The 46,350-nt window shown below is 70.8% G+C and carries 31 protein-coding genes; 8 read left to right on the top strand and 23 right to left on the bottom strand.

The annotated features are described in order from the left end of the window. Positions 1-495: 495 nt before the first annotated feature. Genes GVL03_RS13000 through GVL03_RS12975 form a run of 6 tightly spaced genes read right to left on the bottom strand, consistent with a single transcriptional unit; the run spans position 496 to position 13,329 of the window. Complete coding sequence (locus tag GVL03_RS13000) at positions 496-1,338, bottom strand: PP2C family serine/threonine-protein phosphatase (RefSeq protein WP_159501434.1); 843 nt, start codon at positions 1,336-1,338, stop codon at positions 496-498. After that, positions 1,335-3,848 (bottom strand): transglutaminase domain-containing protein, encoded by a 2,514-nt coding sequence (locus GVL03_RS12995; RefSeq protein ID WP_159501433.1) that lies wholly within the window; start codon positions 3,846-3,848, stop codon positions 1,335-1,337. Before GVL03_RS12995 ends, GVL03_RS13000 begins: the two co-directional genes overlap by 4 nt. After that, a complete protein-coding gene (locus tag GVL03_RS12990) occupies positions 3,845-5,206 on the bottom strand; it encodes a DUF58 domain-containing protein (protein ID WP_159501432.1) in 1,362 nt (453 codons plus the stop codon). Before GVL03_RS12990 ends, GVL03_RS12995 begins: the two co-directional genes overlap by 4 nt. Beyond that, on the bottom strand, positions 5,203-6,168 hold the full coding sequence (locus GVL03_RS12985) for a MoxR family ATPase (protein ID WP_159501431.1): 966 nt from the start codon (positions 6,166-6,168) through the stop codon (positions 5,203-5,205). Before GVL03_RS12985 ends, GVL03_RS12990 begins: the two co-directional genes overlap by 4 nt. Continuing rightward, entirely contained in the window at positions 6,165-12,185 is a 6,021-nt protein-coding gene (locus tag GVL03_RS12980; RefSeq protein ID WP_159501430.1) for an Ig-like domain-containing protein, read from the bottom strand. Before GVL03_RS12980 ends, GVL03_RS12985 begins: the two co-directional genes overlap by 4 nt. A 1-nt stretch (position 12,186) precedes the next feature. Continuing rightward, the gene (locus GVL03_RS12975) at positions 12,187-13,329 is read right to left on the bottom strand and encodes a serine/threonine-protein kinase (protein WP_159501429.1); all 1,143 of its coding nucleotides are present in this window, start codon (positions 13,327-13,329) and stop codon (positions 12,187-12,189) included. Positions 13,330-13,501: 172 nt separating this feature from the next. Between GVL03_RS12975 and GVL03_RS12970 the strand changes: the two genes are divergently transcribed. Next, entirely contained in the window at positions 13,502-15,346 is a 1,845-nt protein-coding gene (locus tag GVL03_RS12970) for a thioredoxin domain-containing protein (RefSeq protein ID WP_159501428.1), read from the top strand. 21 nt (positions 15,347-15,367) lie between these two features. On the opposite strand, the gene GVL03_RS12965 is transcribed toward GVL03_RS12970, so the two are convergent. The 6 genes from GVL03_RS12965 to GVL03_RS12940 form a co-directional block, all read right to left on the bottom strand. Further along, positions 15,368-17,260: a glycoside hydrolase family 3 protein gene (locus GVL03_RS12965; RefSeq protein WP_159501427.1), complete on the bottom strand. Its 1,893-nt coding sequence runs from the start codon at positions 17,258-17,260 to the stop codon at positions 15,368-15,370. A gap of 59 nt (positions 17,261-17,319) precedes the next feature. After that, on the bottom strand, positions 17,320-18,165 hold the full coding sequence (locus GVL03_RS12960) for an ABC transporter ATP-binding protein (RefSeq protein WP_159501426.1): 846 nt from the start codon (positions 18,163-18,165) through the stop codon (positions 17,320-17,322). Next, positions 18,162-19,940, bottom strand: a complete 1,779-nt coding sequence (locus GVL03_RS12955) for a dipeptide/oligopeptide/nickel ABC transporter permease/ATP-binding protein (RefSeq protein ID WP_159501425.1) — start codon at positions 19,938-19,940, stop codon at positions 18,162-18,164. The genes GVL03_RS12960 and GVL03_RS12955 overlap by 4 nt, the downstream gene beginning before the upstream one ends. After that, positions 19,937-20,878: an ABC transporter permease gene (locus GVL03_RS12950; protein WP_159501424.1), complete on the bottom strand. Its 942-nt coding sequence runs from the start codon at positions 20,876-20,878 to the stop codon at positions 19,937-19,939. The genes GVL03_RS12955 and GVL03_RS12950 overlap by 4 nt, the downstream gene beginning before the upstream one ends. Before the next feature lie 56 nt (positions 20,879-20,934). Beyond that, positions 20,935-22,479, bottom strand: coding sequence for an ABC transporter substrate-binding protein (locus GVL03_RS12945; RefSeq protein WP_159501423.1), 1,545 nt, complete (start codon positions 22,477-22,479; stop codon positions 20,935-20,937). A 179-nt stretch (positions 22,480-22,658) separates the two neighbouring features. Then, positions 22,659-23,258, bottom strand: coding sequence for a TetR/AcrR family transcriptional regulator (locus tag GVL03_RS12940; RefSeq protein WP_159501422.1), 600 nt, complete (start codon positions 23,256-23,258; stop codon positions 22,659-22,661). A gap of 119 nt (positions 23,259-23,377) precedes the next feature. Between GVL03_RS12940 and GVL03_RS12935 the strand changes: the two genes are divergently transcribed. Further along, a complete protein-coding gene (locus GVL03_RS12935) occupies positions 23,378-23,905 on the top strand; it encodes a MarR family winged helix-turn-helix transcriptional regulator (RefSeq protein WP_159501421.1) in 528 nt (175 codons plus the stop codon). Between the two features lie 145 nt (positions 23,906-24,050). On the opposite strand, the gene GVL03_RS12930 is transcribed toward GVL03_RS12935, so the two are convergent. Continuing rightward, complete coding sequence (locus GVL03_RS12930) at positions 24,051-25,604, bottom strand: dolichyl-phosphate-mannose--protein mannosyltransferase (protein WP_159501420.1); 1,554 nt, start codon at positions 25,602-25,604, stop codon at positions 24,051-24,053. A 23-nt stretch (positions 25,605-25,627) separates the two neighbouring features. On the opposite strand from GVL03_RS12930, the gene rsmI reads away from it, so the two are divergent. Then, the gene (gene rsmI, locus GVL03_RS12925) at positions 25,628-26,446 is read left to right on the top strand and encodes a 16S rRNA (cytidine(1402)-2'-O)-methyltransferase (RefSeq protein WP_159501419.1); all 819 of its coding nucleotides are present in this window, start codon (positions 25,628-25,630) and stop codon (positions 26,444-26,446) included. Positions 26,447-26,560: 114 nt separating this feature from the next. Here the strand turns inward: rsmI and GVL03_RS12920 are convergent, their stop codons facing one another. The 5 genes from GVL03_RS12920 to GVL03_RS12900 form a co-directional block, all read right to left on the bottom strand. Then, positions 26,561-28,945, bottom strand: coding sequence for a glycosyl hydrolase 53 family protein (locus tag GVL03_RS12920; RefSeq protein WP_159501418.1), 2,385 nt, complete (start codon positions 28,943-28,945; stop codon positions 26,561-26,563). Positions 28,946-28,975: 30 nt separating this feature from the next. Then, the gene (locus GVL03_RS12915) at positions 28,976-29,845 is read right to left on the bottom strand and encodes a sugar ABC transporter permease (protein WP_159501417.1); all 870 of its coding nucleotides are present in this window, start codon (positions 29,843-29,845) and stop codon (positions 28,976-28,978) included. Then, the gene (locus tag GVL03_RS12910; protein WP_159501416.1) at positions 29,845-31,455 is read right to left on the bottom strand and encodes an ABC transporter permease subunit; all 1,611 of its coding nucleotides are present in this window, start codon (positions 31,453-31,455) and stop codon (positions 29,845-29,847) included. Before GVL03_RS12910 ends, GVL03_RS12915 begins: the two co-directional genes overlap by 1 nt. 58 nt (positions 31,456-31,513) lie before the next feature. Then, a complete protein-coding gene (locus GVL03_RS12905; protein WP_159501415.1) occupies positions 31,514-32,731 on the bottom strand; it encodes a maltose ABC transporter substrate-binding protein in 1,218 nt (405 codons plus the stop codon). Between the two features lie 121 nt (positions 32,732-32,852). Continuing rightward, positions 32,853-34,874 (bottom strand): beta-galactosidase, encoded by a 2,022-nt coding sequence (locus tag GVL03_RS12900; RefSeq protein WP_159501414.1) that lies wholly within the window; start codon positions 34,872-34,874, stop codon positions 32,853-32,855. 179 nt (positions 34,875-35,053) lie between these two features. On the opposite strand from GVL03_RS12900, the gene GVL03_RS12895 reads away from it, so the two are divergent. Together GVL03_RS12895 and GVL03_RS12890 are read left to right on the top strand one after the other, a co-directional pair. Then, positions 35,054-36,070: a LacI family DNA-binding transcriptional regulator gene (locus GVL03_RS12895; protein ID WP_159501413.1), complete on the top strand. Its 1,017-nt coding sequence runs from the start codon at positions 35,054-35,056 to the stop codon at positions 36,068-36,070. Between the two features lie 275 nt (positions 36,071-36,345). Further along, on the top strand, positions 36,346-36,822 hold the full coding sequence (locus GVL03_RS12890; protein WP_159501412.1) for a helix-turn-helix domain-containing protein: 477 nt from the start codon (positions 36,346-36,348) through the stop codon (positions 36,820-36,822). Here GVL03_RS12890 and GVL03_RS12885 read toward each other — a convergent pair. From GVL03_RS12885 to GVL03_RS12870, 4 genes are all read right to left on the bottom strand, one after another. After that, positions 36,807-37,403: a hypothetical protein gene (locus GVL03_RS12885; protein WP_159501411.1), complete on the bottom strand. Its 597-nt coding sequence runs from the start codon at positions 37,401-37,403 to the stop codon at positions 36,807-36,809. The two genes, GVL03_RS12890 and GVL03_RS12885, sit on opposite strands and share 16 nt — an antisense overlap. A 458-nt stretch (positions 37,404-37,861) precedes the next feature. Further along, on the bottom strand, positions 37,862-38,884 hold the full coding sequence (locus tag GVL03_RS12880) for an FtsX-like permease family protein (protein ID WP_159501410.1): 1,023 nt from the start codon (positions 38,882-38,884) through the stop codon (positions 37,862-37,864). 59 nt (positions 38,885-38,943) lie between these two features. Next, on the bottom strand, positions 38,944-39,570 hold the full coding sequence (locus tag GVL03_RS12875; protein ID WP_159501409.1) for an ABC transporter ATP-binding protein: 627 nt from the start codon (positions 39,568-39,570) through the stop codon (positions 38,944-38,946). After that, the gene (locus GVL03_RS12870; protein ID WP_159501408.1) at positions 39,558-40,700 is read right to left on the bottom strand and encodes a hypothetical protein; all 1,143 of its coding nucleotides are present in this window, start codon (positions 40,698-40,700) and stop codon (positions 39,558-39,560) included. Before GVL03_RS12870 ends, GVL03_RS12875 begins: the two co-directional genes overlap by 13 nt. 339 nt (positions 40,701-41,039) lie before the next feature. On the opposite strand from GVL03_RS12870, the gene metG reads away from it, so the two are divergent. Both metG and GVL03_RS12860 read left to right on the top strand, forming a co-directional pair. Then, entirely contained in the window at positions 41,040-42,614 is a 1,575-nt protein-coding gene (metG, locus tag GVL03_RS12865; protein WP_159501407.1) for a methionine--tRNA ligase, read from the top strand. A 5-nt stretch (positions 42,615-42,619) separates the two neighbouring features. After that, the gene (locus GVL03_RS12860; RefSeq protein WP_235038155.1) at positions 42,620-43,504 is read left to right on the top strand and encodes a TatD family hydrolase; all 885 of its coding nucleotides are present in this window, start codon (positions 42,620-42,622) and stop codon (positions 43,502-43,504) included. 405 nt (positions 43,505-43,909) lie between these two features. Here the strand turns inward: GVL03_RS12860 and GVL03_RS12855 are convergent, their stop codons facing one another. Continuing rightward, entirely contained in the window at positions 43,910-45,367 is a 1,458-nt protein-coding gene (locus GVL03_RS12855) for a sugar porter family MFS transporter (RefSeq protein ID WP_159501405.1), read from the bottom strand. 133 nt (positions 45,368-45,500) lie between these two features. On the opposite strand from GVL03_RS12855, the gene rsmA reads away from it, so the two are divergent. After that, the gene (gene rsmA, locus GVL03_RS12850; RefSeq protein ID WP_159501404.1) at positions 45,501-46,343 is read left to right on the top strand and encodes a 16S rRNA (adenine(1518)-N(6)/adenine(1519)-N(6))-dimethyltransferase RsmA; all 843 of its coding nucleotides are present in this window, start codon (positions 45,501-45,503) and stop codon (positions 46,341-46,343) included. Positions 46,344-46,350 lie beyond the last annotated feature (7 nt).

Below are 46,350 nucleotides of genomic sequence, written 5' to 3'. Positions count from 1 at the left end.
GCGTACGGGAGATCGCGGCANGAACACGGGCGGGCGGGCGATGACAGACGGAATCGTACTGGTGACGGGCGCGCGCACCGATGTGGGCCGGAGCGGACCGGCCGTTCCGGCGTCGCTCCGAGATCGAGCAGCCGCGGCTCGGCGTCGGGCGATCCCGCCCATCCACGCGTGACCCCGTCGGCGGCGACCTCGCGCCACGTATGCGCTCCGATGCCGTCGACCCGCCACACGCGGTGGGTGCCGTCCTCGAAGCGCAGCGCGAACGGACCGCGCAGGAACGCCGTCAGCGCGCCGTCCTCGAGCGCGACGATCGCGAACGCGGGAACGGCGGCGATGCCCTCTTCGAGCAGCGCGTCGAGCACGTCCGTCGCGGTGGCCGCCGCCGCCGCCACCGCGAGGACGCGACGGGCGGCGGGGATCGCCGCGTCGCCGCTGACGAGCACGGCGAGCCGGTCGGTGGCGATCGCGGGCAGGGGCCCGTCGAACCAGGTGCGCTCAGTCACGGCGTGCTCGCTGTCGGTCGGAGGTGCGGGTGTCGATGTCGATCGTATGCACGGTCGCCTCCGCGCTGGTCGCGAACCCGCCGGTGACCTCGTCCGCCCGCTGCGCGAGTCCGCCCGAGCGCACGTCGACGACGACCGCGCTGATGTTGTCGCGGCCGCCGCGCGCGAGCGCCTGATCGACGAGGCCGTGAGCCGTCTGCTGCGCCGATCCGCCGAGCGAGAGTCCGGCGCGGAGCGCCTCGTCGGTGAGGTCGTTCGACAGCCCGTCGGAGCAGATCAGCAGGCGTTCGCCGGTGATGATGGGGGCGAGCCAGTAGTCCGCGGCGCTGCCCTGGTCGCCCACCGCACGGGTGATCACGTTGCGGCCGGGATAGGTCGACATCTCGGCCCGGCTGATCTTTCCCTCGTCGACGAGCTCCTGCACCACGGAATGGTCGACCGTGAGCTGCTCGAGGGTGCTGCCGACGAGCCGGTAGACCCGGGAGTCGCCGATGTTCACCACGAGCCAGCCGTGCGTGCCCCCCTGCGCGACCGCGACGACCGCGGCGAGGGTCGAGCCCGCGCCGCGAGCGCGGGTCCTCGCGAGGCGGGAGACGGCGGCGTGGGCGGCGGTCACCGCGTCGACGACGTCCTCGGGCGACACGTCCGTGCGTCCGACGAGCGGCCGGAACGCGTCGACGACCGCGGCGCTTGCGAGCTCGCCGGCCTCGTGTCCGCCCATGCCGTCGGCGACGAGGAAGACCGGATGCTCCGCGATGACCGCATCCTCGTTGATCTCGCGCACCCGGCCCACATCGGTGCGCGCGCCCGTCACCAGTACGATTCCGTCCGTCATCGTCCACCCGCCCGTGTTCGTGCCGCGATCTCCCGTACGCCGCGCGCGAAGGATCGCAGCGACAGCCGTGCCCTCCACCGCGCCCACCAGCCGAGCTCGTCGCGGAACCGCGCCCGCTCGGCGTCGACCAGCTCCCAGAACCGCGTGCCGTCGGCATCCGTCGGCGGCACCTGCGCGAACACCGAACGGTCGGCGAGCACCGCGAGGGTGCCGCCCGCCGAGTCCGCGCCCGGGCTCACCGCCTCGGCCGTCTCTGTGCGGGTCGCCGAGCGCGGGATTCGCCGGCCGTGGTCGACCGCGACGTCGAGGTACTCCTCCCATCCGCCCACGACGCGGTCGAGGGGGTCGGGGGAGTCGCGCCGCGTGCGCCGTCGCAACAGCTTCGCGATCAGGACGGTGGCGACCGGCAGCAGCAGGATGAGCAGGGCGGACACGACGATGCCCGTGACGCGGAGGGCGTCCCACAGCCAGGCGAGATCGACCGGGGTCTCCGGTTCCTCCTCCTCCTGGTTCGCGGAGTCGGCCGGGTCCGCCTCGGGGGGCAGCACGGTGTCGGCCTGCTCGGGCTCGACCTCGGTCGTGTTCTGCGGGTCGCGGCGCTGCTGAATGTCGGGCGAGAGCGGCACGGCGTGCTGCGGGGTGGTGTCGATGGCCGTCCAGCTGCCGTCGACGTCCTGCACCTCGATCCACGCGGCGAGGTCGCCGCCGCGGCACTCGCCGTCGTCGCAGGTGGGCAGCTCGTCCTCGGTCGTCGTCAGCCGTGTGCCGAGCACGACCCGGGCGGGGAACCCGAGCTGGTCGGCGATGAGCGCCGCGGCGACCGCGAACTGCTCGTCGTCGCCGGCCGCGGCGACCAGCTGCGTGTCGTCGGTGCCGCCGACCTCGTTCTGCTTGTCGAGGAGGGCGGTGAAGAGAACGCCGATGCGGTCGGTCGAGTGCCCGGCCCGGCTCGGCTCGAAGGTGTACTCGCCCAGGTCGCCCATCCAGGTCGGGGGAGCGTCGGCATCGACCGTCACGGCGTGGCTGAGCAGCCCCCGCGCGCGCAGCCGTGAGATCAGCTCGGCCAGTCCTGCGCCCTCGCCCGGCGCCTCCTGCGCCTCGATCCAGGTGACGAGGCGCTCCGGGACGTACGCCGGGTCCACGGCCGGAGACCGCAGCGACGGGGTGAGGGTCGCCGGGTCGCGGACGAGATCGCCCACCCGACCGGTCTGCGTGTACGAGACACCCGTCTCGAGCCCCGGATCGGCGAGCTCGACGCCCATGCCGGCCTCCGCGTTGTAGAAGAACCCGTCGGCGAGGGCCGCCCGCGATGCGCCGTCGAAGTCGATCGAGACGAGCTCGCCCGCGGTCGGCACCCAGATGCCGCCGTACGCGCCGATCTCGATCCGGGCCTCCACCTCGCGGTCGGCGCTGCCGGCGAGGGTCGCGGGCACGCGCGTGAACGCCGTGTCGGCGGCGGCGACGCCGGTGACGGGGTCGGTCGCCCTCGCCACGCGGCCGTCGTAGAACGACAGCGTCGCCAGGCGCACGCGGTCGACGGCACCGTCCGTCGACACGGTGAACAGGACCTCGTCGTAGCGGTCGTCGGCGAAGGAGGTGCGGTAGTCGGCGAGCGGGCTCAGCGCCTCGTGCACGCGCAGCTCGGGATCCACGGCGGTGCGGATCACATCGCGCGTGCTGCCGGCGACGGCCCAGGGGGCGATCGCGATGCCGGCCACGAGAGCGAGGGCCAGCATCCCGCCCGACAGAGCGAGCCGCGTGCCGATGGTGCGATGGGCGCGGCCCGTCGCACGGGCGCCGCCGGCACGCCGTGCGGCGCGGAGAGCCGCTCGGCGGGTGTGGATGCTGCGCCACAGATACCAGCCGAACGCGACGAGCAGGGCGGCGAGGCCGATGGCGGCCTCCCAGGTTCCGGCGAGCCGCCAGGAGCCGATGCTCGCCGACCCCGAGACGGCGCTCGATCCGAACGCCACGCCGAAGACCGTGAGCAGGAGCGCGAGCGGAGCGGCGAGCACCCAGGCGCGCGGGGCACGGATGGCGAGGGACGCCGCGAGCACGCCCAGGACGAGGATCAGCAGCAGGATCGGTGCGAGCGTCGTCTGGTAGGTGCCGACCGGCAGCTCGAGGGTGAGGAGGTTCTTCCAGCCCGTGACGGGGGCGGTCACGACGCCGACGACGGCGCCGAGGACCGTCGCCGGGTCGGTGACCATGGTGGGCGCGGCGAGAGGGACGCCGAGCACGAGATAGGCGCCCGCGGTCACCGCCGCGACGAGCCACCACGCCCAGCGCCGGAGCGCGCCGAGGAACGCGATCGCGGTCGCCGCGGCTATGCCGACGGCCGCGAGCAGCACGAACCAGAGGCTCTGCGAGATCGACCAGGATGCGGCGGCGCCGATCGCCAGCAGGGCGTCGACGAAGGCCACGTTGCCGATCGTGAAGGCGAGGTCGCGCTCGCCGCGCACGGACCGGCGCCGGGCGCGGGCGCGGCGCTCCTCGGCTGCCCCGCTCACGACTGCGCGCTCCGGGCGAGGATGTGCCGGAGGTCCTCGAGCAGACCGATCGTCACGACGGAGGTGGAGCCGAGCGTGCGGTAGCCCGGTTCGGTGGTCGGGTCGCAGATCAGGGCCGCGACGCCGACATCGGCGGGGAAGGCGAGGGCGGCGTGCTGCAGCGTCCGGAGCGCGGGGGTCGAGCCGCACACGAGGAACCCGATCGAGACGTCGCCGTGGCCCTCGACGGCGAGCCCGGCGACGTCGCCGAGGGGGCTCACGCGCTCGGTCTTCTCCAGCCCGGCGAGGTCGTCGAGGAGCGTGCGGGCGGTCACCGTGGCCAGATCGCGCGAGGTGCGCACGGTGCGGCGGGCGAACTCGGGCACCTCGCCGCCCACGACCACGGAGACGTCGCGACCGTCGCGGATGCCGCGCGCCCCGAGCGATGCGGCGGCGCTGACGGCGAGCTCGAACTCGTCGTCGTTCGCGTACTCGTCCTCGCCGCAGGCGAGCACGATCACCATGCGGGAGCGGCGCGACTCCTCGTACTGGCGCACCATGAGCGTGCCGGTCTTGGCGGTGGACTTCCAGTGGATGTGCCGTTGCGAGTCGCCGGGAGCGTACTCGCGGATCGCGTGGAACGAGATGTCGGCGTCGACGACGAGGGAGGAGGGGTTTCCCTCGAGGTCCTTCACGAACCCGGTCGCGGTGCTCGGGATCGGGGTCGTGACCGGATGCACGTACAGCGTGTGGACGTCCGCCCAGACGATCTCGCGACGCAGGATCCCGAGGGGGTCGCCGCGGACGGCGCGGGCGGGGCCGATGTCGAGCACGCCGCGGCGCATCGCCGGGATCGAGAGCTCCTCGTCGTGCACCGCGCCCTTCCGCAGGAGCGGCACGGGCACGTCGATGAGGCCGACGCCGACGGGCACGTCGACCCGGCCGGGGAGGGCCACGCCCGAGCCGACGTTCACGACGCGGAGGGATGCGGACACCTCGCTGCCGGCGACGACGCGGTCGTGTGCGAGACCGAGGGACACATCGTAGGCGCGGGCGCTGAACAGGAACGGCACCGCGCTCACGAGCAGCACGAGGGCGACGAGCCCCGCGAGGACGAACTCGATCCAGCCGAGGGGAAGCCCCACCGCGAGCCCGACGACCGCCGCCCCCACGAGCAGCCAGCCGCCCGGCGTGACGGTGGCGGCGACCGCCGCGGCCGCGCGGGTCGTCGTGCGTCGCAGTCGCCGCCAGAACCGGATGCCCCCGACGACGAGGACCGTCGTCTGCCGCGACGTGTCGTAACGTGTGCGGGTCTTCGTCGACGTCGAGGTCGACGTCGAGGACACGCGGTTGATGCGGGACTGTGTGTCGTTCGTCACGCCGACTCGCGCTGGGTCGGGGGACTGACGTCGAGCATGACCTGACCGATCACCGCGCCCTGGGTGACGCCGTCGAACTCGGCCTCCGCGTCGAGGATGAGGCGGTGCGCGAGAACCGGCTCGGCGAGCGCCTTGACGTCGTCGGGGGTGACGTAGCCGCGGCCGTGCGCCACGGCCCAGGTCTTCGCCGCCCGGGTCAGCGCGAGGGCGCCGCGGACGCTGACGCCCAGGCGCACCTGCGCGGCCTGGCGGGTCGCCTCGACGACGCGCGAGATGTAGTCGAGAACGAGAGGGTTCAGGTAGACGTCCTGCGCGATGGCCGACATCGTCTGCACCGCCTCCGGGGTGATGACCGGGTTCACCTCGCGGCGGCCCGCGGCGCTTCCCTCGAGGATGCGGACCGTCGCGGCGTGGTCGGGATAGCCGAGCGACGTCTTCATGAGGAAGCGGTCGAGCTGCGCCTCGGGCAGGCGGTAGGTGCCGGCCTGCTCGACCGGGTTCTGCGTCGCGACGACGAGGAACGGCGTCGGCACACGGCGCGAGACGCCGTCGACCGTGACCTGGCCCTCCTCCATGACCTCGAGGAGGGCCGACTGGGTCTTCGGGCTCGCCCGGTTGATCTCGTCGGCGAGCACGATGTTCGCGAAGATCGGACCCGCGTGGAACTCGAACTCGCCGCGCTTCTGGTCGTACACGGTGATGCCGGTGACGTCGCCGGGGAGGAGATCCGGCGTGAACTGGATGCGGGAGCTGACGCCCTGCACCGTCTGGCCCATGGCGCGCGCGAGCGAGGTCTTGCCGGTGCCGGGGAAGTCCTCGAGCAGCAGGTGGCCCTGCGAGACGAGCGCCGCGAAGGCCAGCTCGATCACGTGGCGCTTGCCCAGCACGACCTGCTCGACGTTCTCGACCAGGGCGCCGAACGTCTCCTGGAACCAGGTCGTCTGCTCGGGGGTGACGGTCATGGGGTTCCTTCTTCTGTGGTCGTGTCGTCGGTCTCGGTGGGTTCGGGTTCGGGCTCGGGTTCGACGCTGCCCGTGCAGTCGGCGGTGATGCCGAACGTCTCCACGCCGTACTGGGCTGCGGCGTGGGTCCACGTGAACGTCACGTCGGCGCGGACCTGTCTCGCGCCGTTCGGCACGACGAGCGGCTGGTCGGGATCCGCGGGCTGGACGCGCTCCCATCCGAGGAAGCCTCCCCAGTACTGCACGCTGTCGGGATCGATGGCGACGGTGCCGAGCCCCGAAGGGCTCTGACCCGCCGTCGCCCGAAGGGTCGAGCCGACGACGCAGCTGGAACCGACTCCGGCGCCCTCCAGGCGCGCTTGAAGCGCCCTCGTGGGGTCGGCGGGTGCGATGGTCCTCTCGTCGCCGCACTTGGACTGGTTCGTTCCCCGGAGGCAGTACTTGGCCGTCATCGACCCCTCGCTGCCGATGGCGGGGTTGGGCCAGCCGCCGAAGACGACCTCGAAGTCCCGCAGGGACGGAACGGAAGGCTGGTCCTCGACGAGATAGGTGACGCTGCCACCGCTCGTGCGCTTGCGGATCTCGTACGTGGCGCTCGACGGCGCCGCCGGCGGCGCCCACGCCCAGCCGTTCGCCGTCCCCGTCTTCGCCGCGCCGAAGCCGTTGCTGACGCACGCGCCGACCGTGTACTCGCGGTTCTCCTCGAGCCCGGAGATCGTCCGCGACGAGGAGGTCTCGCCGCCCGAGACCCGGAGCCCGGTGCCGTCCGAGCCCACCGAGCACGAGAAGTCGTTGCCCGCGCGCACGGCGACGTAGACGATCTCGGAAGACCGCGAGCTGCCGTTGCGGTCGAGGGGCGCGTCGGAGACGGTGATGGAGGTCTGCGCCTCGGTCTGGACGGAGACGCCGCCCGTCTTGGGCAGGCCGGCGACGTTGACGCTGGCGCGGCCCGCCGAGCCCACCGATCCGCTGCCGTCGGGGGCGGCGTGGTTGCTCGTCGGCGTCACGGTGATGTTCGCCGATCCGACCGGCAGCTGAACCTCGAGCTCGGTGTAGTCGCCCCGGCCCCGGGACACCGGGCCGTTGGCCCCGGTGACCTCGTAGCTGCGCACCTCGGGGTCGCTGTTCTGGATCCGGATGCGGACGACGCCCGAGTCGTTGCTCGTGCGACCGCTGACGTAGATCGGCTCGGCCGTGACCTGGCCGACGGTGGGGGAGCGGTAGGCCCACGCGCGTACGCTCACGCCGGCGCGCGAGTCGCCGACGGCGTTGTAGGCCCGCGCCTCGTACGTGCGCTGCTCGCCGTTCGCGCCGACCTGGAACGGCTGGCATGCGCCCGCCGCGGTGCAGGTCGTGACCTGCTGCGAGCCGTCGAAGATGCGGAAGCCCTGCAGGGCGGGGTACGCGTTCGCCGCCGGTCCCGCGTCGACCTTCAGTGTGATCGAGCGGTCGCCGAACGCCGTCTGCGTCACGTTGTTCGGCGCCTTCGGGAAGCCCTGCAGATCGAGGGTGACCTGGCCGTCGCGGTCGCCGCTCGACTGCCGGCCCTGGGCGTCCTCGACCGTGAAGCTCACGGTGCAGCGGGTGCCCTCGGCATCCGCCGCCCAACTCGCCTGCAGCGCCGTGGCGCTCGCGACCGAGAACGAGACTCCGGTGCAGTTGCCGCCGGCACCGGCGCCGACGCTCACGAGGCGCAGGGGGGTGCCCGGGAGCGGGTTGATCTCGCCGCCGGCGCCGATGACGTTGATCGTGCAGCTCGAGCCCGCCGACTGAGAGCATTGCTGGGTGAGCGTGGCGCCCTTGGGCAGGGTGGACGGTGCGGGCCCGACGGTGAGGGCGAGAGTGGACGGACGGGTGTCGCGGTGGCTCGGGAGCGTGACGGTGACGGGTTCCTGGCGGCCGGGGCGGGACGCATCCTTCGCCGTGACCGTCACCTGCGTGCCGGCCTGCGTGACGGTGAACTGGTCGCCCGTGTAGCCCAGGGCGTAGCTGAGCGCCGCCCAGTCCTCGGTGCCCGCCCACGTGGTCATGTCGGTGAGGTCGTACGTCGACGAGGAGCCCGGGCTGACGGTCAGCGAGGCGGGACGCAGCTCCGGCTGCGGGTCCTCGGCGATGACCTCGACGTGCACCGTCAGGAACGTGTAGTCCTCCTGGCCGACCAGGCGCACCGGGACGGTGCACGAGTCGGCCCAGGGCGCCCCGGCGCCGGCGGTGTAGCGCACGGTGGTGCCCGCCACGAGCGCGCAGCCCGCCTCGGCGCGCGCTCCGCCGACCGAGATCCGTGAGCCGTCGACCTCGATCTGCGAGCGCGGGGGGAGCGCGACGGAGCGCTCCAGGTCGAACTCCACGCTGCCGCGCTCGTCGACCTGCACGGTGGCGGCGGAGCCGCGGAGGGTCAGCTGCAGGTCGTCGGTGCCGGGCACGCGGAGGAAGCCGTACGAGGTGACCTCGCGGCCGTCGAAGGAGATGCCGTCGACCTGGAACGGGATGAGCAGCGTCTTGTCGGGGATACGGCCCGAGATGCGGCGGCCGTCGACCTCGATGCCCGGGTGCTCGCCCCAGAGGGACAGCGTGAGCGACGACGCGTCGCCCGCACTCCACGAGACCTTGCCGCCGAGCACGTCCACGCCGTCGGGGAAGTCCTCGCGCGACTCGATCGTGAGCGTCGTGTCGCGCACCACCGGGTAGTCCGGCACCGGGTCGCGCACGACCTTCAGCACGATGAGCCCGATGGCCGTGTCGCCGTTGCCGTTTCGCACCGTGTAGGCGAACGAGTACGTGCCCAGTTGCGCGCCGGAGAGGAGAGAGACCTCGTTCTCGTCGATGCCGTGGAGCATCCCCTCCATCGCGCGGTACTCCGCAGAGCCCACCTCGGCGTTCGGGCGGACGTCGATCACCTCGAGGTCGCTGCCGGACGGGTCGATGTCGTTGTCGGCCGGGCGGACGACCGCCTCGGCGCCCTCGCCCGCCTGCACCTGGAGGTAGTCGCTGTACGTCACCGGGCTCGGGTCGGACTCGGCGTCGAGGACGCCGACGCGCACCTCTGCCGTACCGGTCGCGCCCTGCGAGTCGCGCACCTGGTAGACGAAGGTCACCTGACCGCTGTCGCCCGCGGCGCTCGTGTAGACGATCGCGTCGCCCTCGGGCGACACGGTAGCCGACCCCCGATCGGGCTGCGCCACGATGCGGTCGAGCGCGACGGCGTCGCCGTCCGGGTCCACCGCGAAGCGGTCGAAGGGGATGGAGACGGTCGCCCCGCTGAGCACGCGTCCGACGAGCGTGCGCGGCACGGGGGCGGCGTTCGCCTCGTTCGGGAGCACGGTGACCGACACCTGGGCGGTGTCCGTCATGTCCGGGAAGCCCATCCGGTAGATCGTGTAGCCGAGCACGTAGGTGCCCGGCTCGTCGGGCGCGAGGTAGCGCAGCAGCCGTCCTGTCGCGAACGCGAGGCCGTCGCCGGAGTCGTTGGCCACGGTGGAGGCGTCGATCGCGAACAGGGCGCCGGCCGGGGCCGTGTCGTTGTCGAGGACCGGGATGTCGATCTGCGTGCCCGCGCGCACCGTCACCGCGTCGTCGACGGCGATGGGCGGCTCTGCCTGAGCCGCGGGCAGGAGCACGACCGTCACCTCGCCGGTCGTCGTCGTGTAGCCGTTCCCGGTCCCGTCGGAGATCGTATAAGAGACCACGCCGAGCACGCCCGGCTGCCCGTTGTCGGTCGCGCCGGCCACGCGCAGCAGGCTCTGCCCGACGAGGTCGACGGTGAGGATCGCCGCCGCATCCGGGGTCGTTCGCACGTCGCTGGCGAGCAGCACGAGACCGGCGGGGTTCGACACCGCCGAGACGACGTCGATCGTGGCGTCCTCGCCGGGGCGCACGAACGCCGTGAGCGGCGGGGTGGAGATCTGTGTCTGCGCGGGGTCGACCAGGGTCACGCGCACCGTGCCGGTCGCCTCGGTGACCTGGTCTGCGACGACGTATTGCACGATGTAGGAGCCCGCCGCCGCTGCGGTGAACTGGAAGGTGCCGGCCACGCTGTTGACGGCGATGTCCGCGCTGTTCTCGTCGATCGCGTTGGCGGAGCGGATGGACAGGCCCCCGTCGACACCGCTCACGTGCGGCCGCACGTCGATCGTCGTCGGCGCGCCGGCCGTGCCGACCACGGCGAACGACTGCGCGGTCAGCTGCGGGCTCGGGGTGACCGAGATCTCGAGCGGCTTCTCCGACGACTGGCCGCGGGCATCCGACACGGTCACCGAGATCAAGATGGACTGCGCCTCGGTCGCGTTGGGGTTCGGATGCTGGAACGTCACGGTGCCCTGCGGGTCGAGCGCGAGCGAGCCGACGCCGGACTGGTTGATCGCGCTGGAGACGTAGAGCGGGTCGCCGTCCGGGTCGACCCATCCCTCGAGCACGTTGACCGAGACGGTGCCGCCGGGCACGACCTGCGGCGTGGGCCACGTCGACAGGCACCCTTCGACGCCGCACCAGACGGGGGCGGAGCCGGCGTCCCCCGGCATCACCGTGAGGGTCACCGTCGCGGCCTCGGATGTGAGCCCGTCCGTCGTGGTGCCGTCGGTGATGCGGTAGCGGAACGTCGCCGAGCCGGAGGCGTCGGGCGAGACCTGCACGACGAGCTCCTGCTGTTCGTTCGTGGTGGACACCAGCCCGAAGGCGGGGTCGAGTCCCTCGAGCGAGGCGGCGACGATGCTCAGCACGTCCTCATTCGGGTCGTGGTCGTTCAGCAGCACCGGGAGGACGACGCTGCGTCCCGCCCGCACTCCGAACGCGTCGTCGACGGCGACGGGCGGCTTCGGGTCGATGACGCGCTCGGCCTCGACCTCGTCCTGCTGGACGCTCGGCTGCTCGTCGTCGGTGTCCCACTGCTGCGACGTCGGCACCAGCGCGCCGTCGGGCAGCGTCCAGACCCAGCCGGAACGGGTCTCGTTGAGGATCATGCGGGCGCCGTTCGCGATGAACTCGGGAGCCACCTCGTCGCCGAGCTGAGAGCCGCCGTAGTCGAGGTCGGCCGCGCCGCGGTCGCTCGCCCAGAGGGTGCCGGACGCACCGCCCTCGGGTAGCCATGCCGCGTACACCGTGCCCGCGAGCTCGGCGGGGGCGGCGGGGACGCCCTGGGCGGTGTCCTCCACGCGCTCGGGCGCCGAGCCGTCGCGCGGCACGGCGACGAGTCCGGTGGCATCGGCGACGTAGACGACGTCGCCGGCGGATGTGGCGCGCTGCAGCACGCCGCCCGTGGTGCCGGAGGTCAGGGCCTCGCTGCGGCCGCGCACCCACATCTCGCCCGACTCGGTGGCCAGCAGCGCCCAGCCGTCGCCGGCCGCGCTCAGCTGCACGCTCTCGCCCGCCTCCTCGGACACGGTGTCGGATCCGAGCACGCGCCCGTCGGCGGCATCCGCTCGGATCACACGGTTCTCGGCGGCCGAGTAGGCGTAGACGACGCCGTCGGTGCCGACGGCGATCGCCGTCGCGACGAAGGTGGGCCGGTCCTCGTCCTCCTCCGTCTCGACATCGGCGTACGGGTCGATCACGACGGTGGACGCCCCCGAGGTCAGTGAGGAGCTGTAGACGGAGCCGCCGTCGGTCAGGTAGGCGATCACGTCGCCCTCGGAGACGACCGAGACGGTGCCGGCGGGAGTGTTCTGGAAGGTGTCCTCGGCCTCCGAGTCGAGATCGACCGGCGTCGCCATGTCGACGTCCGCGAAGCGGGTGTCGCCCTCGGCGTAGACGAGCAGTCGGTCGGTGTTCTGGACGACGCCGCTCGGGTTCTCGACCTGCTTGACGGTGTCGATCTCGCCGACGGTCGTGTTCACGCGGGCGTAGCGACGGCCCTCACCGGACTGGATCGCCCAGATGCTGCCGTCGTCGGGGGGAGTCTGCTGGGCGTCGAAGCCGGGCCACACGACGGCGAGCGTGGCGACCAGGGCGACGGCGGCGGTGATCGCGCCGCTCACGACCCACGCGCGCCGGGAGATGCGCGGGCCATCGGTGCCGTTCGCCATCTCAGCCTCCTCCGACGACGAGCACGGTCACGACGACGGCGACCGCGACCACGAGGACCGCGCCGACCGCGATCGCCGTGATGACTCCCATCGACAGGCCGCGCCGGCGGGGCTCGGCCCCGGCGAGCACGGTGCCCTCGTCGGGGCGGTGGGCGCCCGCACCGCCCCGGGCGCGGGTCGGGCGTCGGGATTCGTACTGCACGGCGGGGCGCACCGGTCCCCGGGCCCGGTCGTCGGAGAAGTCGACGGGGGCTCCTGCGGACGCCCACTCGTCGACGGCGACCTCCATCGGCGTGTGCGGGAGGCCGAGCTCGTGCTGCACGAGCTGCAGCTCGTAGGCGAACTGCGCCGTGGAGGGCTGCCGGGCTGCCGGGTCCCGCTGCATCGAGTGGCTGAGCACGGCCTCGAGACTCGCGGGCACGTCGGCCCGGCCCACCGGGGTGTAGGCGGCGCGGCGGATGCGGGCCTTCAGCTGCTCGCGCGAGTTCTGCCCCGAGCCGGGACGCTCGAACGGGCTCCGCCCGGCCAGGAGCGAGTACACCGTGGCGCCGATGCTCCAGACCTCCGCGGGCACCGACCCGGCGACGCGTTCGTCGATGATCTCGGGCGCGCTCCACGGCACCGACATGGCGAAGACCTCGTCCTCGCCGCGGCCGCCGAGGGCGGTGGCGATGCCGAAATCGGACAGCACGGGTGCGCCGAACGCCGTGATGAGCAGGTTGGACGGCTTGATGTCGCGGTGGAGCAGGCCCGAGCGGTGCGCGGTCTCGAGCGCCGATGCGATCTTGATCCCCGCCTGCAGCACCTCGGCGACCGGGATGACCTCGCGTCGGTAACGCGCGCTCAGCGAGCTCGGGCAGTACTCCATGACGAGGTACGGGCGTCCGTCGGAGGAGATGCTCGCCTGGTAGATGGTGAGGATCGACGGATGCGCGCTCAACCGGGCCATGACGTCGGCCTCGGCGTTGAACATCCGCAGGAGCCCCTCGTCGACGAGGTCCTCGAGGAGCACCTTCACCGCGACGGGCCGGCGCGGCATGTCCTGCTCGAACAGGAAGACATCGGCGAACCCGCCGGTGCCGAGGGGTCGGACGTAGGTGAAGCCGGGGAGTACCGGCGGCGCCGCGGGCAGTCTTTGCGCCACCGCGCCCCCTTCCGTGCGTTCCGTTCGAGCACCAGCGACCCGCGCGTGCGCGGATCGCCTGTCTTTCCTATCACAGCGATGAGCCCGGCTCGTCCGGGAGCGGCCCGTCCCGACCACGATGCGGAGGCCGCCGTCCGCCCCGCACCGGGGTATGGCGTCCTAGCCTGGGCATATGTCCTCGAGACTCTCCGCATCCGCGAGCCCCTATCTGCGCGCGCACGCCGCCCAGCCGGTCGCCTGGTACCCCTGGGGCGAAGAGGCGTTCGAGGTCGCCCGGCGTCGTGGCGTGCCGGTGCTGGTGTCGATCGGTTACTCCACGTGTCACTGGTGTCACGTGATGTCGGCGGAGTCGTTCTCGGATGCGGCGACCGCGGCGCTGATGAACGACCATCTGGTGGCGATCAAGGTCGACCGCGAGGAGCATCCCGAGGTCGACGCCGCGATGCTGGCCGCGGCCGCCGCGTTCACGCCCCACCTGGGATGGCCGCTGTCGGTGTTCACGACGCCGGAGGGAAGGCCCTTCTACGCCGGGACCTACTGGCCCGCCGAGGCGCGCGGGGGCATGCCCGCGTTCCGCGACGTGGTGCTCGCGGTGTCCGAGGCGTGGACCGAGCGTCGCGACGCCGTCGCCGAGACGTCGCAGTCGCTGCACCGCGCTCTCGTCGCGGGGGCGGGCGCCTCCGGCGCCGACCTGCCGACCCTCGCCGAGCTCGCGGCGCTGGTCGACCTCGTGGCCGCCGCCGAGGACCGGACGTACGGCGGTTTCGCCGAGGCGGACGCGCCGATGGGCACCCCCAAGTTCCCGACCGTGCCGCTCCTGCGCTTCCTGCAGGCCACCGGGCTCGACGACGTGCGTCCGGATGCGGCGGCGCTCGCCGCCCGAACCCTCGACGCCATGGCGGCCTCGCCCCTGCGCGACGCGGTCGACGGCGGGTTCTTCCGCTACGCGACCCGCCGCGACTGGACGGTGCCGCACTACGAGCGGATGCTGTCGGACAACGCCGGGCTCATCGAGACGGCGCTCGATGCGGACCGTGGGGAGGTCGCCGCATCCGCCGCCCGGTTCCTCATCGACACCCTGCAGACCCCGGGCGGGGGCTTCGGGGCCGCGCAGGACTCGGAGTCGGTCATCGCCGGGGAGCGGAACGAAGGCGGGTACTACCTCGCGGACGCGCGCCGGCGCGCAGGGCTTGAGGCACCGGCCGTGGACGGCAAGATCGTCACGGCCTGGAACGGCTCGGCCATCGCGGCGCTCGCCGCCGCCGGTGCGCGCCTGGGGGCTCCGGACCTGCTCGACGCGGCGCGACGGGCGGTCGATGCGCTGGAGGAGACGAACGTCGACGAGGCGGGTCTGCTGCGCCGTGCGTCGCTCGACGAGATCGCCTCGCCCGCGCCCGCGACGCTCGAGGACTACGGGGCGTACGCCGGCGGGCTCCTCGCGCTGGCGACGGCGACGGGGGAGCCGGCCTACGCGCTCGAGGCGCGGCGGCTCGTCGATCTGTGTCTGTCGGACGACGAGATCCGGGTGCCCGGCGGCCGCGACCCCGTGCTCGCCGCGCAGGGAGCGCCGCCGGCCTCCGAGGCCGACATCGACCGGCCGAGCGGCGGGTCGGCGCTGGCCGCGGCCGCCCTGACGCTGTGGGAGCTCGGCGCCGGCAAGCGCTACCGGGCCGCCGCCGAGGCCATCGTACGCGCCCGTGCCGCCCGCGCGGCGGCCGAGCCGTTCGCGCACGGTGCACTGCTGCGGGTGGCCGTGCGCCTCGCCCGCCCGCCGCGCCAGGTGGTCGTGCTGGCGGATCAGGACGATCCGCTCGCGCTCGCCGCCCGCGGGCTGCGCGCCGACACGGTCATCGTGCTCGACGAGGATGCGGCGCGGCGGTGGGCCGAGGCCGGGTTCGGCCTGCTGGCGGACCGGGTCCGCCGGAACGGCCGGGCCACCGCGTACGACTGCAGCGGTTTCATGTGCCGCCTGCCGGTGCACGAGATCGGGGACCTGACGGCGGCACCGCCCGCGTGATGACGCACGGACGTCCCCGGGTCATCGGGGCGGCAGTGCGTCCCCCCACAGCGTCAGGCCATGGCCGCGCTCGTAGAGTGCGGATCTCATCCCGCCCGCGACATCGGGCATCGCCTCTTCGACGTCCGCCATGCTGCTGGGGAGGTCGAAGGGGAGGGCGCCCGCCGGCTCGATGCGTCCGGTCAGCGCGTCCAGAAGCGCCGCATCCGACGAGCCGTAGGAGGCGACGAGACTGTCGGCGTGCTCCTGCAGGGGGGTCAGGATCGCCGGACGGTCCATGCTCACGTCGAGCACGACCGGGACCACGCTCGCGACCTCGGCGATCCGATCGACCTCGTCCTGCGGGACGTTCAGGCTGCCCGCGTGGAAGCTCGACTCCAGCATGTACTCGTCGCGGTGCTCGAAGGGGGCACTCATCCGGAGGACGGCCAGATCCGCATCCGTGGCATCCTCGACCGGCTGCAGCGCCCGCCCGCGCAGCGCGTCACGATCGATCTCGGGGGCGTAGACCCTCGTGCCCGCGCCGATCGGAAGGGTGCGCCTCGATGACCTCAGCACGGTGATAGAACGCGACTGCGCACGGTGTCCTGCGGCCCGGTACTCCGCTCCGCCCACCAGATCCGCGGCGGCCTCCTCATCGATGTACGGATCGTCGAACAGGCCGAGCCGGAACTTCACGCGCAGCAGCCGGCGCACCGACTCGTCGACGCGTGATGACGAGACCATCCCCTGCTCCAGCGCCCGCAGCAGCAAAGACGGATCGTTCTCTCCTCCGAGTTGGTCGCACCCGGCCTCCAAGGCCCGCACCGTGCGCTCGACGGGACGGAGATGCTCCACGCCCCAGGACCGTGCGGGCAGCCACTTCCCGCCCAGCTGCGAGTCGTTGATCAGCCCCCAGTCCGTGCAGATCACGCCGTCGTACCCGAGCTCTTCGCGAAGCAGTCCCGTGATGAGCTCGCGGTTGAACCCGAAGCCCACCTCCTCGACCGGCCGGCCGTCGCGCACGAGACCGACCGGCATGCCGTAGTACGGCATGATCGCCGAGACCCCGTACTCGACCGCCCGTCGAAACGGCAGAAGGTGGTACTCGAAGGAGTCGCCCGGGTACACCTGCTCACGCCCGTAGGGGAAGTGCGGATCCTCACCGTCGAGCTGCGGGCCTCCGCCCGGGAAGTGCTTGGCCATGCAGGCCACGCTGTCGGTCCCGACGACCGGTCCTTGGAAGCCTTCGAGGTAGGCCACGCCCAAGCGCGACGCCCGCTCGGCGTCCGCACCGAAGGTGCTGTACTGGCGGGCCCAGCGCGGCTCGGTCGCCAGGTCGAGCGTCGGATGCAGCGAAGAGCGGATGCCGAGTGCGAGATACTCCCGGCGGGCGATGTCCGCGAACTCGCGGACGGTGTCCTCGTCATCGAGGGCGCCGAGCCCGATCGGCTCGGGCCACGACGAGTAGTCCTGGGAACGGAAGGACGCTCCCATGTTCTCGATGAAGGCATGGCGGGGATCGCTGGAGAAGGTGACGGGGATGCCGTGCGGGCCCCGCGACTCGGCGAGCTCCTGCAGCTCGTTGGTCCATCGGGCCGTCTCCCGCGCGCGGGCGATCGCCTGAAGATTGACGTGGGTGACGTGCCGGTCGCCGACGAGCTCCCGGGCGACGGGACGTGTCGGCTGCGGCACGTCGTCGTCGATGCGGCCGGTCGAGGAGACGCTGGCGACCGCATGGTACAGCAGCCCCGCCTTCTCCTCGACGGACATCCGCGCCATCAGGTCGGCGACGCGATCCTCGACGGGACGCCGCGGATCCTCGTAGGGGTCCATGACGCCGTTGCGGTTGAGATCGCGGTACTCGATGCCGTCTGGGGTCACCGCGAAAGCGCGGCCCCGGCGGGACTTGCGCGGCGCGGCAGGGTGCACCATGGGGATGTCTCTCCGTTCGTCGAGGGGCATTGGGGGAGGGGGCTGCGGGTGCGAGCGGGTCACACGGCCCGCGGCGGCGCGTCGGCCAGCGCGCGGCGCTGAGCCCGACGCTCCGCCTGCCGGGCGGGATCGGGGACGGGGGCCGACATGAACAGCCGCTGGGTGTACGGATGCTGCGGCGCGGAGGTGACCGCATCCGCCCGCCCGTGCTCGACGAGATCGCCGCGGTAGAGGACTCCGACCTGGTGGCTGATGTGGCGTACGACCGCGAGATCGTGCGTGATGAACAGGTAGGACACCCCGGTCGCCTCCTGGATGTCGACGAACAGCTGCAGCACGAGCTCCTGCGTCGTCAGGTCGAGGGCCGAGACCGGTTCGTCGCAGACGATGAGCTTCGGCTGCAGGGCCATGGCGCGGGCGATGGCGATGCGCTGACGCTGTCCGCCGGAGAACTCCCGGGGCAGTCGCCTGCCGGAGTCGGCGGGAAGGCGCACGTCGTCGAGGAGCGCGGCGATCCGCCTTCGGGCGTCCGAGCGCGTCCAGCCGGCGATCGTCAGCGGCTCGGCGAGGATATCCTCGACCTCCATCGAGGGGTTCAGCGACGTGTAGGGGTCTTGGAAGACCACCTGGATGTCGGCCGCGAGACGTCGTCGGCCGCGTCCGCGTAGTCCCGTGATGTCCTTCTGCTCGAACGCGATCGTTCCGCGCGCGACGGGGACGAGGCCCAGTATCGCCCGGCCGATCGTGCTCTTGCCCGAGCCCGACTCGCCGACCAGGCCGTAGGTCTCTGCGCGACGCACGGCGAAGCTCACGTCGCGCAGCGCGGGGAAGTCGTCGCGTCTCCGGCGGCCCTTGTAGACGACGTCCAGGCCTCTCACGCGCAGAAGCACGGGCTGTTCGCTCATCGCCGCTCACCGCCGTCCGCGAAGGGGTCGGCGGGGTCGCCGAAGGGATTGCGGCGGGCGGGCCTGCCCTCCAGCATCGACCCGACCAGCCGGCGCGTGTACTCGTTCTCGGGCGACGCGAACACGGCCGACGTGTCCGCGGTCTCGACGATGCGGCCGTTCTGCATCACCGCGACACGGTCGCAGATGTCGGCGACGACGCCGAAGTCGTGCGTCACGATGATCATCGACATGCCGGTCTCCGCCTGCAGATCCCGAAGGAGATCGAGCACCTCGGCCTGCACGGTGACATCCAGCGCCGTCGTCGGTTCGTCCGCGATGAGCAGCCGCGGGTTGCACGACACCGCCCCGGCGATGAGCACGCGCTGGGCCATCCCTCCCGAGATCTCGTGCGGGTACGCCCCGAACGCCTTCTCCGGATCGGGGATTCCGACCTTCTCCAGGAGGGTCAGCGCACGGGTCTTCGCCTCTCGTGCCGACAGGCCGAGCCGCACGCGCAGGGGCGTCGTCAGCTGATGACCGATCCGCGCCGTCGGGTCGAGGTTGCTCATCGGCTCCTGCGGGATGTACGCGATCTCCACTCCGCGCAGGCGCTGGCGCTCGGTCGCGGACGAGGCCGTCATCTCGCGTCCGTCGAAGACGACCGACCCGCGGACGACCCGCCCGCCGTCGGGGAGCAGCCCAAGCACGGAGAACGCGGTCTGGGTCTTCCCCGAGCCCGACTCGCCGATCAGCCCGAGCACCTCGCCCGGTGCGACGTCGAGGTCTATGCCGCGGACGACCTCGACCTGCTCCGCACCGGAGCCGTAGCCTACGTGCAGCTGCCGCACCGACAGCAGCGCGGCGGGGTCGGCGGGCGTGTCGGCCGGAACGGTCGTCGGGCTCCTGCGCCGGTCGTGTGGCGTGCGCCGGCGACCGCTGTCCTCCAGCGCGTCTCTCAGACTGTTGCCGAGAAGGATCAGCGCCATGCAGGTCAGTGCGATGAACAGGCTCGGCCACAGGACCAGCTGGGGGTTGAGGGCCATCCGACGGAAGCCTTCGTTGAGCATGTTGCCCCACGACGGGACCGTGTTGTCGCTGACGCCGAGGAACTCCAATCCCGCCTGGATGCCGATCGCGATGCCGGTCAGTCGGGCGACCTGGATGATGATCGGCGCGCGCACCACGGTCAGCACATGACGGGAGATGATGCGGGCGTCCCCCAGCCCCGAGACGCGGGCGGCGTCGACGTAGAGCTCGCCGCGCACGCTCTGCACGGCGGCGCGCACGAGGCGGAAGATCGCGGGCGCCAGCACGATGCCGAAGACCGCCATCGCGATCCACACGCTGGGGCCGGTGACCGAGCGCACGGCGAGGACGACGACGATACCCGGCAGTGCCATGTTGAGGCTGTTGACCCAGTCGGCGACGCGATCGAACCAGCCGCCGAAGTATCCCGCCACCAGACCGCTGGGCAGACCGACGGCCACGGCGACGGCCACGGCCAGCGCGGCGCCGAGCAGGTTGGTACGGCTGCCCCAGACCAATCGGCTGAGGATGTCCCTCCCCACGGCATCGGTGCCGAGCAGATGCTCCGGCCCCGGCGGCTGATCGGCGTCGCGGAGGCTCACCAGCGTCGGGTCGGGCAATCCGAGCAGGGGGGCGATGAGGGCCAGCACGACGAGCGCCGCGACGACCACGGCGGCGATCACGCCGACGGGGTCGCGCCCGAAGCGGTGCGAGGCACCGCGTCGGGCGCGGATCGTCGGCACGGGCGGTTCGGCGATCACACTCATGACAGGCGCACCTTCGGGTTGAGGGCGGCGACGGCGATGTCGACCAGCAGATTGATGACGAGGACGATGAGCACGTAGGTCATGACGATGCCGAGGATCAGCGGGATGTCGGTTCGCACGGTCGACTCGATCACCAGGCTTCCCAGACCGGGCAGAGCGAAGATCTGCTCGATGATGACCGATCCGCCGAGGATGCCGACGATCTGGACGGCCAGAGCGGTCAGGCCGTTCGTCGACGAGTTGCGCAGGACGCTGGTCAGGACGATGCGCCGCTCCGACAGCCCTCTGCTTCGGAGCGTTCGGATGAAGTCCATGTGCAGGACGCCGATGGTGGAGCTGCGCACCTGCTGCGCCACCCCCGCGACGCCGAGGATCGTCAGTGCGGTCACCGGCAGCACGAGCGACCAGATCCATCCCCCGGCGGACTCGGCGATCGGAACGTATCCGGTCGCGGGGAACCATCCGAGCCACAACGCGAAGACGTTGACGAACAGCAGCGCGAGGATGAACGCGGGGAGGGCGTCGCCCAGGGTGATGAGGAAGAGCAGGACGCGGTCGACGGCTCCGCGGGCGACGGCGGCCCAGGTGCCCAGTGCGAAGGCGACCAGCCCGGTCAGGACCGTGACCAGCACGATGACGCTCAGCGTCACCGGCAGCCGGGTGACGATCGAGTTCCAGACCGGCTGGCGGGTGAAGTACGAGGCGCCGAGGTCACCGGTGACGGCGTCGCCGAGCCAGAGCGCGAACTGGACCAGAGCCGGCTGGTCCAGACCCAGGCTTGCCTCGAGCATGGCGACCTGCTCCGCCGATGCCGCCTCGCCGAGGATGTTGCGCGCGATGTCGCCGGCGGCGGGCGCCAGCAGCATGAAGGCGATGAAGGAGATCGCCAGCAGAAGCGCGACCGCCGAGACGAGGCGCTTGAGGATGAACGAGATCACGATGGGTCCCCCGAGGGTGCGCCGGCCGGAGACGGCGCACCCTCCTCGAGATGAGGTCAGCCTGCGGGGCTGTAGTTGTAGATGAACGGAACGACGTTGCCGCTTTGGTTCTCCACGACGACCGTGTCTGCGTCGTGGTAGAGGTGCTTGTCCAGACGGTAGAAGGGGCTGAACCAGAAGTTCTCGACGAGGTACTCGTTGATCTTCTGCGACGCCTCGCGCGTCTCATCCTCGGTGGCGGCCCACTGCAGCTGCACGAAGAGCTCCGACAGCTCGGGGTCTTCGGTCCCGAAGGGGTTCCAGCCGGCATCCGGGGCGAGGATGTAGGGCACCTGACCCCAGTCGATCTGGCGGGCGATCGCCATGTAGGCCAGCGGCACCTCGCCGCTCATCATCGCCGGCAGCGCCTGGCCGGGTCCCCACTCGTGGCGGTTCACCGTGATCCCGACATCGGTCCAGTCCTGGATGATCGCCTCGTAGATCGCGGGGTCGAGCGCCGGGCTGATCGGCAGGGTGACGACGAGGTCCTCCGCGCCCGCGTCGCTCAGGAGATCCTGCGCACGCTCCGGGTCGTAGGCGTACGCGTCGTCCAGCTCTGGGATGTACCCGAGCGACTCCGCGCCGAAGATCTGGCTCGTGATCTGCCCCTGGCCGTTCTGGACGGTCTCCAGGATCGCCTCGCGGTCGACGGCCACGGTCAGCGCTTCGCGGACCCGCACGTCGGCCAGCTCCGACATCATCGCCCCGTCCCGGTCGAAGAACAGAAGCCCTTCCCAGTCGATGTCGTGCGGTTCGCTGACGAAGCCGGCGCCGGCCGCCTCCACGGCGGAGGCGCCGCGCTGGAGGAAGGCGACGTCGATCTGCCCCGACTTGAGCGCGTTCAGACGGGCGGTCTCATCGGTCATGACCGCGATCTCGATGCGGTCGAAGGGGAGTTCCTCGCCCCAGTGGTCCTCGTTGCGGACGTAGACGATGTTGGACCCGACCACCGTCGAGGCCTCGTCGAGAGTGTACGGACCCGAGCCGACCGGGCTCGTGACGATGGCCTCGCCGCCGACTGCCTCGGGGCTGGCGATCAGCCCGGCGGGCCCGCTCAGCCAGTAGGGCAGGAGCGGGTCGGGTTCGGCGAGGTTCAGGATCACGGTCGAGTCGTCGGGGGTGTCGATGCTGTCCACGGACGCCAGATTGGATGCCATGGGACCGCCCGCGGCCGCGAAATGCTCGAGGTTCCGCTTCACGGCATCGGCGTCGAGCACCGCTCCGTCGGTGAACGTGACGCCCTCCTCGAGCGTGAGGGTGAGCGAGAGCAGGTCGTCGCCCACCCGCCAGTCGGTTGCGAGCATCGGCTCGAGCGTTCCGTCCGGGGCGCGGGTGATGAGCGAGTCGTAGACGGGCTGGTAGAACGGCAGCGGATGCCCCTCGTTCGCCTGGGCCGGATCCCAGCTGGTGGGCTCGAGCATCGTGCCGATCCGCAGCAGCGGGGCCGAACCGGCCGCCCCGTCATCCCCGGTCGGCTCGTCTCCCGCCGAACCGCACGCGGTCAGCATCAGCGCCGCGGCCACCGCCGCGGACAGCACACCGAATCCATGTCTCCTGGGCATCTTCGCCTCAACTCTCGGTACGTCGTCGTCGTTGTGAGCAGGTGCGTCGCACGCTGATGCGCGCCGCTCTCCAAAGCTAAATCAGAATCAGTGTTCGCGCAACGGGCACGGCGATCACCGCCGCGCCCGATCCGGGCATCGGAACGTCGGGGCCGGAGCGGAGGTGGCTCGTGCCGCGGTCACCGCGGGGGAGCGGCGAGGGTCTCCCAGAGCCACTCCAGCACTCCGGGCAGATCGATGGTCGAGTCGATCGTCCACTGGGCCTGCAGGCCGTCCGAGAGGGAGACGAGCACGCGGGCGAACTTCTCTGCGTCGACGCCGGGGTTCACCGTGCCCGCTTCCTGCCGACGGACGATATCGGCCTTCACGCTCTCGAGGATCTCGGCATCGCGTTCGAGGAGGTACTCCCGCAGCGGATGGTGGGGGTCGGACGCCGCGGCCACGGTGCTCACATACAGCTGGATCAGACCGGGGACGCCGGCATTGTGCCGCATGACATGGACCGTCATCGGGTACTGCTCGTCTCCGCCGGCGAACCTCTGCCGGTTGACCGTGTCGCGCTCCCGCAGCACCTCGGCCAGCAGCGCCTCCTTGGACTCGAAGTGATGCAGGATCCCCGCCGGAGTGATGCCCACCTCGGCGGCGATGTCCTGCAGGAGGGTCGAGTTGTATCCCTTGTCGCCGATCACCTCCATGGCCGCGTCGAGGATCAGCTGACGGTTCTTGCGCCCCCGGGCATACGGGCCCCGCTTCGAGGGGCGTGCGGCATTCTCCGGCATTCGGCAAGTGTGGCATGACCCGGGTGCGGGATCTCAGGACCGAGGCGGCCGCGGCAGAGTTCCGACGGCAGCCCCTCGGCGCTCGGTGGACCTCGGCGGGCGCATCTATCATCTATCTCATGCCGGACCCGACCGAGCCGAACAGCGGATACTGGTTCGCGGACGGCGACGATGCCCGCCGTCGCCGTGCCGTCGATCTGCTGCAGGCGTTCCGGCTCTACCGGGCCGCCGAGGTCGCCATGCGCCGGCGCACGCGCGAGTCGATGGGGATGGGTGAGAACGATCTGCTCGTCCTGCGCTATCTGCTCAAGGCCCAGCGGAACGGACAGCTCGTGTCGCCGGGCGAGCTCGCCCGCTATCTCGCCGTGTCGACCGCATCCATGACGGCGATCGTCGACCGGCTCGCCGCGTCGGGCCACGTGCGCCGGGAACGTCATGCGACGGACCGTCGCAGCATCTACGTCATCCCGACGGTCGACACCGACCACGAGGTGCGGGAGACCCTCGGTGGCATGCACGAGCGGATGCTGTCCGCCGTCGTCGACATGTCGCCCGAGGAGACGAGCATCGTGATCGAGTGTCTCGAGCGGCTGCAGACCGCCATCGACGGCGTGACCCCCGCCCCGCCCCTCGACGAACACGCGTGACCCCCGCCGGCTCCGCTCCGGCTCCGCTCCCACACCCGCGAGAAACCAGATGCGTCCCGGGACATCGCGTTATGCGGGGAGTCTCGCGGTGGAACTGGTTTCTCGCGGCAGTTTGGGTCACTCGAGGGTGCGGGGCGGGGCGCGGTCAGACCCAGGTCGGCAGCCAGTTGTGCAGGCGCCAGAAGTCGTACGGCACCGGGATCGCCGACCACACCGGATACCAGAACGCCGACAGCACGGTGACGACGATCAGGAAGGTCCACACGACGCGCTGACCGCTCAGGCGACGTTCGACGCTCGCCGCCGGGGCACCGGCGACCTCCCGCGCCGCCAGCGCGATCGCCAGCACGAGGAACGGCGCGATCACGACCGTGTAGAACTGGAAGATCGTGCGCTCCGGGTACATCAGCCACGGCAGATAGGTCGCGGTGATCGCGGTGAGCACGAAGGCCGCCCGCCAGTCCCGGCGCCGCACGAACAGCACCGCGAGCAGGGCGGCGGCGGCGACGCCCGCCCACCACAGCAGCGGATTCGGGATGCTCGACACGGCCTGCACCGTGTCGCCGTCCTGCTCCCAGAACATCGAGGTCGGCCGCACGAGCAGCGGCCATTGCCAGGCCGGGCTCTCGTAGCCGTGCGGGGTCGACAGGCCCACATGGAACGCATACATCGCCTCGTGGTAGTTCCACAGGCTCTGCAGCGGCGTCGGCACCCACGCCCAGAACCCCGTGGCCGCGTCCGTCGCGCCGCTCTGCCGGTCCCAGCCGCCGGAGCTCACGAGCCATCCGGTCCACGACGCGAGGTACACCACGAACGCGACCGGCACCAGGAGCACGAACGAGACGGCACCCTGCCGGATGGCGTCGGCGGGCCAGTAGAGGACGCCCAGGCGCCGGCGCGCGAGCGCGTCGGCGACCACGGCGTAGACCCCGAGGGCGGCGAGCACGTACAGCCCCGACCATTTGACTCCGGTCGCGGCGCCGGCGGCGGCCCCCGCGGCGAACAGCCACGGGCGGTTCCAGAGCACCGGTCCCCACGGCGGCGGATCGTCCGCGGAGAGGTCCAGCCTCGCGGCGAGCCGGGCCGGATGCCGTCGCCGGTCGAGGAGCACGAACCAGAACGCGAGGAGGGTGAAGAACGCGAGCAAGCCGTCGAGCAGCGCGACGCGGCTCAGCACGATCGAGAGACCGTCGATCGCGAGCAGGAACCCGGCCACGGTCGCGAGCGGCGTGGAGCCGGTGAGGGTCTTGGCGACGAGGTAGACCAGCAGCACGGTCGCGGTGCCGAACAGCGCGACCGAGAACCGCCAGCCGAAGGCGCTGTCCGCGCCGAACAGCCACATGCCGGCGCCGATGAGCCAGCGCCCGAGGGGCGGGTGGACCGAGAAGCTCGCCTCCGTCAGGAAGCCCGACGGATCGCCGGACGCGAACGCCTCGTCGGCGCCGTCCGGCCATTTCGCGGTGTATCCCAGGTTCCACTGCGACCACGAGTCCTTCACGTAGTAGGTCTCGTCGAAGACGACGGCCTGGGGATGGCCGAGGTTCGCGAACCGGGCGAGGGCGGCGAGCAGGGTGACCGCGATCGGTGCCCAGAGGTCGATCCGGCGGGCGAGGACCGGGCTCGAACGCACCCGTGACATCCGGCGGTCGTAGATCGACGGGCTCGTCGTCGGCAGCAACGGCGGGGCGCTCGTGGTCACGACGCCCAGCTTATGCTGGGGCCGTGATCATCCTCGCGGCGACGCCCATCGGCAACCTGGGAGATGCGACGCGGCGCCTGGTCGAGGCGCTCGAGGCGGCGACCGTCATCGCCGCCGAGGACACCCGCACGACCCAGCGGCTGCTGGCCGCGCTCGGGGTGGAGAACCGTCCGCAGCTGGTGGCGCTGCACGATCACAACGAGAAGCAGCGCGCGGGCGAGCTCGTGCGGCGCGCCGCATCCGAGGATGTCCTGCTCCTCAGCGACGCCGGCATGCCGACGGTCAGCGACCCCGGGTACGGCGTCGTCGCCGAGGCGGTCGCGCAGGGGGTCGGGGTGACCGTGCTGCCGGGGCCCTCGGCCGTGCTCGCGGCGCTCGCGGTGTCCGGTCTGCCCACCGACCGGTTCGCGTTCGAGGGGTTCCTGCCGCGCAAGGGCGGCGATCGGCGCAAGGCGCTCGCGCGACTGGCCGGCGAGGAGCGCACGACCGTGTTCTTCGAGGCGCCCTCGCGGATCGCAGAGGCGCTCGTCGACCTGCGCGACGCGTTCGGCGCCGACCGCCGGGCGTCGGTGTCGCGGGAGCTCACCAAACTGCACGAGGAGACGGCTCGGGGAACGCTCGCCGAGCTCGCCGACTGGGCCGCCGGGGGAGTGCGCGGCGAGATCGTCGTGGTCGTCGCCGGCGCCGAGCGCACCCGCGTGGAGTTCCCGGATGCGGTCACCCAGGTGCTCGAGCAGGTGCGCGCCGGGACGCGCCTGAAGGATGCTGCGGGCGAGGTCGCCGCCGCGACCGGGCACTCCTCGCGCGAGCTCTACCAGGCCGCGCTCGCCGTCAAGGGCTGAGCCGTCACTCGTGCGGCATCCGTGTCTCACTTGTGCAGCGGAATGCCGGTTCTGAGATGCTCAAGTGAGACACGGATGGTGCGGCGGCGCCCGTCTGAGGGGGCGGCGCCCGTCTCAGGTGCGGCGCGTGCGGCGACGGGCGGCGAACAGGGCGAGCGAGCCCACGGTCAGCAGCAGCGTGGCCGACCACACGATCGGGGCGGGATCGGGCTGTCCCGTCGAGGCCAGGGGAGCGGAGGCCGCCTCGCCCGCGCCCGCCGAACCGCCGTCCGCGATCGGGCCGCCCGGACCGGGGCCGGTCGAACCGCCGCCGGAGCCGTCGTCATCGCCGCCCCCGCCGTCGACGGCGACGAGCGCGTCGAGGGCCTCTGTGAGGAGTGCGGCGGCCGCGTCCAGCCGGTCGGCCGCGGGCGCCTCGGCGCTCAGCACGAAGCGCGCGATCCGCACCGCGTCGTCGACGGCGGCGAGAGACGCCGGCGTGTACGCGTCGCGGTCGAGGGCGTCGGCGCGGGCGATGAGGGCCTCGAGGGGCGCGACGTCCGAGACCGCGCCGCCCACCCGGGTCAGGGCGAGGTCGTCGATCGTGCCCCACGACCCGGCGGAGAGGGATGCGCCCACCCGCACGGTCACGGTCTCGCCGTCGGCGACGTCGATCATGCCGGCCGTCGGCGTCGACCACTCCCGCCAGCCCGACAGCGCGAACGGCGCGTCTGCGCTGGCGCCGCCGCTGCTCTCGACGATCAGCCGCACCGAGCTCGCCGCATCCTCGCCGTCGCCCTGGAGGGCGCCGCTCGCGCGGTACTCGCCCGCCGGAAGCCCCGTCACGGTCTGCGAGAGCTCGAACGCGTACGCGGCGTCCGAGTAGAAGTGCGCCGAGCGCTCACCGGTGCGTGGATCGTCCGTGGCGCGCAGCGTCAGACCGGCGCCGGTGACCGTCCACGGCGACGTGTCCGGGTCCTCGAAGCCGGGGTTTCGCAGGTGGTTCACCGCGGTGACCGTCACGGTCGCGGTGGTCGCGAGGCCGGCCGTCGTCGTGCCGGTGAACGTGTAGGTGCCGACCCCCGAGATCCACTCCGTCCCGGGCGTCCAGGCGACCGCCTGCTCCTCGGACGTGCCGTCGTTGTACGAGACCGCGACGGTGGCCGGCAGCGCGACCGGGTCGCCCTCGGCGACCGAGAGCACGACCGTGGCCACATCCGTCACCTCGCGCGGGGCGACCGCGCCGGTGCGCACGTAGGAGAAGACCCGCAGCGACTCGAGTGCCATGCCGTCGTGGGCGAACAGCGCCTGGTTGTCCCACGCGGAGCCGCCGTACCACCGGCCGGCGTCGTGCGGGTCGTACTCGCCCGCGAAGCTCGACGCCCAGCCGGATCCGTCGCGCTCCCACAGCAGCCTGTTCTGCTCGAGCTCCTCGGGCGGGCCGACCGGCAGCCACGCCGGCTCCCAGTAGTAGACGCCGATCCCGGCTGCGCCCACGTCGGCGACCGCCTGCACGACGTCGCGCACCGCGGTGGCCTGTCCCTGCACGCTCACCGGGTACTGCGTGGCCTCGGACGGCAGGTCGATCACGTTGCCGTGGCCGTCGCCGTCCTCGAGCGTGTACGCCCACGAGGTCTCGGCGACCATGACCTGCTTGCCGTAGATGTCGGCGATCTGCCGCAGCACGGTCGTGAGATTCGCCGGCGTGCCGTGCCAGAACGGATAGTAGGACGACGCGAACACGTCGTAGTCGACGCCGCGCGAGGCCAGCTGCGCCGCGATGTCGGCATAGGCGCCCGCGCGCTCCGGGTTCGTGAAGTGCAGCGCGACGAGCGCGTCGGGCGCGGCGGCGCGCACGGCCGCGGCGCCGGCGGAGAAGATCTGCGCCATGCCGTCCCAGCCGGTCACCCCGGCGACGCCGTTGTTCGTCTCGTTGCCGACCTGCACCATGCGTACGTCGACGCCGGCGGCGGCGAAGTCGGCCAGTGCGTCTGCGGTGAAGGCACCGACCGCATCCGCCCGCTCGCCGGTCGTGAGCGCGGTCCACGCCTTGGGCGCCTGCTGCTTCGCCGGGTCTGCCCAGAAGTCGGAGTAGTGGAAGTCCACCAGCACGCCGAGACCGGCGGAGGTCGCGCGCTGGCCGATCTCAACCGCGCGCGCGACGTCGACGTCACCGCCGCCGTAGCCGTTGCCCGCCGCGTCGAACGGGTCGTTCCACACCCGCACGCGCACGTCGCTGACGCCGGCATCGGCGAGCAGGTCGAACAGGTCGCCCGGGGCGCCGGTCTCGTCGCGGAACACCACCCCGGACGCCTCGAGCGAGAGCACGGACGACACATCGACGCCGGTGATGAAGTCGGCGGACAGTCCCTCGACCCGCGGCACGGTGACCCCGGCCGGCACCGGGTCGTCGGGGGCGGCGGTCGCCGGGGGCGCCGCGGCGAGGGCCGCGGCGCCGACCACGAGGGCGGCGAGGCCCGCCAGAGCGGCACGGAGGGAGCGGGGGATGCGGCGTTGCATGGGAGTCCTTTCCGGATCGGGCAGTGCGGGTCAGCCCTTGACGGAGCCCTGGGTGAGCCCGCCGACGATGTAGCGCTGCAGCGAGAGGAACAGCGCGAGGACGGGGATCGCGGCGATCACGGCGCCGGCGGCGAACAGCCCCCAGCGCGAGGCGAGCTGGTTCGACACCCACTGGTACATCCCGACGGCAAGCGTCCAGTTGTCCTCGGAGGTCAGCACGATCTTCGCGAGGATGTAGTCGCCGAACGCGGAGATGAAGGCGAGGAGCGCGACGACGGCGAGGATCGGCATGACCAGCGGCATGATCAGGCGCCAGAAGATCTGGGCGTGCGTCGCGCCGTCGATCTTGGCCGACTCGTCGATCTCCATCGGGATCGTGTTGAAGAACCCGTACATGAGGAAGGTGTTCGCGCCGAGGGCTCCGCCGAGGTAGACGCAGATGAGGGTGAGCTTCGAGTTGATGCCGAGCGCCGGGACCACCTCGCCGATCGCCAGCAGCATCAGGAAGATCGCCACGAAGGCGAGCGCCTGCGGGAACATCTGCACGATGAGCAGCGACGTGAGGCTGATCCGACGGCCGGTGAAGCGGAATCGCGAGAATGCGTAGGCGGCCGCCGCCCCCATGATGACGGCGCCCACCGCCGAGATGCCCCCGATCAGCAGGGTGTTGCCGACCCATGTCCAATAGCTCGTCTGGCCGAGCGCGGCGAAGTTCGACAGGTCGAAGGCGCTGAACAGCGCCGTCGAGCCCGAGAGCGTGCCGCGCGGGTTCAGCGCCGCCGAGACGACGTACAGGAGCGGGAAGACCGCGTAGAAGACGACCACGGCGGCGAAGAGGTACTTCCAGCCGACCTCGAGCCACCAGCGGCGGCGACGGGCGGGAGTGCGTGTCGTGGACATCACTGGTACTCCTCGAGCTTGCGGGTCTGGCGGAAGGCGATCGCCGAGATGATCCCGACGACGATGAACACGATGATCGACAGGGCGCTCGCGAGTCCGTAGTCGGCAGCGCCGCCGGCCACGCCCGAGACCCGGTAGATCGCGGAGATGAGGATGTCGGTCGAGCCGAGGCTGTACGGCGCCCCGGGGATGGGGGGACCGCCGGCGTTGAACATGTAGATGACGGTGAAGTTGTTGAAGCTGAAGGCGAACGACGAGATCGCCAGCGGCGCGGTCGACACGAGCAGGAGCGGGAGCACGATCGCCCGGAACTGCCGCCACTTGCCGGCCCCGTCGATCGAGGCGGCCTCGAGGGTGTCCTTCGGGAGCGCCTGCAGGGCGCCGGTGCACACCAGGAACCAGTACGGGAAGCTCAGCCACACGTTGATCCAGAGCACCGCGGCCTTCGCCAGCCACGGGTCGCCCAGCCAGTTGATCTGGCTGCCGAAGAAGAACAGGTCGTTGATGACGCCGAACTCCGCGTTGAACATGCCGCGGAACAGCAGCGCCGACATGAACGCGGGGAACGCGTAGGGGAGGATGATCAGGGTCCTCAGGTATTTGCGGGCGCGCACCCGCGGGTCGTTGAAGACGATGGCGAAGACGAGTCCCAGCGCGAAGCTCAGCACGACCGACCCGATCGCGAAGGCGAACGTCCAGACCGTCACCGAGAGCAGGGGCCCGGCGAGGGATGCATCGGTGAACACGCGCAGGAAGTTGTCGAGACCGACGCCCACGTACCATCCGGCCGGCAGACGCGAGCCGTCCTCGGCGACGAAGCTGCCGGTGGCGTCATCGGCCGTGTACACCGTGCCGTTCACGGTATCGGTGATGGTGCGCGCCTCGTCGTCCCACAGCATGGTCGGTGTGTAGACCAGCCCGGAGGATCCGTCGCGCGTGCGGATGGAGCCGTCGTTCGGATCGTCCGACACGGGCACGCGCAGCGCCTCGATCGTCGCCTGCAGGCTCTGGTCGGTCAGCAGCTGCGCCCGGGGCACGATCGTCCAGCCGAAGACCTCGTCGGGCGCGTCCCCGGCGGGGGCGGACCCGGTCTCCTCGAGCGGCTGCGTCTCGGTGCCCACCAGCACGTCGCCGCCGTCGTTGATCGCGAAGCCGTACTCGCCGAAGCGCTCGACGACCGCGAGCGGGTAGGTCGCCGACCCCTCGACCCGCCGTTCGCCCTGGATCAGCGCGGCGTCCACCGCCTGCTCGACCGATCCGGCGTGACCGGTGCCGTAGTTCGTGAACGCGATGTAGGCGGTGTAGCCGAAGACGAACACCTGGAAGACGAGCAGGAACACCAGTCCCGGCATGAGGTACTTCAGGGGGAGGGCGCGGCGCGTGAAGTAGACCACGTCCGCGACCAGCAGCAGCACGACGGCGACCGTGAGGATGAGCCAGGACTGCACGCTCAGGGCGGAGATGATCGCCATCACGCCCAGCGCGTTCACGAGGGCCATCAGGACCACCTTGACGATGAACCCCCAGCCGGGGCCGCGCCAGCCGCGCGCGTGCGACTCGCGCGGCGGCTCGTCGGGGAGGGCCGTCTGCGCGGCTTGCTGCACCGTCATGTCTGCTCCTGTCAGAGGAAGGGGGCGGGGCGGGCGCCGGGCACGCCCCGCCGTCCGGTCAACCCGCGAGGGTTCCTTCGAGGTCGGTGATCATCTGCGTCCAGGTGCCGACCGGGTCGGCGCCGTTGACGATCTGCGCCTCGGCGGCGTTCCAGAAGTCCCACACCGACCCCATCTCGGGGATCGAGGGCATCGGCACGCCGTTCTGCGACGACGCGAGGAAGCCGGCGATGATCGGGTCGGAGGCGACCTCCTCGGCGAGCGTGCTCCACGCCGGGATGCGGGGATCGGCGTCGTACAGCGCGCGCTGCGCGTCCTCGGTGCCGAGGTAGTTCACGAGGAACTCCTGGGCGAGCAGCGCGTTCTTGCTCTGCGAGCTCAGATAGAAGCCCTGCACGCCCACGAAGGGGGCCGCCGGCTCGCCGCCGGCCGAAGGGATGGGGTTCACCGCGAGGTCGACATCGGGGAAGGAGCTGATCGCCCACGGGCCCTGCACGGTGTACGGCGCCTTGCCGGACGCGAACAGCTCGTTGTTGATGTCGTAGTCGATCGTGGTCGACAGGTAGCCGGTGCCGGCCGAGCCGTTGGCGTGCAGCCACTGCGCGAAGGCCTCGCCGCCGGCGCCGCCCATGCCGACCTCGTTCGTGTACGAGCCGGTGTCGTCCTGAACGAACACGGGTGCGCCGAACGAGGTCTGGAAGCCGTACATCGTGTAGCCGTCCCCGGTCTCTCCGGCGGTGTTGATGACGAACGGCCGCTCGGTTCCGGCGGACAGGCCCCGCTGGATCATGTCGTCCCACGTGGCCGGGGCCTCGGCGCCGACGAGGTCGACGTTCTGCACGAGCGCCACGGTCTCGAGCGAGTACGGCAGTGCGTACAGCTGGCCGTCGTAGGTCATCGCCTCGAGGGCGACCGACTCGAACTCCGACGCCTTGTCGCCGAGGTCGATCGTGTCGACGACGCCGGCGGCCACGAGCGCGCCCAGCCAGTCGTGCGAGCCGACGGTGATGTCGGGGCCCTCGCCGGTGGGCACCTGGGCGATGAAGTCGTTGCGGAGGTCCTCGAAGTTCTTCTGGACGAGGGTGATCGACGCTCCGGTCTCCTCCTCGAAGGCCGCGGCGGCGTCGGAGATGGCCTGCTCGCGCTCCGCGTCGGTCCAGATGACGAGCTCGGCGGACCCTCCGGCGGTCTCCTCGGAGGAGGTTCCGCCGGAGCACCCGGCCAGCAGGAGGGCGGACGCGGCGGCCGCGACGCCGATACCGATGATCTTGCGCATGGACGTGTTCCTTTCAGAACTCTAGGGTCGAGGCGCGCTGTCATCGACGTCGCGCCGTTACGACCGGTGGAGGGGCGTCCGCCCGGTCGGCGGGCGCCCTGGTGCGGGGATGCCGACGCTGTCAGTGGCGGCCCCCGAGGGACGGATGGGTGCGGACGACGGCGACGCCGCCCGCGCGGACGGTGAGCCCGTTGTCCGAGGCGGTGCCGGTGAGCAGGTCGGTGCCCGCGAGCGCGAGCGTCGCGGGCGCGTCCGCATGGTTGACGACGACCACGTAGTCGGCCGCCTCGCCGTGGCGGCGCACGACCTCGAGGCCGGCGGGGGTGCCGGCCGGGGCGATCCCCGCATCCGCGTAGACCTCGCGCAGGACGGCGGCCAGGCCCGCCGCGTCCGGGCGTGTGCTCACGTACCATCCCGTGCCGTTGCCGTGGCGGTGGCGGGTGATCGCGGGCCGGCCGGGCGCGGGTCCGTCGAGGTAGGCGGCGCGCACCTCGGCGCCCACGAGGACGAGGTCCTCCGTCCAGGCGTCGGCCTCCAGACGTTTCCCATCCCAGTCGACGCCCGCGGTCGTGCCTTCGCGCAGCGGCAGGAACTCCTCGACCCGCACGCCGAGCGCGGTCTGCAGCGGCGCCAGATATCCGCCCTCGTGCACCGCGTCGTGCTCGTCGACGACGCCGGAGAAGTAGGAGACCACGAGGGTCCCGCCGCCGGCGACGTACCGCGTCAGGTTCTCGGCGTCGGCGAGGGTCAGCAGGTACTGGGCGGGGGCGACCACGAGGCGGTACCCCGAGAGGTCGTGACCCGGCAGCGCGAAGTCGACCGTGATGCCGTCGCGCCAGAACCGCTCGTAGTAGGCGCGGATGCGCTCGTCGTGGTCGAGCAGGTCCGACGGGCGCCATTCCAGGTCTTGCGCCCAGAACGACTCGAAGTCCCACAGGATGGCGACATCCGCCCGGACGCGTGAGCCGCGCACCTCGGCGAGCCGGCCGAGGCCTTCGCCGAGGGCTACGACCTCGCGGAACACGCGGGAGTCGGTGCCGGCGTGCGGCAGCATCGACGAGTGGAACTTCTCCGCGCCGGAGCGGGAGGCGCGCCACTGGAAGAAGAGGATGGCGTCGGCTCCGCGTCCGAGGTGGGTGAGGGAGTTGCGGGTCATCTCCCCGGGGCGCTTGGCGACGTTCTGCGGCTGCCAGTTCACCGCCGAGGTCGAGTGCTCCATGAGGATCCAGGGCTTGCCGCCGCCGACCGACCGGGTGAGGTCGGCGGCGATTGCCAGCCCGATCTCACCCTCCGTGTCGGGTGCCCAGAGATAGTGGTCGTCCGACACGATGTCGACCTCGCGCGCCCAGGCCCAGAGGTCCGTGGTGTGACTCTGGTTGGCCATGAAGTTGGTCGTGATCGGTTGCGCGGCGTGTGCGCGGATGGCGTCGCGCTCGGCGACGAAGCAGGCGCGCAGCTGGTGATCGGTGAATCGAGCGAAGTCGAGGCGCTGGGCGGGGTTGACCACGGAGGGGGCTGCGGCGGGTGCGCCGACGTGCTCCCACTCGCCGTAGTGCTGTCCCCAGAACGCGGTTCCCCAGGCGCTGTTCAGTGCCTCGAGTGTGCCGTACCGGGCGCGGAGCCACTCCCGCCAGGCCACCACCGCGTGCGGTGAGTAGTCCTCGCCGACGGGCACGCCGTACTCGTTGTGCACGTGCCACAGGACGACGGCCGGATGCCGACCGTACCGCCGGGCCAGCTCGGTCGCGATGCGGACCGAGGCTCGGCGGTAGGCGGGCGCGGAGTGCGAGGCCATCCCGCGCGACCCGAAGCCCATGACGGCGCCCTCACGCGTGACGACCCGGGCGTCGGGGTGGCGGGCGAAGAACCAGGCGGGGGGAGAGGCGGTGGGGGTGCCGAGGTCGACGCTGATGCCGTTCTCGTGCAGCAGGTCGATGACCTCGTCGAGCCATGAGAAGTCGAAGACGCCCTCGGAGGTCTCGAGCAACGCCCAGGAGAAGATCCCGACGCTCACGAGGTTGACCCCGGCCTCGCGCATGAGGGCGACGTCTTCGCGCCAGGTCTCGCGAGGCCATTGCTCGGGGTTGTAGTCGCCGCCGTAGGCGATCGCCTCGAGCTCGGGCCAGGGGGGTGTCGCCGACATGACGCTCCATCGGGTCTGGGGTGCCGTCCCGTCCAGCTCGGACTGGGACCGGTCACAGTCTCGGTCGCCCGGATCCGGCCGTGCAAGGCCGTGACCGTTTCGTTACCGAACTGTGACCGGTCACAGTTCGGTCGTCGGCAATCGTGCGGATCGGCCCCGCCGGACGGTAGAGTCCTCGCGTGGAGGAGACGACGACAGTCCGGCGGCGCCCGACGATCAGGGACGTCGCGGCGGCCGCCGGCGTCTCCCGCGGCACCGTCTCGCGCGTGATCAACGGCGGGCACTGGGTGTCGCCGGACGCGCGGTCGGCGGTGGAGGATGCGATCCGCCGCACGGGATACACCGCCAACCATCACGCCCGCAGCCTCGCGACCGGCCGCGCCGGCTCGCTGGCGTTCCTGCTCACCGAGCCACAGCACCTGCTGTTCGCAGATCCGACGTTCTCGCTGCTGCTGCGCGGCGCCGCCGAGGCGCTCGCGCAGCGGTCGATGACGCTCGTGCTGCTCGTCGCCGGCACGCCCGAGGAGCGGGCCAACGTCACCCACTTCGTGAGCGCGGGGCACGTCGACGGCGTGCTGCTCATCTCCTCCCACGAGTCGGAGCCGTTGCTGGACGCGCTCCTCGTGGCCGGCGTGCCGACCGTCTCGTGCGGCCTCCCGCTCGGGCACCAGGGCGACCTCGCGGCCGTCGCCGTGGACGAGGAGGGCTCCGCCCGAGCGATCACCCGGTACCTGCGAGATCGGGGCCACCGCCGGGTGGCCACCATTGCCGGCCCCGACGACACCCCGGGCGGGCGCTACCGCCTGGTCGGCTTCCGTCAGGAGATGGGGGAGGACTTCCTCCCCGAGCTCGTCGAGCGCGGCGACTACGGCCGGGAGTCGGGCGCCGCCGCCATGGCGCGGCTGCTTGAGCGCACGAGCGACATCGACGCGGTGTTCGCCGCATCCGACATGATGGCGGCAGGCGCGATCGCGACGCTGCGGAAGGCCGGGCTGCGCGTGCCGGAGGACGTCGCGGTCGCGGGGTTCGACGACTCGGGCTTCGCCGCATCCCACGAGCCGGCACTGACCACCATGCGCCAACCGTGGGACCGCATCAGCGCCGAGATGGTCACGCTTCTGCTCGAGGTGATCGACGGAGGCTCGCCGCGGACGGTGACGCTGCCGACCGATCTCGTCGTGCGCGAGAGCGCCTGAGCGCCGCATCCGGCCCGCCCAGAATCGTCCCCGTAGCCGACGGGCTGCTGGGCAAGGCAGCCGCGAGTGGCATAGGGCTCGTCGGCGCTTGCCGGACATTGATCTCTTCTGCGCGCCCCGCGACCGACAGCCCTCGGTCTGTCATTCTCGGAGGCCGATGGGCATAGTAGTTGATGTGCAGATTCATGGATACGTGCGGGCGGCGGAGGGTGAAGATCACTCCGCGCTGGTCGGTCGTGTTGAAGCTCTGGTAAGCGCCGGCGCACAGTCGATGGTTGTTTGACCGGCCGCGCCCTGCACGGCTGTCCCAGAGGCCCGGATGGAATCAACTGCTGGGTGCGGCTGAGACCGGTGCTGTGGTGGTCGTCGACCGTCCTGAAGTGAATTTCGGCAGTTTGCACAACGTCGTGGACGCGGTGGTTGCGATCACGGAACGGGGGTTGCACCTGCGCAGCATCTCGATTCCAGCGTTGGATACCACCTCGTCCGGGGTTCGCCTGTCAGATGTGTTCGCGCTGCTTCACCAACTCCGTTCGGCTTCGATGTGTGAAAGCACGACTGTGGGAATCGCGCAGTCCCGCGCGTCTGGAACACCGGTTGGTAGGCCGCCTATCGGGGCTGAAAAGCGTGCACAGGTACTGACCCTCGCCGACCAAGGCATATCCGCCCGACACAGCGCGACGATTGTAGGTGTAGGACGATCTACTGTTTCCCGCATCCTCGCACGCGAGGCAGCTCAGTACGAAAAATAAGGCAGGGTAGGGTACAACTCCTCGATCAGGTCGGTCGCGCAGGATATGAACTGAGGTTCCCACCCCTTCTCTGCCTGGTCCGGGATCATCTCCTCGTGATTGGTCGCACCATCTCGTATCTGGTATCCGGCGTCGTTCATGCAGGCGCCCACGGCGACACGCAGCGCATCGTCCATGACCTCTTGATGAGTGGCTTTATACATCGCCGGAACTTCGTTCATATACGTCATTCGGCATTCCATCTCATCAGCGTTATACACGTCAATGCTGCGTCCCGACGGGTCTGCCTGCACGATCACCGACAATCCATTGAGTGGATTCAGGGTCAGATCAGAGACGGCATACCCGCGCCCGATCATGCAATCGGCGTACCCGCGCGCCGCGTCCCAATTCTCATCCTCTGTCACGACTCCGTCAGCGAAGATCTCCGCCGCGAAGGTGTCGCCTTCGCGGCGGAGATCCTCGCCGCGCTGCTTGATGTCCTCGGACGACCAGGTCGATTCGGAGTCGGGCGAACTGCCGCACGCCGCGAAGAGGAATGTGCCGGCGGCCAGCGACACAACAATCACCGTGCGTCTCACGTAGTGCCCGAACTCGTTCCCCACGTGTGGTAACCGCCGTAGAACGTCCCGCTCGTCACGACAACCACGACCGAATCGTAGGCGGTGCTGAATCCCACAAGTCCTCCGCCGCCGGCGAGCAAGCCTGCCCCGACGGTCTGCTTGCTGAGGCACAAATTGCCGCTCTCCGCCGTCGAGGCCACCGCGCCATTGCCCGCCCCTGCGCGAGGGTAGCTGGCGCTGGTCGCGGTTCCCGTGCAGCCAGGCGCTGCCCCCACCGTCCCGGTGCCGAATGCCATAGCTGGTACTGCTGCTCCGACGGTGATCACTCCCACCAGTGCGGCGATTCCCAGAAATTTCTGCCTCAGTCGCATGTCTACCCCCTGCGTCAGTACTGCAATGATTGGCGGGGTGGATTCGCCCGCCCTCGACAGGGAACATATTGAGGGGAGACCGACTCAAAACAGCTGACCAATTCATCAGGCCCCTTTCAGCGCGTCGGTCGGTTTTGTCGAGAGAACGATCAACGTGACGACCGGCGGAGTCACTGCAACGCCAGCAGCGAAGAACCCGAGCGAGGCGATCCCGAACGGCAAGAACACGCCCGAGATGTGCAACGCGCCGTAGACGCCGAGCCCGATCGTGACGCCTGCCGCTGCCGGGGCAGCAGCTAATGCCAGCCACTCCGCGGTGATCAGGGCGAGGATCTGCCCACGGGTATAGCCGAGAATGCGGTAGAGCGCGAACTCTTGGCGGCGGGCCCACTGGATAGTGCCGGCGACCAGCATGACTACCAGCGCGCCCGCGATCCCGACGATCAACGTAAGAGTCTGCGTCGAGGGGTCCAGCGGGTCCAGTTCGTACTGATCGGCGGGGAGCACCGGAACCACGGTCCAATCCTGAGCCGGGTCGAACCACGACAACAGCAGACGCTCGACTGCAGCGCGCGTCTGCGGTTCCGCTTCGACATAACATTCGTTCACGGATCCGGTTGGTGGAGCGGGCACCAGCACAACGTCCGAAAGCCCTGAGAAGCGAGGCTGTGCGCCGGTCCCGCCCACATAACCGACCAGTTCCGCAGAGCTCGAGCCGATCTGAGCGATATACCTCCCAGATCCTGCGCCAATGATCTTCGCGGCGTTCGCTCCGACCGCGGCGACGCCAGGGATGGCATCGGGGAATGCCACTCGAACGTATCCAGGGCTGACAATGCGGACAGTGACGCTGTCCGTCGGAGCGGAAGCGAAAGCAGAGACGGTTTCCGTCATCACGGCGCCCGCACTCCTGACGCCGGAAACGCCGAGGAGCTGGTCGCATCGCGCACCTGTCATCACGTCCGCGCGACCTGAGGTCACCACGAAAACGTTCGAGCCGCGCTCCACCTGGGATTCCCATTGCGAACTCGACGAGGCAACCGACGTCCACGCAACCGCGACGACAGCGAACCCGCAGACGGTCGCGATGCTCCCTTGGAGGACCGATGACAGCCATCGTGACAGCACGGACCGATACGCCTCGTACAGGACCGTTGACGGGCGAGGCCGTCTGGGTATCCGCTCTGTCACGCACTCGCCTCCCGGATCTGACCTTCAGCAAGGGCGAGGATGCGATCAGCCCGGTCGGCGACCACCGGGTCATGGGTGGTGACGAGCACAAGAGCCCCCGCCGCCGCAGCGCGTTCCAGCGCGTCGCACACTGCAGCCCGTGAGCTGCTGTCCAGTGATGCCGTCGGCTCGTCGGCGAGGATCAATGGTGCGCGTAAGGCGATGGCGCGGGCGACCGCCACTCGCTGCCTTTCGCCGCCAGAGAGCTGGTAGGCGGGCCGGAGGGCTAGGTGCTCGATGCTCAATGCGGTCATAATCGGTGCCGCCGCTTCCTGCGCGGCGTGCCACTCGACTCCGACCGCTGACGCTCCCAATGCCACGTTCTCCAGCGCAGTACGTCGGGCCAGGAGAGGAGAGTTCTGTACGACCCATGCTGGCGCCTGGCCTGCACCCCCGATGAGGGTGACGGACCCCTCCTGCGGGCGGATGAGACCGGCGATGGTGTACAAGAGAGTTGTCTTGCCCGCTCCTGAAGGACCCATGATCGCCACCGTCGCAGGACCATCGATCCGTGCCGTTGCGTGGTCGAGGATCGCGCGTCCGCCGAGACTCACGCTGGCGCCAGTGATCTCTACAGATGGCATGAGCGCAGACCATCCCGAGGGGTGCTTGCGATGAGATCACTGCGTGTAACGTCACCTGCTACCCACGAGCTCCCCGCGTCGGATGCGGTCACGGTAACCGCCACGGACGTCACCGATGATGCCGGAGCGGCATCCGCTGCCGCGGTGGAGGCGATCACGCAGGTGCTCCCGTCAGCGTCCGTGATGATCGCTGAAGCCGGTACTCGGTACTCGCCCTCAGGCACCGGCTGTCGGAGAATCGCCAAGGTGTACGCCGTCCCGGCCGCCACTTGCGAGCGAGCCTGCTCGAATGCACTGGGGTCCACGCGAGCGCGATCCTCTTGGAGCGGTAGCTCCGTGGCGCTGATGTATAGGCGCTCGGCGGGCGCGGCGGCTGTCGGCTCAAGCCCGAGAGTCTGCTGGGCGGCATCTCCTGAACCGGTGGGAACCTGATCCGCGCTGACGAGCGTGACGCTGGCGATCGTCGCCGGTGTCGTGAGGATCTCCACACCGGCGGCGGGCGCTGGCGCCCCCACCTGTAGGGCGATCGCATCGATGGCTGCGCTGTCCGCCGGCAGGTACACGACCCATCCAGGGTCGAAGGCGGCAACCTCGCTGGCGCTCGACACTCCGATTGCCGCAGCGAGTTCGCGGACGCCAAACAGAGTTGACCAGGTGAACTCGTCCGGCCCGCCGGAGTCGTATCCGAGCGCTGCGAGCATGTTGTTCAGTGCCGTCACGTCACTGCCGGTGTCCCCGCGGACCAGGGCGCGGGTGAAAGGTACCTCTGTGTGCACGGCGATGCGGTCCACGCCGCCGATGAGCGCGAGGCGCTGCCCGGATTCGATTGTGTCGCCGGCGGTGACATGCACTGCTTGGACAACGCCCGTCCACGCGGGCGCGACGATCGTCTGTGAGGGAGCCCACGTGAGCTCGAGGCCGACTTGGCGATCTCGATCCCCCGTGCTCGGCTCCGGCGCAGTCCAAGTGTCCTCCTCCATGAGCACATCAGCAGTGGTGAGATGCATGGCGACGAGGGAGACGGCCACGACCGGCGCCGCGATCCATAGGAAAACGCCTACGATGCCCGCTGCGGCCCGCCAACGGATCGAGTTCTTCCGACCCGTGCGACGATCGAGGTGATCAGTCATCTGGTCTCCTTATGCGCTGGTCCCGGCTGGCGCCAGCCTACCGAGTGGCCCTCGACCCGTATATGAGGGCGGCCCGGTCATGGCGACCAGCCAACACCCTCGCCGTTCGTGCGGTGCAGAACCATGTAGTCGTGGTCGCCACATCGTCCACCGCTCCTGATCGAGCGCGGAGACGACGACGGCGAGGGGGTGCGGCTGCCATTGCGTGACTGTCGAGCCGACGACGGACGTCGATGCGGTGCTCGCAGCATCCGGGATGAGGCGAGGCCACAGCGCGGACGTCACAGCGCCGACGTTGCAGCGGCGGAGCGCCGCATCCGGCCCGCCTAGAATCGTCGGGTGAGCACCGGTCGTTCCTTCTACATCACGACGCCGATCTACTACCCGAGCGATGTGCCCCACATCGGGCACGGGTACACGACGGTCGCCGTCGACGCGCTCGCGCGCTGGCACCGCCAGGCGGGCGACGACACCTGGATGCTGACCGGCACCGACGAGCACGGTCAGAAGATGCTGCGCGCCGCCTCCGCCAACGGAGTCACCCCGCAGGCGTGGGTCGACAAGCTCGTCAGCGAGGCGTGGTTCCCCTTGCTGCGCACCCTCGACGTCGCCAACGACGACTTCATCCGCACCACGCAGGAGCGGCACGAGGCGGGCGTCAAGAGCTTCGTGCAGACGCTCTACGACCGCGGCCACATCTACGCGGGCGAGTACGAGGCGCTCTACTGCGTGGGGTGCGAGGAGTTCAAGCCCGATTCCGAGATCCTCGACGGCACCGGCGCGTTCGAGGGGCTCAAGGTGTGCGCGATCCACTCGCGCCCGCTGGAGCTGCTGCAGGAGAAGAACTACTTCTTCAAGCTCAGCGAGTTCCAGGAGCCGCTGCTGCGGCTGTACGCGGAGAACCCCGACTTCGTCCGCCCCGAGTCCGCGCGCAACGAGGTGATCTCGTTCGTCCGGTCGGGACTGAAGGATTTGTCGATCTCGCGCTCGGCGTTCGACTGGGGCATCACGGTGCCCTGGGACGAGTCCCACGTCATCTACGTCTGGGTCGACGCGCTGCTGAACTACGCGACCGCGGTCGGCTACGGCACGGACCCCGAGACGTTCGAGCGGCGCTGGCCCGCCTATCACGTGGTCGGCAAGGACATCCTGCGCTTCCACGCGGTGATCTGGCCCGCGATGCTGATGGCGGCCGGTCTCGACGTGCCCCGCGGTGTCTTCGGCCACGGCTGGCTGCTGGTGGGCGGCGAGAAGATGTCGAAGTCCAAGGCCACCGGCATCTCTCCGAGCGAGATCATCGACGTGTTCGGCTCGGACGCCTACCGCTTCTACTTCCTCTCGGCGATCGCCTTCGGCCAGGACGGCTCGTTCTCGTGGGAGGACCTCGCCGCGCGCTACCAGGCCGAGCTCGCCAACGGGTTCGGCAACCTCGCCTCGCGCACGATCGCGATGATCGAGCGGTACTTCGAGGGCATCGTGCCTCCGCCCGCGGAGTACGCCGAGGCGGACCTCGCCGTGCAGAAGGTCGTCGCGGATGCGGCTGTGCACGCCGACGCCGCGATCGAGCGCTTCCGCATCGACGAGGCGATCACGTCGATCTGGACGATCGTCGACGCCCTGAACGGCTACATCACCGAGAACGAGCCGTGGGCGCTGGCGAAGGACGACTCTCGGCGCGCGCGCCTGGGCACGGTGCTGTACACGGCGGCCGAGGGACTCCGTGCGCTCGCGGTGCTGCTCTCCCCGGTGACCCCGATCGCCGCCGAGAAGCTCTGGGTCGCGCTCGGCGCCGCCGAGAGCCTCGGCCGTCTGCAGGATCAGCCGGTACGCGAGGCCGGGGGATGGGGCGTCCTGACGCCCGGCACGTCGACGAACGGCCTCGAGCCCCTCTTCCCGCGCATCGACAACGCCTGAGCGTCGTGAGCGAGACGGATCCGAGCCAGTACGTGCGGCAGCGCGAGAAGGGCGCGCGGGACGTCAGCTATCCCGAGCTCCCCGAGCCGCTCGCGGTGCCCGTGTACGACAACCACTGCCACCTCGAGATCCAGGACGGCGACGACGCGCTGTCGCTCGACGAGCAGCTCGACCGTGCGGTCGCGGTGGGGATCGCGGGCGTCGTGCAGGCCGGTGGAGACATCGACTCGAGCCGCTGGTCGGCGTGGGCCGCCGCATCCCACCCCCGCGTGCTGGCGGCCGTCGCGATCCACCCGAACGAGGCGCCGCTCTACGCCGCCGCGGGCCGGCTCGGCGAGGCCGTCGAGGCGATCGACGAGCTCGCCGCCCAGCCGCGCGTGCGGGCGATCGGCGAGACGGGGCTCGACTTCTTCCGTACCGGCGCCGACGGGATTCCCGCGCAGCACGAGAGCTTCGAGGCGCACATCGCCCTGGCGAAGAAGCACGGCATCGCCATGCAGATCCACGACCGCGACGCCCACGACGCGGTGCTCGAGACGCTCGCGCGCGTCGGCGCCCCCGAGCGGACGGTGTTCCACTGCTTCTCGGGCGGCGCCGACATGGCACGCATCGCGCGGGAGCGCGGCTACTATCTCTCGTTCGCCGGCAACGTGACGTTCAAGAACGCGCAGAACCTGCGCGACGCGCTCGCTGTCACCCCGCTCGAGCGCATCCTCGTCGAGACGGACGCGCCCTTCCTCACCCCCGTGCCGTACCGCGGGCGTCCGAACGCCCCGTACCTCGTGCCGGTGACCGTGCGCTTCATGGCGGCGGAGCTCGGCCTCGACGTGGACGAGCTCAGCGCGCAGCTCGCGGCGAACACGCTCGCCGCGTACGGCTCGTTCGGCTGAGGCCCCCGGGCGGCGCCCCGAGGCCCGCAGGCCTCGTCTCGCCGCGCTCGAGCCGAGCGGTCTCGAGCGTCGACCGTCTTCGGCGCCTGAGCGAGGAACGAAGCTTCGAGACGAAGGGCGGGCGACCGGACTCTCGCCACCCCACGGAGGGGGCTCGCAGGGGCCCCGGGAAGCCGAGCCGCGGGCTTCGTCCCCCTTTGCCCGTCCGTCTCCGAGAGCTGGATCGACCGCTTTCGATGGAGATCGGCCGGCGCACCGGGACGGGACGGCGGCGTGGGGTCAGCGGCTCTCGTCGTCGAGACGCTCCTGCTCCTTCTTCTCGAGGCGGTCCTTCTCCTTCTGCGCCGCCTCGCGCTCCTCGCGGATCTCTTCGTGGGACTTCGAGTTGTTCGTCATGGGGAGATCCTAGGAGGCCGGCTGCTTCGGCGGTCGCGTGAACAGGGTCTCGGTCTTCTCGAGCTCCATGCCCTTCGTCTCGGGAACCCGCCACGCGACGTAGACGAACGACAGTGCGGCGAAGAGCGCATACATCCCGTACGTGAGGGGGAGGGACCATCCCGACATCGTGGGGAAGCTGACCGTGATGAGGAAGTTCGCGATCCACTGTGCGGCCGCGGCGACGCCGAGGGCCTTCCCGCGGATGCGGCTGGGGAAGATCTCGCCGAGCAGCACCCAGACGAGCGGGCCCCACGAGGCCCCGAACCCGACGACGAAGAGATTGGCCGCGATGAGCGCGATCGTGCCCCAGGGCGCGGGAAGCGAGACGTCGTCGCCGCTGCCCTCCGCGAACGTGAAGGCCAGCGCCATCGCGGTCAGCGACAGCGTCATCAGCACCGAGCCGGTGAGCAGGATGGGCTTTCGACCCACCCGGTCGACGAGGAAGATCGCGATGAGGGTGACCAGCACGTTCGTGACCGAGGTGATCACGCTGATCGTCAGCGAGTCGCTCTCGTCGAACCCGACCGCCTTCCACAGCGTCGTCGAGTAGTAGAAGATCACGTTGATCCCCACGAACTGCTGGAACACCGACAGGATGATGCCGACCCATACGATCGGCTGCAGTCCCAGCACCGGGCCGCGCAGCGACGCCCCGGCGTTCTTGCGGTCGGACTCGATCGCGTTCGTGAGCTCACGCATCGTCTGGTCGAGGTCCACCGTCGGCACGAGCCGGGCGAAGATCTCGCGCGCCTCGTCGGTGCGGCCCTTCGCGATGAGGTGCCGTGGCGACTCCGGCAGGGTGAACGCGAGGATGCCGTAGACCGCCGACGGCACGACGCCCACCAGGAACATCCACCGCCACGCCTCCATGCCCCACCAGAGCGTCTCCGACGCCCCGCCGGCGGTGTTCGCGAGGACCGCGTCGCTCAGCAGCGCGCCGAAGATGCCCAGGGTGATGGCCAGCTGCTGCAGCGACGCGAGGCCGCCGCGGATCTGACGCGGAGCGATCTCGGCGATGTAGGCGGGTGCGACGACCGAGGCGATGCCGATGCCGAGACCGCTCATCACGCGCCAGAGGATGAGATCCGGGATGCTGAAGGTGAGCGCCGCGCCGATCGACGAGCCGAAGAACATGATCGCGCCGAGGAACATCACCCGCAGCCGACCCCACCGATCCGACAGGCTGCCGGCGATCATCGCCCCGACCGCGCAGCCGAGCAGCGCGACGGCGACGACGAACCCCGTGAGCACGTCGCCCAGCCCGTAGTTCTCCGCGATCGAGTCGACCGCGCCGTTGATGACCGAGGAGTCGAACCCGAAGAGGAAGCCGCCGACCGCCCCGGCGACCGACAGGCCGATGGCCCTGCGCCCGTAGCTGCTGCGAATGGAGAATTCGCCGGTCGGAAGCGTCCCTGTGCTGTTCACGGTCGACCACCATAGACCCGACGCGGCGCGCGCGGCAGCCATTGACATGGCACGGTCGGAGGATCGCGGCGCGGGAGCCCCGCGTCCTCCTGCACGGTCGAGCGACCCGAAGGTCGCTGACTACAGTTGGGGGATGACCGTGCATCTGCTCGGCGCGGCCGAGATCCGCGCGCTCGCCGCCGACCTGGATCTCACCCCGACGAAGAAGCTCGGACAGAACTTCGTCGTCGACGCGAACACGGTGCGCAAGATCGTGCAGGTCGCGGGCGTCGTCGCCGGCGAGCACGTCGTCGAGGTCGGGCCCGGGCTGGGATCTCTCACCCTGGCCATCCTGGAGACCGGTGCGAGCGTCGTGGCGGTCGAGATCGACCACCGGCTGGCAGAACGCCTGCCTGCGACCGCGCGCGCGCATGGCGTGCTCGACGGAATGCTGCGCGTCGTCGACGCGGATGCGCTCCACGTGGGGGAGCTGCCGGGGGAGCCCTCGGTGCTGGTGGCGAACCTGCCCTACAACGTGTCGGTGCCGGTCCTGCTGCACTTCCTGGAGACGTTCGGCCACCTGCAGCGCGGCGTCGTGATGGTGCAGGCCGAGGTGGGCGAGCGCCTCGCGGCCCCGCCCGGATCGAAGGTCTACGGCGCGCCGAGCGTGAAGGCGGCCTGGTACGGGCGGTGGCGCCTGGCGGGCACCGTGTCGCGGCAGGTCTTCTGGCCCGTGCCGAACGTCGACAGCGTGCTGGTCGCGTTCGAGCGCGCCGCGCAGCCGCGCGCCGACGAGGACGAGCGGCGTCGCACCTTCCGGCTCGTGGATGCGGCGTTCCAGCAGCGTCGCAAGATGCTGCGTCAGGCGCTGTCGGGCGAGCTCGGCGGATCGGCGGCGTCCGCATCCGCGGTTCTCGAGCGCGCCGGGGTCGAGCCGACCGAGCGCGGCGAGCAGCTCACGGTCGAGGACTTCCAGCGCATCGCCCGCGCCCTCTGACCCGCCC

This window comes from Microbacterium sp. 18062 (assembly GCF_902706225.1).
Lineage (GTDB): Bacteria > Actinomycetota > Actinomycetes > Actinomycetales > Microbacteriaceae > Microbacterium.
This window is presented reverse-complemented; position numbering and strand designations above follow the sequence as displayed.

Bases quoted from the DNA above. Each gene is read 5' to 3' on its own strand.
- GVL03_RS12970 (WP_159501428.1), top strand. From the start codon at position 13,502: ATGTCCTCGAGACTCTCCGCATCCGCGAGCCCCTATCTGCGCGCGCAC.
- GVL03_RS12980 (WP_159501430.1), bottom strand. From the start codon at position 12,185: ATGGCGAACGGCACCGATGGCCCGCGCATCTCCCGGCGCGCGTGGGTC.
- GVL03_RS12870 (WP_159501408.1), bottom strand. From the start codon at position 40,700: ATGACTGATCACCTCGATCGTCGCACGGGTCGGAAGAACTCGATCCGT.
- GVL03_RS13000 (WP_159501434.1), bottom strand. From the start codon at position 1,338: ATGACGGACGGAATCGTACTGGTGACGGGCGCGCGCACCGATGTGGGC.
- GVL03_RS12875 (WP_159501409.1), bottom strand. From the start codon at position 39,570: ATGCCATCTGTAGAGATCACTGGCGCCAGCGTGAGTCTCGGCGGACGC.
- GVL03_RS12955 (WP_159501425.1), bottom strand. From the start codon at position 19,940: ATGAGTGTGATCGCCGAACCGCCCGTGCCGACGATCCGCGCCCGACGC.
- GVL03_RS12920 (WP_159501418.1), bottom strand. From the start codon at position 28,945: ATGCAACGCCGCATCCCCCGCTCCCTCCGTGCCGCTCTGGCGGGCCTC.
- GVL03_RS12965 (WP_159501427.1), bottom strand. From the start codon at position 17,260: ATGGTGCACCCTGCCGCGCCGCGCAAGTCCCGCCGGGGCCGCGCTTTC.
- GVL03_RS12935 (WP_159501421.1), top strand. From the start codon at position 23,378: ATGCCGGACCCGACCGAGCCGAACAGCGGATACTGGTTCGCGGACGGC.
- GVL03_RS12945 (WP_159501423.1), bottom strand. From the start codon at position 22,479: ATGCCCAGGAGACATGGATTCGGTGTGCTGTCCGCGGCGGTGGCCGCG.
- GVL03_RS12900 (WP_159501414.1), bottom strand. From the start codon at position 34,874: ATGTCGGCGACACCCCCCTGGCCCGAGCTCGAGGCGATCGCCTACGGC.
- GVL03_RS12985 (WP_159501431.1), bottom strand. From the start codon at position 6,168: ATGACCGTCACCCCCGAGCAGACGACCTGGTTCCAGGAGACGTTCGGC.
- GVL03_RS12960 (WP_159501426.1), bottom strand. From the start codon at position 18,165: ATGAGCGAACAGCCCGTGCTTCTGCGCGTGAGAGGCCTGGACGTCGTC.
- GVL03_RS12915 (WP_159501417.1), bottom strand. From the start codon at position 29,845: ATGTCCACGACACGCACTCCCGCCCGTCGCCGCCGCTGGTGGCTCGAG.
- GVL03_RS12910 (WP_159501416.1), bottom strand. From the start codon at position 31,455: ATGACGGTGCAGCAAGCCGCGCAGACGGCCCTCCCCGACGAGCCGCCG.
- GVL03_RS12940 (WP_159501422.1), bottom strand. From the start codon at position 23,258: ATGCCGGAGAATGCCGCACGCCCCTCGAAGCGGGGCCCGTATGCCCGG.
- rsmA (WP_159501404.1), top strand. From the start codon at position 45,501: ATGACCGTGCATCTGCTCGGCGCGGCCGAGATCCGCGCGCTCGCCGCC.
- GVL03_RS12905 (WP_159501415.1), bottom strand. From the start codon at position 32,731: ATGCGCAAGATCATCGGTATCGGCGTCGCGGCCGCCGCGTCCGCCCTC.